Here is a 54,819-nt window from a genome sequence, read left to right as displayed (position 1 = left end):
TACGACGGCACGAGCTTCCAGCACCTGACCCAGGCGTCCGGGCTGTCCAGGTCCTCGATCTACCACCACGTCGAGAGCAAGGAACAGCTGCTGCGCCTGGGCCTTGAACGCGCGCTGGAACCGTTGATGGCCAGCACCACCGAGGAGGGCGCGACCACCGGCCGCGCCCTCGACCGCCTCTCCTACCTGATCAAGCGCAACGTCGAGATCCTCGCCGCCGAACTGCCGTACGTGAAGCTGCTGCTGAGCGTGCACGGCAACACGGAGACCGAGCGGTGGGCGCTCGAACAGCGGCGCACGTTCGACAAGGTGATCGCCGGGGTGGTGCAGGAGGCGATCGACGAGGGGGACGTGCGCGCCGACCTCGACGCGCGCACCACGGCCCGGTTGTTGTTCGGCACGATCAACTCGCTGGCCGAGTGGTACAAGCCGCAACGCGGGCGCAGGCCGGGTGAGCTCGCGGACCAGATCTGCGCGATGATCCTGCGCGGCATCCAGACCTAGGTCACCTCAGCCCCGACACGGCGGTCGGCACGGCCCTGGTGACCTTGATCTGGTCCACCAGCAGCAGCTCCCGCACGGCGGGACCGATCTCCTGCTGCCACCGCTCGCTCTCGTAGACGTTGGCGTACAACGCGATCCGCTCCTCCTCGTCGGCGAACCGGCGGATCCAGACGTAGCCGTCCGGGTCCTCCTCGTCGACGAACGACGCGGTGACCGACATCCCCTGCTGCACCTGGAAGGGGATGACGACCTCCTCCATGTACCGGACCCAGTCGTCCCGCCGCCCCGGCCGGGTCTGGTACCGGCGGATCTCGTAGAACATCAGCTGCTCCAATGGTTTCAGCGTCAGGAAACGCGCAGGACGAGCTTGCCACGGGTGCGGTTGGACTCACCGCGGGCGTGGGCCCGGGCGACCTCCTCGAGCGGGAACGTCTCCTCGACCTCGACCACCACCTCGCCGGCGTCGATCAGCTCGGCGATGCGGGCGAGCGCGGGACCGTCCGGCTCGACCAGGAAGGCCGAGACGCGCAGGCCCTTCGCCTCACCGGCGGCGACCAGTTCGGGTGACGCCCCACCGGGGACGGCGACGAGGAGACCACCGGGCCGCAACACCTCCAGCGACCGGGTGCTGGTGTGGTCGTGGCCGTCGCCGACGAGGTCGATCACGACGTCGACGTCGGACACCACGTCCTCGAACCGGACCTCGGTGTAGTCGACGACCTCGTCGACGCCGAGCTTCGTGAGCCAGTCGTGGCTGCGGGCGCTGGCGGTGCCGATCACGTGGGCGCCGAGGTGCTTCGCGAACTGGACGGCCAGGTGGCCGACTCCGCCCGCGGCGGCGTGGACGAGAACGCGCTGGCCGGACGTGACGTGAGCCGTGTCCACCAACGCCTGCCACGCCGTCAGCGCGGCCAGCGGGACCGCCGCCGCCTGCTCGTGGCCGACGCTGGAGGGCTTGAGGACGAACTGCCGCGCGGGCGCGGTCACGTACTCGGCGTAGGCACCGGCCTGCCGCGGGAACCACGGCATGCCGTAGACCTCGTCGCCCTCCTTCAGCGTCGTGACGCCGAAACCGACCTTCTCCACGACACCGGACACGTCCCAGCCGAGGATGAACGGCGGTTCCCCGAGCACACCGGCCATCCCGCCACCGGCGCGGGTCTTCCAGTCGACGGGGTTGATCCCGGCGGCGTGCACCTTCACCCGGACCTCGGTCGGCAACGGCTCCGGACGCGGCACTTCCCGCACCGACAGCACCTCGGGACCGCCGAGGGCGTCCTGGACCACGGCGCGCATCGATGATTCAGACACTGGACTCTCTCCCTGGGTCACGCTCTCGGGAAGTTCTCTCCCCTGGCTCCAGCAACGTATCCCCAGGGTTATAGTTACCCGCAAGGGCTAGTACTTCCCATCGGGAAGCATGCAGGTGAGAGGCTCGCAATGACCACTGTATGTCTCACAGGGCAGCATTCCGACCACGACGTGTACGCCGCGCAGTGCCCGTGCCGGGCGATGCTCGACCTGCTGGCGAACAAGTGGTCGGCACTGGCGATCGGCGCGCTGGAGGAGGGCCCGCAGCGGTTCGGCGAGCTGCAGCGACACCTGCAGGGGGTCAGCCCGAAGGTGCTGACCCAGACCCTGCGCCGGCTGGAGGAGTTCGGTTTCGTCGACCGCACCATCTACCCCGCCGTGCCGCTGCACGTGGAGTACTCGCTCACCGAACTGGGGAGCAGCGCGGCGGTGCCGTTGCGGATGCTGCGGGTGTGGGTGGAGGACAACATCGACAACGCGGCGAACGCGGGCGTGCCGGAGGCGTCCTGCGCCGCCGACTAGCGCCTGCCGATCGCGCGCAACGGAGGCATGACAGCAGTTGATCGACCAGGTCTCCCCGAACCCGTTTTCCCTTGCGGGACAAGCCATAACAGCCCTGCGAGCGCCTCCGTTCGGTCCATGGCCCGCGGTTCTCCGCGGCGGGATACTCCGAACCATGGAAGAAACACCTGTGTCCAAACGAAATTCAGAGATCACGGAGACCGGAGAGGCGACCTCGCCGAAGTCGGCGGTGGCGGGCGGCAAGGCGGCCGCGGACGTCCAGCCGCCGCTCGCGAGCGAGCTGGCCGAGCGGATCGCCGCCGGCCTCGCCGCCGACCTCGCCGAGGCCGCGAAGGCCGATCCCGCGCAGTGGGCGCAGGTCAGCGAGCACGACCTGCTGACCTGGATCGCCGAGGACACCAAGGCGGCGCTCGCCGAGCTCGCCGCGGGCGGTTTGACGGAGGAGGGGCGATGACCTCGATGGTGTGGGCACTGCGCCCGCAACTCCGGTACGTCGTGCGCCAGTCGGTGCGGCGCTCCTTCGCGACCGCCGCACCCCTCGTTCCCCGTGCGCAGGACTGGGTCCAGTGGGCGCAGCAGGCGCGCTGGGCGAACTATCTGAACCAGGAAGTGGTCAGGTCGCTGCTCGCGATGACCACGCCGGCATGGCTGGCCACTTGGCGCACACGCCCCTCCACGCCCGGCACCGGCACGCCGGGCGGGGCGCCCGCGGGTGGCTCGGACAGACCCGCGGGGAGGTCGAGACGGCTGTCGGTCGCGGACCTGCTGTGGATGATAATCAACGAGCCGGGGAAGTACGTGGTGCACCGCACGTACGACCGAGACGTCGGCGAGCTGCGGGAGGGCACGGTGATCGATGCCAGGTACCCCGCGGGCACGGACGACAACAACGCCCCGGCCGGCATCTACGTCATCCCCGGCCTCGTCGGCGTCCCGTACGGCGACCTGTGCGTGCTCTTCGAGAAGGTGTCGCCGCACTACCACTTCGGTTCGCTCGCGAGGACCGCGGACGCCCCGAACGCGAACAAGGAGGAACTGCTCAGCACCGAGAGCATCAGTGTCGAACACGCGGTCGGCTGTTACACGGCCAAGGACGCGGAGGAGGCGAAAAGCAGTACGAGGCGTACAAGAAGGCCGCCTTGAAGAAGTGACCCGCCCCGGGGTGCGCTCCTGAACCACGAACGCGCCCCGTCTCTGGTGTGGTCACCGCGGCGATCACACCAGAGCCGTCCCCCAGGACCTCAGCTGGGCCACACCGGCGTGTCGACGAGTCCCGCGAACTGCGGCACGACCTGGTCGTACCGCGGCTCACGCGGCACGACCACGGACGCCTCGGGGCGCGGTGCCGCCGGAGGTGTGGCGAGCACGTACTTGGCGTAGAGCTCGTCGAAGATCGGTGTTCCGGTCATGCAGAGCATGGTGAGGAGACCAGATCACGGATTCCGTCACAACGGGGCTAAACCGCTGGATCAGGTGACAAACGCGCTCACCTGGGTGGTCGCCGGTCCACGATCCGCTTCATCTTGCCCACGGAACGTTCGATCCCGCCCGGCGCGACCACCTCGACCGCGACCGTGACACCGATCGAGTTCTTCACGAGCTTCCTGAGCTCGGCCCCCGCGTCTCCCGCGACGGCGTCCTCGCGGTGCTCGACCAGGACGGTCAGGTCGTCGAGGTTGCCCGTGCGGCTCAGCACGCACTGGAAGTGCGGCGAGAGCGCCGGCACGCGCAGGATCAGCTCCTCGATCTGGGTCGGGAAGAGGTTCACGCCGCGCAGGATGATCATGTCGTCGGTGCGGCCGGTGATCTTCTCGATGCGGCGCATGGACCGGGCGGTGCCCGGCAGCAGGCGGGTCAGGTCGCGGGTGCGGTAGCGGATGATCGGCATGGCCTGCTTGGTGAGCGAGGTGAAGACGAGCTCGCCCTCCTCGCCGTCGGGCAGCACCTCACCGGTGACCGGGTCGATGACCTCCGGGTAGAAGTGGTCCTCCCAGACGTGCAGGCCGTCCTTGGTCTCCACGCACTCGCTCGCCACGCCCGGCCCGATCACCTCGGACAGGCCGTAGATGTCCACGGCGTGCATGTCGAGGCGGCGCTCCATCTCGGCGCGCATGTCGTTGGTCCACGGCTCGGCGCCGAAGATGCCGACCTTCAACGACGTCGAGCGCGGGTCGACGCCCTGGCGCTCCATCTCGTCGATGATCGAGAGCATGTAGGACGGCGTGACCATGATGACGTCGGGCTCGAAGTCGCGGATGAGCTGCACCTGGCGTTCGGTCATGCCGCCGGACACCGGGACGACCGTGCAGCCGAGCTTCTCCGCGCCCGCGTGCGCGCCGAGGCCGCCGGTGAAGAGCCCGTAGCCGTAGGCGTTGTGCAGGACGTGCCCCTGACGCCCGCCGGCCGCGCGGATGCTGCGCGCCACCACGGTCGCCCACGTGCCGAGGTCGTCGCGCGTGTAGCCGACCACGGTCGGGCGGCCGGTCGTGCCGGAGGAGGCGTGCACGCGCACGACCTCCTGCCGCGGCACCGCGAACATGCCGAACGGGTAGTTGTCGCGCAGGTCGGCCTTGGTGGTGAACGGCAGCTTCGCCAGGTCCCCCAACGTCTTCACGTCGTCGGGGTGCACGCCCGCCGCGTCGAAGGCCGCGCGGTAGTGCGGCACGTTCTCGTACGCGTGCCGGACCGACCACCGCAGCCGTTCGAGCTGCAACGCGCGCAGCTCGTCCACCGACGCCGTCTCGATCGGCTCCAGGTCACCCGGCCGAGGGCTCAGGTCCAGCATCACGTCCTCCTCGTCGCCCGTTGCCGGGCAGGGTAGTTGACCGAACGAACATTCGGTGAGTATTGACCGGCGTGACCGGCGTCTCAGCGAGGAGACAGCAGTGACCACAGCGACGTTCGAGGCCTGGGAACACAGCATCTGCGGCACCTTCGTGCCGCCGCGTGTCGGACGCGGCGAGCTTCAGCGGTGACGTCGGGTCCGCGCCGCTGGGCTCGGTCCTGCTGGCCGAGGTGGCGGCCTCGCACGCCGTCGCCGAACGCACCCGGCGGCTGATCCGCCAGGACGACCGGCGGGCCCGGCTGCCGCCCGGCGACCTCGCCATCTACGACACCTCCCGGCCGTACCGCATCTCGTTCAGCGACGACTTCCGCATGACCATCGCCATGTTCCCCCGCAGGCTCGTCCGGCTGCCAGAGCACCAGATGGCCGGGCTGACCGCCGTGCGCCTCGCGGGCGACACCGGGCCGGGCTCGCTCATCGCACCGCTGATGAAGGGCCTGAGCGCGGAGCTAAGCGCGCACTTCGTCTCCGTCCGCCACCTGCAGAAGGTCTTCGAGGCGGAGGGCATCTCGGTGTCGGCGATGATCCGCGGCCGCCGCCTGGAACGCTGCCGCCGCGACCTCGCCGACCCGCGGTGCGCCGACGTCCCGATCGCGAACGTCGGCCACCGCTGGGGTTTCACCGATCCGGCGCACTTCTCGCGGCTCGTCCGCGGCGCGTTCGGCCCGTCGCCGCGCGAGTACCGCAAGAACCGTCCTCAGAGGACGATCGTCACGACCTTCTCCTCGGTGCTGGCGAGGATGCCGGACCAGCCGAGCTCACGACCGACGCCGCTCGACTTCATGCCGCCCCGGGGAAGGGCGGGGTCGATGGCCGCCCACCCGTTGACCCACACCGCACCCGCGCGTCCCGTTCCACGAGTTCGGCGAGCCGGTTCAGCAACACCCCGCGCGTGACACCGGGTGTGTCGCCCCAGGCACCGTCCAGCGCGGCACGGGCGGCTCGCACCGCCCGGTCCACGTCCGCGGCGCTGCCGTGCGAGACCCTGGCCGGCACCTCGCCGGTCGCGGGGTTGAGGTCCTCGAACGTCTCCGCCGCGTCCGGCCAGGTGCCGTCGACGAACAGGCCGGTGGTGAACCCCGTCCGCGGCTCGGCGGTGAGTGTCATGGCGTCCTCCTGCGATGCGTGCCGGTGCTTGCCGTCACGCTCGCAGGAGGCCGCTGCCGGGACTTGTGCGTGGACGCACGTGGCTTGACCGGTGGCGCTAGAGGTCCGCCATCGCCGACTTCGGGTTCTCGACGCAGTCGGCGACGAACCGGATGAACCCGCCCGCGGTGCCGCCGTCGCACACCCGGTGGTCGAACACGAGCGAGAGCTGCACGATGTGCCGCACCGCGATCTCGCCGTCGACCACCCACGGCCGCGGCAGGATCCGGCCCATGCCGAGGATCGCGACCTCGGGGTGGTTGATGATCGCGGCGCTGCCGTCGACCCCGAGCACGCCGTAGTTGTTGAGGGTGAAGGAACCCGAGCTGAGCTCGGCCGCTGTCGCGGTGCCCTCGCGGGCGGCGGCCGTGAGCCTGCGGATCTCGGTGTCGAGGCCGCGCATGCTCAGCCGGTGCGCGTCCCTGACCGACGGGACGACGAGTCCGCGGTCGGTCTGCGCGGCGAGGCCGAGGTTGACGCCGTCGAGGTGGGTGATCTCGCCGCGGTCGGTGTCGACGCGGGAGTTCAGCTCGGGGAAGCGGGCGAGCCCCGCCACGACGAACCGGGCGACCATCGCCAGGAGTCCCGGCGCCGCACCGGTCTCCTTCAGCTCGGCGCGGAGTTCGAGCAACGCGGTCGCGTCGACGTCCACCCACGTCGTCGCCTCGGGGATCTCCGTGCGGCTGCGGGTGAGCGTGGCCGTGACGGCCTTGCGCATGCCGGTCAGCGGCACGCGGGTGCGGATCGGCAGGCCGGTGCGCTGGTCCACATCGGACACCACCGCGGCCGGCACCGGCACCGGCTCGGGAACGACGACCGCCGCCTCGACGTCGCGGCGGGTGATCAGGCCGGCGGGCCCGGTGCCGGTCACCGCGGTGAGGTCGACGCCGTTGTCCTTGGCGAGCCGGCGCACGATCGGCGACTGCACCGCGGGGCGTTCGCCGGTGGGCGCCACCGCCGGCGTGGAACGGGCAACGGCCTTCCTGCGGCGGCGGGAGGTGCTCGTCTCCGAGGTCCCGTAGCCGATCAGGACGTTGCCGGAACCGGCGCGCTCCTCCTCGACGTAGGTCTCGGCGGCGGACTGCCCGGGACCGACCGAGATCAACGGAGACCCGACCAGGAGGGTCTCGCCCTCCTCGCCGTGCAGCCGCGCGACCACACCGCCGAACGGCGACGGCACCTCGACCATCGCCTTCGCCGTCTCGACCTCCGCCACCGGTTCGTCCACGGCGACGGGGTCACCGGTCTTGACGAGCCACCGGACGAGCACGGCCTCGGTCAGCCCCTCGCCGAGGTCGGGCAGGTCGAACACCTGGGTGCTCATGCGGCGTCCTCCCACTGCAACGTGTCGACGGCGTCTAGGACCCGGTCGACGCCGGGCAGGAAGTGGTGCTCCAGCTTGGGTGCCGGGTAGGGCACGTCGAAGCCGGTGACGCGGCGGACCGGGGCTTCCAGGTGGTGGAAGCAGCGCTCCCCCACCCGTGCGGCGATCTCCGAGGCCACCGAGGCGAAACCGGGTGCCTCGGCGACGACGACCGCGCGGCCGGTCTTGCGGACCTCGGCGCAGACGGTCTCGTCGTCGAACGGGACGATCGAGCGCAGGTCGACCACGCCGAGGTCGCGTCCCTCGGTCGCGGCCTGCTCGGCGGCGGCCAGCGCGACCGGCACGGACGGGCCGTACGCGATCAGCGTGGCGTCCTTGCCGGGACGGCGGACCACCGCGCGGCCGATGGGCGGCACGGGCACCGCCACGTCGACCTCTTCGCGGGCGAAGTAGTGCTTCTTGGGCTCCAGGAAGACGACCGGGTCGGAACCGGCGATCGCCGCGCGCAGCAGGCCGTACGCGTCGGCGTTGGTGGCCGGCGCGACGACGGTGAGTCCAGGGGTGTGCGCGTAGTAGGCCTCGGACGAGTCGCAGTGGTGCTCCACGCCGCCGATGCCGCCCGCGTAGGGGATGCGGATGACGATCGGCAGCCGGACCTTGCCGCGGGTGCGGTTGCCGAGCTTGGCGACGTGGCTGACGATCTGCTCGAACGCCGGGTACGCGAAGGCGTCGAACTGCATCTCGACGACCGGCCGCATGCCGTTCATGGCCATGCCGACCGCCATGCCGACGATGCCGGACTCGGCCAGCGGGGTGTCGAAGACCCGGCTCTCGCCGAACTCGCGGTGCAGGCCGTCGGTGACGCGGAAGACGCCGCCCAGCTGGGCCACGTCCTCGCCGAACACCACGACGGAGTCGTCCTCCGCGATGGCGTCCCGCAGCGCGGCGTTGATCGCCTGCGCCATGGTCATCTTCTCGGCGGTCATCAGGCCTCCTCGGCGTCGAGCTCGGCCCGCAGCGCCGCGCGCTGCTCCGCCAGCTGGGGCGTGGGGGTGGAGTAGACGTGGGCGAAGATCTCCTCGGGGTCGACGACCGTCTCGGCGCCCACGCCGGAGCGGACCGCGGCCGCCATCTCCTCCGCGGCGGCGGTGATCTCCCGCTCATGTTCGTCGTCGAGCGCGCCCACCGACGTCAGGTAGGTCCTCACGCGCAGCAGCGGGTCGCGCGGGAGCCACTCGGCGACCTCGTCGTCCTCGCGGTAACGAGTGGCGTCGTCGGCGTTGGTGTGCGACTCGATGCGGTAGGTGTCGGCCTCGACCAGCGTCGGCCCCTCCCCCGCGCGAGCACGGGCGACGGCCTCGCCGAGCACCTTCTCGAGCACCGGCAGGTCGTTGCCGTCCACGCGGAAGCCCGGCATGCCGTAGCCGATCGCCTTGGCCGCCAGCGACGGCGCGACCGACTGACGCGCAAGAGGGACCGAGATCGCGTACTTGTTGTTCTGCACGAAGAACACGACCGGCGCGTTGAAGACGGCGGCGAAGTTGCAGGCCTCGTGGAAGTCGCCCTCGCTCGTCGCGCCGTCACCGCACAGCGCCATGACGACCGTGTCCTCGCCCTTGAGGCGTGCCGCGTGAGCGACACCGACGGCGTGCAGCAACTGCGTCGCGAGCGGGGTGGCCTGGGGCGCCACCTTGTGCTCGTTCGGGTCGTAGCCGCAGTGCCAGTCGCCGCGCAGCAACGTGAGCACCTCGACCGGGTCCACCCCGCGGGCGGCGATCGCGGCCGTGTCGCGGTAGGTGGGGAACAGCCAGTCGCCGTCCGAGAGAACGGACGCGCACGCGACCTGGCACGCCTCCTGGCCGCGCGAGGACGGGTACACCGCCAGCCGTCCCTGACGGACCAGCGCGCCGCACTGTTCGTTCAGCCGCCTGGCGAACACCAGCTTGCGGTACCCCTCGAGCAGGGCCTCGGCGTCGGGTTTCGACGCTCCCCTGACCAGGCGACCGTTCTCGTCCAGCAGCCGGGCCGGGGTGATGGCCGCCTTGAGCTGACCGGCACTCATCCGCACCTCCACGAGCAGTTACACCAGGCCCGAATGTTGCCTATATTGGTGGCCAATCGGCTAGGTCCGAGCCCAAGTGCGAGACGATTGACTTCTCGCTTCGATTCAGCCGGTCCAGTTGGACCGGTGCGCAGCCCTTTTGCCCCCGGGAGTGAGACACGTGGACGCGGAACTGGACGAGGTCGACCGGCGGATCCTCGCCGAACTGGAGGCGGACGGGCGGTTGTCGGGGCGTGCGCTGGCCGAACGCGTGACGATCTCGCGCGCCAACGCCTACGCCCGGTTCGACCGCCTCGTGGCGGACGGCGTGATCACCGGCTTCCACGCGCGGGTGGACCCGGTGAAGGTGGGTCTCGCGACGTCCGCGTACGTGGCGATGACGGTGCGGCAGAACGACTGGCGGGACCTGCAGGTGCGGCTGCGGGCCATTCCCGAGGTGCGGCACATGGCGCTCATGGGCGGCGAGTTCGACGTGATGCTGCTCGTCAGGGCGGCGGACAACGACGCCCTGCGCCGCGTCGTCCTGGAGCAGCTGCAGAACATCCCCGGAGTGCTGTCGACCAAGACGTTCCTGATCTTCGAGGACGTCGAGAACTGAGCTTCGCGTCACATCGGGTGGAAGTTGACACCGGTGTCAACGAATAGCTTCGAACCGTCCGCACGATGACAGTTCGAGGAGTGAAGCGCGATGAGCAAGGCGTTGGGGTACAAGGCTTTCGGCGATGCCGGCGAGCAGGTGTCCTTCGACCGGCCCGACCCCGTGCCCGGTCCCGGCGAGGTGCTCGTCCGCGTCGCCGCCGCCGGGGTCAACCCGCTCGACCACAAGCTGCGGTCCGGGCACGCCCCGTTCATCAACGGCGAGCTGCCGTTCCCCCAGGTGCTCGGCATGGAGGCGGCCGGAACCGTGCTCGCGGTGGGCGAGGACGTGACGGGCCTGGCCGTCGGCGACCGGGTCACCGGGTTCGCGCTGACCGGCGCGGGCACGTACGCGGAGACGACGCTGCTGCTCGGCACGTCCACGGCCCGCATCCCCGACGCGCTGCCCGACACCTGGGCGGCGACGATCCCCGTCGCCGGCACGACGGCGCTGGACGTGCTCGACCAGCTCGACCTGCCCGCCGGATCCTCGTTGCTGGTCAACGGGATCGGCGGCGGCGTCGGCATCGCGGTGGCGCAGCTCGCGCGGGACCGCGGCCTGGTGGTGACCGGCACGGCGAGCACGGCGAAGCGGGACCTCGTCACGTCGACCGGCGCAACGTTCGTCGACTACACGCAGGGAGACGTCGTGGAACTGCTCCGCGCCGCGGCACCGGACGGCTTCGACGCCCTGGTGGACAACGTCGGCGGCGACCCGATGCGCGCCGTGGCGCCGCTGGCCAGGAAGATCGTCTCCATCGGGGACTTCTCCGTGGGCGAGGTCGGTGGCGTGGTGGTGGAGCGCCGGGTCGACCGGGCCGGCCTCGAACGCGTCGCCGAGCTCATGGTGGCGGGCAAGCTCGACCCGCACATCACGGCGACCTACCCGCTGTCGCGGGCCGACGAGGCGTTGGCGCTCGTGGAGTCGTTGCACGCCAAGGGCAAGCTCGTCATCGACCTGAGCCTCTGACCCGGCTCACCCGGCCCCGATCTCGCGCCGGTACCGGGTGTTGGTCTCGATCAGCTCGTCGAGCGCGGCCCTCGCCTCGACGAGCCGGGCGATGTCGGCGGTCAGCCGGTCGCGTTCCCCCACCATGGCGGTGAAGGCGTCCTCGGCGATCTCCGGACCGCCGACGTCCACGCACGGCAGCAGCCTGGCGATCACCTTGCTGCTCAGGCCTGCGTCGAACAGCCGGCGGACGACCTCGACGCGCGATACGTCCGTCGCCGCGTAGTGCCGCTGACCGCCGACGGAGCGCGTGCTGTGCATGAGCCCCTGCTGCTCGTAATACCGCAGCGAGCGGGCGCTGACCCCGGTCAGCCGGGCCAGTTCCCCGATCTTCATCGTCGTGGCGGAGGTGGTCACGGATCCAGCCTAACCGCGTTCCTCCGGGCGGATCGGGTCTGCGGCCGCGCCCGGTTCGGCCGCCCGGCAGGTCGTGCGCGATCGGGGCACGACCTGCCGGGCCTGCCGGTGGTGCCGAGATCCGCCGCCACCGGCCGGACCCCGCCACCACCGCCGCGCGGCTCGCCCACCGCGCAAGTTCGCGAGAACGCCGGTGTCCCGCACCCCGGAGAGCACGGGACACCGGCGGGTGACATCAGCGGCCGTAGGCCTCGAGCAGCCGCAGCCACACCTCGCTGACGGTCGGGAACGACGGGACGGCGTGCCACAACCGGTCCAGCGGGACCTCCGCGACGATCGCGATGGTCGCGGCGTGCAGCAGCTCGGCGACGTCCGGGCCGACGAGGGTGAAGCCGACGATCACCTTGCGGTCCTCGTCGACGACCATGCGGGCGTGGCCGCTGTAGCCCTCGGCGTGCAGCGAGGAACCGGCGGTGGCGGCGAGGTCGTAGTCGACGACGCGGATGCGCAGCCCGGCGGCCTCCGCGGCGGCCGCGGTGAGGCCCACCGCCGCCATCTCGGGCTCGGTGAAGACCACCTGCGGCACCGCGCGCTCGTCCGCGGTCGCCGCGTGGCGGCCCCACGGGGCGACGTCGACGGTCTCGCCCTTGGCGCGGGCCGCGAGGCCGTCGCCGAGCGCACGGGCCTGGTACTTGCCCTGGTGGGTCAGGAGAACGCGGCGGTTGACGTCGCCGATCGCGTACAGCCAGCCGTCGCCGAGGGGCGTGCCGTCCTCGCCCAGGACGCGCATCGCGTCGTCGACGGTGAGCCAGGAACCCGGCTTCAGGCCGACCGCGTCGAGGCCGATGTCCTCGGTGTTCGGCGTGCGGCCGATCGCGACGAGCAGCTCGTCCGCCTCGACCTCCTCGCCGGTCTTGAGGGTGATGTGCACGGTGCCGTCGTCGTCGCGGCGCACCGAGGCGGCCTCGGCACCGACGCGCACGGTCACACCGGCCTCCTGCAGGGCCGCGGTGACGCGCTCGCCGACGAACGGCTCCTGCATGTGCAGCACGCCGTCGCGGGCCAGCACCTCGACCGTCGCGCCCAGGCTCGAGAACGCGGTCGCCATCTCCGAGGCCACGACACCGCCGCCGATGATGGCGAGCCGGCCGGGAACCTCCTTCGCCGCAACGGTTTCGCGGCTCGTCCACGGCTTCGACGCGCGCAGGCCCTCGATGTCGGGGACCAGGGCGCCGCTACCGGTCGCGACGACGACGGCGTGCCGCGCGGTGAGCGTCGTGACGCCGTTCTCGCCGGTCACCTCGACGACCTTCTCGCCGGTGATCCGGCCGTGGCCGCGGTACAGCGGGATGCCGGCGGACTCGAGCCAGGCGACCTGGCCGTCGTCCTTCCAGTCCGAGGCGAAGGCGTCGCGGCGGCGGAGCACGGCGGCCACGTCGAGCTCACCGGTCACGGCCTCCCGTGCGCCGGGGAGCTTCTTCACGGCGCGGAGAGCGGCGGCGCTGCGCAGCAACGCCTTGGTCGGCATGCACGCCCAGTAGGAGCACTCACCGCCGACCAGCTCGCGCTCGACGATGGCGACGCTCAGACCGCCCTGGACCGCGCGGTCGGCGACGTTCTCGCCCACCGGGCCCGCGCCGATGACGACGACGTCGTAGGTTTCCGCAACCATGTCACAGCTCCTTGGAAGTGCGGCGCAGACGCAGCGCCGAGATGAGGAAGAAGACACCGCCGAGGACCGCGTATCCGGCCACGTTGGTCAGTGAGGCGTCCGGTGCGCCCGAACCCAGGGCGAAACCCGAACCGGCGAACACCGAGATGCCGCCGCTGAGGATCATCGACCACTGGCCGCCCATCTTCAGGCGGGAGATGCCGACGGCCAGCTGCACGAGGCCGGCGATGACGGCCCAGGCGCCCCACACGATCAGGACCGCGGGCACTCCGGACGCACCGGCGAAGGCGAGGCCGATCGCGGCCGCCAGGCTGATCGCGATGTTGAGGTAGAGGCCGTACGGGAGCTGGGTGGCGCGGGAGGCGCGCACGTCGACCACGGCCGCGGCCACGTCGAACAGCGGGTACAGCACGATCAGGGCGATGCCGAGCGGCCCGAGCGCCCCGCCCGTGGCGAACAGCACGCCCGCCCAGACGATGGCGAAGGCGAAGCGCACGAAGTACAACCGGCGCAGCGCCTGCGCGGTGCCGGAGGCGGGTGAGTCGACGGGCGAGTCGACGGTGGTCATGGCGTTCCTTCCGAGGTGCGGACGAGACCGAACGTTCTATCTGAGATGCAGCATGCTCACTTCCACTCGAAGTGTCAAGACAGAACGTTCTATCTGATAGATTGGACACCATGGAGCACAGCGAAACCCAAGGGCGACCGTCGGAAGCTCGGTCGCGCCTGCTCGGAACGGCGACCAGGCTCTTCTACGCGGAGGGCATCCACTCGGTCGGCATCGACCGCATCGTCGCCGAGGCGCAGGTGACCCGCGCCACCCTGTACCGGCACTTCCCCGGCAAGGAGGACCTGGTCCTCGCCTACCTCACCGAAGCCGGTCGAGCCGTAGAGGCCCAGATCGAGGCCGCGGTCGCCGCCGGCTCGCCCGCGGCCGACACCGTCCGCGCCATCAGCCGGTCGATCGCCCACGGCATCCGGACCTCCGAGTTCCGCGGTTGCGCGTTCCTCAACGCCGTCGCCGAGTACCCCGACCCCGCGCACCCGGTGCACCGTGCCGTGATCGAGCACCGGCAGTGGTTCCTTGAAGTCATGACGGACCTGTTGTCGCGCATCAGGGAGGAGCCCGCCGAGCCCGCCGCCCGGCACTTCGTGATGCTGCGCGACGGCGCCATGACCGCCGGCTGCCTGCACGACCCGGAACTGGTCTGCGAGACGTTCCTGCGCGGGGTCAACGGACTCCTGCAGGCCCACGCGGTCGACCAGACCGGCAGGTCGGCGTGACCCGCGGTTCGGGTGCAGGACGTCTCCACCTGGGCTCGCGCGAGGACCAGAGGTAGATCGACTTGAGCTGCTGGTAGTCGAGCAGCGCCTCCGGGCCGAACTCGCGGCCCATCCCACTGGCCTTGACCCCGCCGAACGGCGACGCCGGGTCGACCGTGTAGTGGTTGATCCCGATCGTCCCGGTGCGGATGCGGCGCGCCACCTCGAGACCGCGCTCTTCGTCGTCCGTCCACACCGAACCGCCGGGACCGTACTCGGAGTCGTTCGCGATCCGGACCGCGTCGTCCACGTCGTCGTAGGCGACGATCGACAGCACCGGCCCGAAGATCTCCTCACGGGCGATCATGTCGGCGTTGTCGACGTCGGCGAACACCGTCGGCTCGACGTAGAAACCCCTGTCCAGCCCAGCGGGACGCGACCCGCCGACGATCAGCCGCGCGCCGTCGGACCGGCCCTTGGCGATGTACCCCTCGACCCGCGAACGCTGCCGCGCGCTCGCCATCGGACCGACCTGCGTGTTGGGGTCCAGCGGATCCCCGACGGTCAGCCCACCGACCACAGTGGACACCGCTTCGACGACCTCGTCGTACCGGCTGCGCGGGGCCAGCACGCGGGTGCTCGCGAAGCACGCCTGCCCGTTCGCCAGCAGCGTCGCGTTGACGAACTGCTCCCCGATCGCGACGCCGAGGTCGGCGTCGTCGAGCACGATGGCGGCCGACTTGCCGCCGAACTCGAGCGTCACCGGCCGCAGCAAGGCCCCGCACGCGGCGGCGATCTGCCGCCCGGCCGCGGTGGACCCGGTGAAGGCCACCTTGTCGACACCGGGGTGCGCCACGAGGTAGGCACCGACCTGACGCCCGGCGGGCACGACGTTCACGACCCCCGGCGGCAGCCCCGCCTCGTCGACGGCCTCCGCGAACAGGACCGCGTCGAGCACCGTCTCCGGCGAGGGCTTGAGGACGAACGTGCATCCCGCGGCCAGCCCGGGCGCGTACTTCGTGGCGGACAACAACTGCGGCGCGTTCCACGGCACGATCGCCGCCACGACACCAAGGGGCTCCTTGCGGATGCGAGTGAGCCCACCGGTCATCGCCTGCCGCACCTCCTCGCCGGAGCCATCGCGGACCAGGTCGGCGTAGTAGCGCAACAACACGCCGGGCAGCCCGCCCTCGATCCCCTGCGCGAGCGTGATCGTCATGCCGTTCTGCGCGCTGACGGCCCGCGTGATCTCCGCCGCACGCTTCTCGAGCGCCTCGGCCAGCCGGTAGAGCGCGTCGGCCCGCCTCCCAGGCTCCCAGCTCGACCAGCCGGTGGGATCGTCGAACGCCGCGCGGGCAGCGGCAACGGCGGCATCCATGTCCTGCTCGCTGCCGTCGGGAACGCTGCCGAGGACCTCCTCGGTGCTGGACCCGATCACCGTGATCCTGGTGGTGGACCGGGGCGCCACCCATTCGCCGCCGATGAACAGCGCGTCGTGGTGCGGATTCACTTGTCTCCCTGGGGGTGCTGGGGTCTCGCCGCCCCGGTTGCGCCGCCCTTTCGCCGGGTGGGCGGGGACCGGTGGGGGATGCCGTCGCGCGGCAGTCGGCGGGAACGCTGGAGCGCGCTGGGCCGTTGGGCAGCGAGCGCGTCGTATGTAACGCTCACTATAGCGGGTGGAGTGGTCGTGCCCCAGTACCGCGATCGTGTGATTGCGCTGCGGCGCAGGCTTTTCCGTCTCAGGTGGGGAGACGGCGGACGGGGAGACGGTGGGAGTGGTGGCGGCGCGGCGGCACCGCAGCGCAACTCGCACCCAGCACCACCCACCCCACCGGCGCCCACACCACTCGCCCGCCGCCGCCCCACCAGAACCCCAGCACCGGTCCCGCAGCACCAGGCGGGCACCGGCCACACAGGACAGTCAGCCGCCCAACCCGAAGAACTCTCCCACCAACTCCGCGATGTTCACGTGATGACTGGTCTTCCCCAACACCCCCGGCACCCGAGCCGGCCCGGGAATCGTGTGCCCACCCCCGTGGACGGTGTACAGCACCACCGGCGGCCGCCCGTCCTCCCGGTACGACGTGCGCTCCACCTCCGTGGGGTCGCCGGCCGCGACCCGGGGCAGCCGCGAGGCCGTGGGGGCCGCGGTGATGCCGTTGCGCTCGGCGAAGTACGCGGCGGTCTGCGGCGCGGACAGGCTGAGGCCGCCCACCTTGAAGAACTTCCGCTGCCACCAGGGGAAGCCGCCGCCCTCGTAGGAGACGATCGGGTCCTTCGTGCCGTGGACCAGCAGGACCGGCAGCGGGGTGGGTGACGGGTCCGCGGCGAGGAAGTTGTCGGGGACCGGCATGGTCGCGGCGAGCACGGCGGCGCCGGCGAGCAGGCCGGGTGCCTCGTGGGCCAGGCGGATGACCATCTGGCCGCCGTTGGAATAGCCGACGGCGAACACCTTCCCGGGGTCGATGCGGTGTTGCCCGGCCAGGACCTCGACCACCGCTCGGGCGAAGCCCACGTCGTCGATGTTCTCCTTGCGGGCCGGGAAGTAGCTCTCGCTGCGGGCGTCGTTCCAGTTGCCGCGGTGACCGTCCAGGTAGGCCACCACCGCCTGGCCCGACTCCGCCAGGGCGTCGTACGCGCCGCCGGTGAAGTCGCGGTGGACGTCGCCCGCCTGGCGGGAACCGTGGAAGACCAGCAGCAGCGGGCGCGGGGCGCCTGGGGTTTCGACGGCGGTGAAGGTCCGGGTCCGCCCGGCTACGTCCACGCTCTCGCGCGTCACGGTTGCGGTGGTGGGCATGAGGCTCACGATCCTTTTCGTACACCAAAGCGGATGCGCTATCCGTTTCAAGGTAGCACAGACGGATAGCGAATCCGCTTCGGTGTGAGCGCAGGCGCTCGTCGCCGCCGGCCACTCCGCCTGGACGGGCAGCCGCGACAAGGCCCGCGGTGAAGCGGCCGCCGCGGCCGTTTCGTGCAGCTCGACGTCCTCGACGACGAGTCCGTGGCGGCGGCCGGCACCGTGAAAGCGCTGGACGTGCTGATCAACAACGCCGGTGTCCTCGAACCGAACGGGTTCGGTCAGCCGCCGGCGGTGGCCGCGGCGACGATCCCCTGGTGATGTCCGTCCACAACGGACCGTTCACACCAGCTCGAACACCGGTTCCAGCGCCGCCAGCCTGGGCAGCGCGACGCCGAGCCGCCGCGCTTCGGCCAGCACGTCCCTCGCGTAGACGCCTGCCGGCTCACGGGTCATGTACCCCGTGCGTTCGGTCTGGTCCAGGACGTGACTGAAGATGTTCTCCCGGCTCAGGGCCTGCCTCAGCACGAAGCCCAGCAGCCCCGCCGGAACGCGCGACGCGACGGTCGTGCCCAGGCGCGGGGTCCCTCCCCTGGCCTTCAGCAGCGGGATCATCTCCCGGATGAGCAGGAACGGCTCCCTGGTGGCACCGGCCGACCTCGCGAAGCCCGCACGGCCGCCCGCCGCCAGCACAGGGGCGAGGAACGCGGCGTCCATGATGAAGTGGAACCACAGCCAGTCGCGGAAGTCCCGCACCCGCGACACCGAGAAACCCGTGCGCTGGAACAGGTCGCGCACCGCCCGGTACCGGACACCGCGGTTCGAGTCGTCGCAGAAACCCAGGAACACGTTCCTCAGCAGGGCGCCGTGCAGTTCGGAGCCGATGAAACCGCCGCCGGCGCCGGGGAACCCCCAGACGACCTGGTCGGCGGGCAGCGGTGAGACCACGGCCGCGGGGTCCGCCCACACGTTGCCGAACACCAGCACGGTCGCGTCGCCGACGTGCGGGGCCAGCACCTCGACCGCGCCGTCCAGCTGGTCGTGGTTGACGCTGAGGACGATCAGGTCGTAGTCGCCGTCCAGGTCCTCGCGCAGGGTGACCGGCCACCGCTCGTCCACCTCGGCGCCGCGCGCCCGGCCGTCCCTGATCCGCAGGTCGACCTCGGCCGGGAGCTGCGCGGCCCTGCCCGGGCGGACGTAGAACTCCACCTGGTGACCCGCTTCCGCGAAAGCCCACCCGTAAAAAGTCGCGATCGCGCCGCGGCCGAACATCAGAATTCTCACAGCGTTCTCCCCGATCTCGAAAATTCGATTACCACGTAATCGGAAGTGCGACGAGTCCGTAGACGGCGCTGAGGGCGCGGAACTCGACCTGGTCGCGCGGGACAGCAAGAGCGAGTGACGGGAAACGGCGGAAGAGCGCGGGAAAGGCGACGCGCATTTCAAGCCGGGCGAGGGGCGCGCCGAGGCAGTGGTGCACCCCGTGGCCGAAGCCGAGGTGGCCGACCTCGCCGCGGCGGACGTCGAGCGTGCCGGGGTCGGAGATGAAGTCCGGGTCGTGGTTGCCGGTGTGCAGGCCCACCAGCACGAGGTCGCCGGCGCGGATGGTCTCGTCCCCGAACTCGACGTCGGTGGTGGCGATGCGCGGGACGCCGTTGTGCACGATCGACAGCCACCGCAGCAGCTCCTCGACCGCGGGTTCCACCGCCTCGGGGTCGTCGCGGACGGCGGCGAGCTGGTCCGGGTGGCCGAGCAGCGCCAGGGTGCCCATCGCGAGCATGTTCGCGGTGGTCTCGTGGCCGGCGACGAGGAGCAGCAGCCCGAGCCCGGCGACCTCCGCCGTCGACAGCTCGTCGCCTCGGTCGCGCACGAGCATGCCGAGCAGGTCGTCGCCCGGCTTCTCCCGGATCCTGGTCACGAGTCCGGCCAGGTAGGCGTGGATCTCGCGCTGGGCCGCGGCGCGTTCGGCGTCCGACAGCCTGAGGTCGAGCATCTTGGCGCTGCGTTCCTTGAACTCGCCGCGGTCCTCCCACGGCACGCCGAGCAGCTCGCAGATCACCAGCGACGGCACGGGCAGCGCGAACTCGGCGACGAGGTCGGCCCCCGGTCCCGACCGCTCCAGCGCGTCGAGGTGCTCCTCGACGATGCGCTCGACGAGCGGGGCGAGGTGCCGCATCCGCCGCTGGGTGAACTGGCCGGTGAGCATCCGGCGCAGGCGGTGGTGGTCCGGCGGGTCCATCAGCAGGAGGTTGCCCGCGGGCTCCTCCCCCTCCGCGAAGCCGTGCGCCGACGGGACGCTGCTGAACCGGCCCGAGTCGGCGAGGACCGCCTTCACGTCCGCCTGGCGCGTGACGAGCCACGCCGATCCGCCGGCGGGCCACGGCACCCTCCGGGCGCGGTCGCCCGTCAGCAGTTCGGCCGGCGGAGCGAACCCGTCCCTCCGCATGAACAACGGAACGTCGGCCGGAGCAGGACCGGTGCGCGTTTCTGCCACGAGAGATCTCCCCTGGAATTCCGGCGGCTCGTTCCGCCGCCCTGTCATCGACTTTATGCACTCAAGTGGAAAACACCGTCCACTTGCGCGGAAGTGAGAACAACGCGTGCGGGAGCGACTCACTTCACCGTCACGCATCGACCGGCAATGCGTTTCCGCCGGGAGGGAACAGGACCCCGGAACAGCGAACTGGCCGGGGGAAGAGGTTCTTCCCCCGGCCAGTTCACCGGCGCTGCACCACGCCCAGGAGCAGCCCTAGTGGTGTGGCGCAGGAGGTTGCCGGGGGAATTCGCGGTCAGACGGGTGCATCGTGGTGCCGCCCCCACGTCCTCGTACTGGTTGTACGGGGGCGTGGGGGCGGTGCCGCGAGGCACCCTGCTGAGCGTGGATTACCTCGCCGACCTCCTGGGACGCGCCACTAGTTCCAGGCTCGGTAGTCGTCGTGCGGCAGCGGGTGGTCCACCGGGACGACCCGGGAGTTCACCGCGGTCAGACAACCGGGGCACAGCAGCTGGCGGAACACGATCTCGGCGTCGACGTATTCCGACGGGTCGTGCCAGATGTGCGGTCCCGCCTCGGTCGGCGCCGTCTCGCGGCGGGCGAGGAAGTCGAAGAACGCGCCGCCCTCGAGAGGTCCGATTCGCGTACCGCAGTGCACGCAGACGACCGTGGAGTCCACGACGGCGAGGTTGTCGTCGAGCCTGCGGGCCTCGGTCAGGTCCGCCGCGCTGATCTCCTCGGTGCCGAGCCCCGTGACGCCCGCGTCGGTCGCACGCCGCTGGCGCAGCCGCACGCGGGTCGCCGCCGTGGCGTCCGCGTCCACCTCGCCGTCCTCGGCGAGGTGGACGCCGTAGACGTCACGCGCCGCCTCGGCCGAGACGCGGGCCTGCCGCACGTCCTCGCCGACACTGTCCTCCTCGCGCAGCAACGGGTCTCCGTACCCGCCGCCCGCCTGCCAGTGCAGGTAGAGGGCGTCGCCGGGGCCGAGGTCCGACTCGCCCTCGGCGGGCAGCACCTCGACCTGCCCGCCGAGCTCGTCCAGACCGGCGGGGATCGACGTCACGTCCGCGAGCTGCGGTCCGTCGATGCCGCGCACGACGAGGTCGAGCTGCGAGTTGCCGGGGTAACCGCCCGCGAGGCCGACGTTCTGGTTCGCCACCTTGCCGTTGCCCGACACGACGAGCGACATCCGTCCACTTTGGTCCGGGTGCTGGACGTAGCAGACCGAGCCGCTCATGCCGCCGCGCTGCCGGCCGGGGCCGCCCGAGTCCGTCTGCTCGCGGCGCCACAGGGCGACCAGCGGGTAGAGGTACTCGGTCATCTCGACGTCGGGTGCCCGCGCGGAGGGGATGATCAACCGGCCGCCGGTGTCGACGCCGTCGTGGTGCACCTGGGCGCCGTAGCCGCCCGCCATGACGTCGAAGATGGGCGACACGAAGCGCTTGCTCGCCCCGCCACGAACGTCCACACCGGACACGACGCAGAGGTCGGTGGTGCCGTTGCAGATCGACTGCACGTCGGCGCGGTGGTCGGGTTCGGCGTCGAGCATCCTCGCGAGGACCTCGGCGACGAGGTTGCCCGCGCCCCACGCGGGGCCGAACGGTCCCTTGCCGACCGCGGCCGGGAAGGACGCGTTGGTGATCGTGTCCTCGTCGGTGATGATCTCGAAGCAGCGCATCAGGCCGCCCGCGGCCCACGGGATGTCCCCCGCGAGCAACGGGAGCATCGTGAACACGATGCCGGCGCGCAGGCCCGGGTAGGGGCAGTTGATGATGCCGGTCTGGCCCGTGGTGCCGCGGAAGTCGAAGACGAGCTTCTCGCCCTCCTTGGTCATGGCGACCTTGATGGCGTGCAGGTTGCGGTCGCCGGTGCCCGACTGCTCCTGGTAGCCGACCGCGGTCCAGGTGCCGTCCGGCAGGTTCGCGAGCTTGGCCCGCAACCGGCGCTCGGCGTCGTTCATCATCCGGCGCATCACGGCCTTGACCGTGTCGGCGCCGTACTTGGTGATGAGCCTCAGGATCTGGTCGCCCGCGTTCTTGTTCGCGGCGATCTTGGCGCGCAGGTCGAGGCCGACCAGGTGGGGCAACCGCGACCGGCGCACCCAGGCGTCGGCGATGTCGCGTTGCAGCACGCCTCCGCGCACGACCTTCATCGGCGGCGTGGGCACGGCCTCACCGAAGACGTCCTGCGCCGACGGGCTGAACGAGCCGGGGCGCGGGCCGCCGAGGTCGACCTGGTGGGCGATCGCCGTGGTCCAGCCGAACAGCTTGCCGTCGTGGAAGATCGGCGCGAGGATCGCGGCGTCGTTCTGGTGCAGGCCGCCGCCGATCCACGGGTCGTTGCACAGGAACATGTCGCCCTCGGCGATGCCGGGGTTGTCGCTGCGGTTGCGCAACGTCCAGGTGATCGCCAGGTCCATCGAGCCGATGAGGCCGATGTTGTAGGTGCCGACCTGGACCTGCTCGCCGAGCTCGTCGCAGATGGAGAAGTTGAAGTCGTTGGACTCGGTCACGACGTGCGAGCCCGACATCCGCCGCAGCGTCTCGCCCATCTCCTGGGTGATCGCCCAGAGGCGGTGCCGCACGACCTCGTAGGTGAGCGCGTCGACCTGCTCGTGGTCGTCGGCGATCTGGTGCAGCGGCAGGGAAGGGGAGATCTGCGCCAGCAGCTCCTCCCTCGGCATCGGGCGGCTGGTGAACTCGTCCGCGCCGGGGATCCGGGATGTCATGAGGGCTGTCCTCCCTGGTAGCGCAGCACGAGGTTGCCGAGGTGGTCGACGGTGCCGGTGACGCCGCCCGGGACCACGACGACGGTGGTGGGGACCTCGACGATCGCGGGGCCCTGCAGCACGTGGCCCGCGCGCAGCAACGAGTAGTCGTAGACGGGGGTGGGGACGAAGCCGGCCTGCGAGTCGAGGCAGACGTCCCGCTCGCCGAGCAGCGCCTCGGACGGGTCCTCGCCGTCGCCCTGGGGAACGCGCGGCAGTTCGACCGGGAACCCGAGGCTCGCCTTGGCGCGCATGCGGTAGGTGATCGCCTGCACGCCGGCCTCGCGGAAGCCGGAGCCGCTGCCGTTGATGCGCTCGTACTGCTCCTCGAAGCGTTCGAGGACCTCGTCCCCGGTCCTCTCGGTGAACGTCTCGTCCGGCACGGCGGTGGACAGTTCGGTGACCTGCATGGAGTACCGCAGGTCGACCTCGCGCTCCAGCACGACGTCGTGGAACTTCACCTTCTGCCGGTCCAGCGCGCGCTGGAGGTCGGCTTCGAGGCGCGCGTAGTGCGACTCCAGCACCGTGTGGTCGACCGGGAAGGCCGAGGGGTCGGACAGCTCGGCGCTCAGCGAGACGTCGGAGGCCGCGAGCCCGTAGGCCGAGAACGCCGACGCGACGGGACCGAGCGGGACGACGACCTCGCGGACACCGAGGTCCTGGCAGTAACCGGCGCAGTGGGCGGGACCGGCCCCGCCGAACGCGTAGGCGACGAAGTCGCGCGGGTCGAAGCCCGCCTGCACGACCGCCCGCCGCAGCAGGTCACCGGCCTGGGCGTTCTGCACCTCGTGGATCGCGATGGCGGCCTCTTCGACCGTGAGCCCGAGCGGCTCGGCCACGTGCACGCGGATCGCCTCGCGCGCCAGGTCCATCCGCAACGGCTTGCGGCCGCCCAGAAGTCCGCGCTCGCTGAGGATGCCCAGCACCAGGTTGGCGTCGGTGTTCGTGGGCCGCGTGCCGCCGTTGCCGTAACAGGCGGGCCCCGGCACGGCCTCCGCGCTCTGCGGGCCGAGGCGGAGGTTGCCGCCCGCGTCCACCGACGCGAGCGCGCCGCCGCCGGAACCGATGGTGTGCACGCGGATCGTGGCCGCGTTGATCGGGAACTGGTTCACGATCGAGCCGGGCGCCATGACGGGTTCACCGTCGACGATCAGGCCGGCCAGGAACGTCGTGCCGCCGACGTCCGTGGTGATGACGTTGCGGTGCCCCAGCTGTTCGGCCAGGCGCTTGCCGCCGATCACACCGCCGGACAGCACCGAGCCGATCGTGGTGATGGCGTGCTCGGGAGCGCGGTCGGCGGTGATGGTGCCGCCCTCGCTCTGCATGACCAGCAGCGGTCCCCTGAGGCCGCCCTCCTCCAGCTGCTTCTGCAACGGCAGGAGGTAGGTGCGCAGCTTCGGGCCCACCTGGGCGTTCATGATCGTGGTCGAGGTGCGCGAGAACTCGCGGATGCGCGGGCTCACCTCCGACGACAGCGTCACGTACAGGTCCGGCGCGATCTCGTGGATCAGCTGGCGGACGCGCTGCTCGTGCGCCGGGTTCTTGAACGACCACAGCAGGCAGACGGCGATGGCCTCCACACCTTGGTCCACAAGGGACTGTGCGACGCGGCGGACCTCGTCCTCGTCCAGCGGCACCAGGACGTCGCCCGTGTAGTCCACCCGCTCGGTGACCTCGAGCGCCCGGTACTTCGGGATCAGCGGCGCGGGCTTGCGCTGCCGCAGGGTGTCCTGGATCTCGTGCGCCGACCGGCCGAGCGTGCGGCCCTCGGCGTTCATGATGTAGATCGCGTCCCGGTGGCCCTTGGTGGCGATGAGGCCGACGTCGGCCACCTCGCCCTGGACGAGGGCGTTGATCGACGCCGTGGTGCCGTGCGCGATGTAGTCGGTCTGCGAGAGGAGCTCTCCGACACCGATGCCGAGCTCGGCGGCGAGGTCCTCGATCGCCTTCATGACACCGACCTCGCGGTTCGGCGGTGTCGTCGGTGTCTTGGCCGAGACGATCCGCCCGGCTCCGTCGGACGCGACGGCATCGGTGAACGTGCCGCCCACGTCGATGCCCAGTGCGTAAGGCATGTGCGTTCTCCTGGTGGTTCTTATCGCTGGTGGGCGGTGACGCGTCCGGTGGCCGTGTGCAGGAGCTCGTCGGGGAAGCCGTCGGCGCCGCCCATCCAGGCGACGTGCTGGTCCGGGCGCACGAGCAGCAGTGCCGCGGGGTACCGGTCCGCGTGGTCCGCGAGCACGTCGTCCGGCAGGTCGACGACGGCGAGCGGCACGCCGGTCTCCCCCGCCGCCCAGACCCACGGTGCCGTGTCGGCCCTGTTGTCCGTGCGCAGCAGGGTGAAGCCGGGCCCGAGGAGGTCGAGCACCGACCTGCCGTCGTCGAGCCAGCTGTGCGGCAACCGGAACCCGGGCTGGGCCCTGTCCTGGTAGCCGCCCATGCTGATGGCGTCCTGCTCCTCGCCCCCGATCACGAGCGGGGAACCCGCGTAGTGGTAGCCGAAGCTGAAGCCGTCCGGCGAGTAGCGCGAGGGCTCGGTGATCGCGAGCCGTTCGGCGAACTCCGCGCGGGCCTGCGCGCCCTCGTCGCCGGGCAGGTGGATGTCGGGCGAGAAGCCGGCGAGCGACTTGCGGGCCTTGGCCCCCACGGCCGCGGCGAACTGCTCCCCCACCGGCCTGCGTTCGAGCTCGTAGGCCCGCAGCAGCTCCGGCGGTGCCCAGCCCTGGCGGACGGCCGCGAGCATCCACCCCAGCGCCGCGGCGTCCTGGATGCCCGCGTTCATGCCGAACCCTCCCACCGGGATCCAGATGTGGGCGGCGTCCCCGGCGAGGAACACCCGGCCGTCCTGGTAGCGCTGGGCCACGAGCTGGCGCCCGGTCCAGCGGACGACACCGAGCACCTCGTGTTCGACGTCCGCACCGACGGCCTCGCGCAGCAACTGCTCGGGGTCCTCGGCGTCGGTGTCGTGGTCCGGTGCGAACGCGACGTGGTTGAGCCACAACGCGTCCCCGTCGATGGCGATGATCGAGGCCTGCTTGCGGCCGTGCGTCCAGTAGGTCCAGGCCCGGTCGCGTGCGGCGATCTCGCCGAGCTCCGGTGACCGGACGAAGGTCGACACGAACTTCTGGATCGCCTCGACGCCCTCGTACCGGATGCCGAGCTGGCGGCGGACGGCGCTGTGCGCACCGTCGCAGCCCACGACGTACGCGGCGCGCAGAACCCGTTGCGCGCCTTCGGTTTCCACGACGGCCTCGACGTGGTCGTCGTGCTGGCGCAGCTCGACCAGGCGGGTACCGCGCTCGATCGACACCGCGGGCAGGCCACTCGCGTGCCGTTCGAGGAGGGGTTCGAGGTACAGCTGCGAGATGCGGTGCTGGGGCTCCGGCGTCGGCCAGTCCATCATCCCGGTGCCGGAGAGCACCTCCCGCGCCGACGGCAGTTCGATGCGGTAGATCTCCTCGCCGACGAGCGTGGTCCGGTACTGGATCGACGTCGGGTGGTACGACGGCAGTCCGGCGCGCCGGATGTCGTCGGCGATCCCGAGGCGGCGGAAGATCTCCATCGACCGGGCGGAGGTCGTGTTGCAGCGCGGGTTCTCCGCGCGTTCTCCGGACGCCTCGACGACGTGGCACCGCACGCCGCGCTGGGCGAGGTCGATCGCGAGCGTCAGCCCTGTGGGGCCGGCTCCGACGACCAGGACGTCGAGCAGTTCGTCACTGCCGGGTTGCTGTGTCATGAGCTGATGAACTCCCCTACCAGGGCGCAGAACTCGTCCGGCCGGTCGATGTGGATCCAGTGGCCGGCCCCGGCGACCACCTCCAGCCGGCCGTGGGGCAGTGCGGCGGCGAGGCGCCGCGAGACCTCGACGGGTGAGACCCGGTCGTGCTCCCCGTGCAGCGCCAGCACCGGCGTGGTGATCGACGCGAGGTCGACGGCGGGTGCGTCGACGGCCGCGAACATCGACCGGAAGGCCTCCTCGGCGCCGGGGCGCAGTGCCTGGCGCACGCGGAAGTCCGCGAGCTCGTCGAGCAGGTCGCCGTGGACGCTCTCGTCGGCGACGAGCCGCGCGAGGGTGGCGCGCATGGACTCCTTCGTCGGCTCGCCGTAGAACGGGACCGCGGCGGGCAGCGGCCCGGTGCCCGCACCACCCATGACGACCGCGCGGCGGACCCGGTCCGGCGCGATGGCGAGCAGCGCCAGCGCGGCGGCCCCGCCGGCGGCGGAGTTGCCGACGAGGTTCACCTTCCCGAGTCCGTTGCGGTCGAGCAGGTCGAGGACCTGCCGTGCGCGGGCGTCGGCCCACGCCCGCGGTCCTTCGAGCCCCTCGGTCCCGGCGGCGGTGACCTGGACGCCGAAGCCGAGCAGGTCGGGCGCGACGCAGTCGAACTCCGTGCGGAGCCGGGTCGTCACCGCCGCCCAGTTGCTGACGGCGTCGACACCCGGCCCACCGCCGTGGAGCAGGACCAGTGGGAGATCGGCGCCAGTCACAGCGACGTCCTCCGTTGCGACGGACACCCGGAACCTCCTCGTTCGAGACATTTCACCATCACCCGCGCCACCGCCGGACGCACGTCGGAATCGGTCAGGCTTCCGCGACCGCACCGGCCTTGACCGGCGCGTCCACCGCGTTCGGGGTCGAACGCCCGAACCGCGTCAGGAGCAGCACCGCCGCGCCACCGATCAGCGCGGGGATCGTGAACACCTGGTACATCGAGCTCGGCTGCCAGCCCGCCTGCACGAGGTAGCCGGCGAACAGCGGTGCCAGCACGGCGCCGAGCCTGCTCACCGCGACCGCCATGCCGAGCGCCGTCGCGCGGGACTCCGCCGGGTAGATCAGCGGCACGATGACGTTGATGCCCGAGATCGTCCCGTTGAGGAAGAGCCCGAGGACCACGGCGAAGACCAGTGCGATCGCGAGCGTCCCCAGGGAGAGCGAGAACAGCACGAGCATCACGGCGGCGAGGCCGAAGTACGCCGCGGTCAGCTTCCGTGCCTCCACTTTGGACACCAGCACGCCGAGCAGCGCCGCGCCGGTGATGCCGCCGAGGCTGAACAGGATGCCGCCGCTGATGCCCTGCTGGTTGGACATGCCCGCCTTCAGCAGGAGGGTGGGCGTCCAGGAGCTGGCGAAGTAGAACGCGGTCTGCGCCGCGGTGAACGCGAGCCAGACCAGGACCGTGCGGACGGCGTTGCCGCCCTGGAACAGCGACTCCAGCGCGACCTTGCGCGACCCCGTGTCGTGCGCGGGCAGCTCGTCGACCGGCTGGCGTCCCATCGAGACGAGGATCTTGTTGAACCTCGGCAGCGCGCCGGCGGGGCGCTTCGCGACCAGGTAGTCCATGGACTCCGGCAGGAACTTCAGGCCCACCAGGAACAGCACGGCCGTCGCGACGGCGCCGAAGACGAACACGGAACGCCAACCCGTGGAGCCGACCAGCACGCTCGTGGAGAGGCCCGCGATGACCGCGCCGATGCCGTAGCCCGTCGTGATCAGCGCGACGGCCGTTCCCTTGCGCTTGTTGTTCGAGTACTCGGAGGTGAGCACCGGCAGGCTCGCCGCCATCGTGCCCACGGCCACACCCGTGACGACGCGGGCGGCGAGGAGCTGCCCGAGGTCCTGGGTGAAGGCCGCCGCCAGCATGCCGAGCGACGCCAGCGCCAGGCTGCCGAGCGTGATCTTGCGGCGCCCGATGCGGTCGGCGAGCGGCGCCAGGAACAGCGCGCCGATCGCCATGCCGGCCAGGCCACCGCTGAGCAGCACCCCCACCGACGACGGGGACAGGCCCCACTCGCGGGTGATCGCCGGGCCGACGAAGGACGTGACCAGTAGATCGAAACCGTCGACCACGTTCATGACCAGGCAGAGGGCGACTGCCTGGACCTGAGCGCGACTCATCGGTGAATTTCTGACCTGCTCGAGAACGTTCACGGGAAACCTCGCTTCGTTGCGACGGTCGTTCAGGCCCCCGAAAAAGCCCGGTCCGGCACTGTGGTGCCGATCCGGAGCCCACCCTCTGTATGTAACGCTCACTCTACAACTCGGGGCAGGCATTGGCCAGCGTCAATTGCGACGGCGGCCGTGCGACGACCCTCGGTCGGTGAGCCCCACCGGCAACGATCTTCGGTGGACAGAAGGGCCACACCGGCCGTGGCGCCTGAAAGACCTTCTCTGAACAAACGCCGAACGAATAGCGACCGCGGACCGCGGGGCGCCGGGCGGGGGTTCTCGCGAACCCCACCACCCGCGCGTCACCGCGTCGTGATCGGGAAGGGCTCAGACCGCGCCGGCCGTCGCGGGGGCCTTCTTCGCGGCGGAACCCAGGCGGATCGCCGACACCAGGAAGAAGATGCCACCGAGCGCGGCGTAGCCCGCCACGGAGGTCAGCGCGGCGTTCGGCTGCGAGGACATCAGGATGAACGAGGTACCGGCACCCACGGACAGGCCACCGCTGAGGATCATGGGCCACTGGCCGCCCATCTTGCGGCGGCCGACACCGACGACCAGCTGGACGATGCCCGAGACGATCGCCCACGCGCCCCACACCTGCAGGATGCCGGGGATGCCGGTCGTGCCGCTGGCGATCGCGATGCCGAGGGCCGCGAGCGTGCTGACGGCGACGTTGACGTACAGGCCCAGCACGTTCTGGGACTGCTTCGAGGAGCGGGCGTCGACGATGGCCGCGGCCACGTCGAACAGCGGGTACAGGATGACGAGCGTGATGACGATCGGCCCGAGCTCGGATCCGGTCACGCCCACCAGGACGGCCCAGACGAGTGCGAACGCGGCACGGACGAAGTACAACCGTCGCAGGGACGACGCGGCAGGACTGGTGGCAGTCACGGGATTTCCTTCGGTTCGATGTGGACGGCCCGGCTCATCGCGTCGTTCGCGCGCCAAGACCGAATTCCTTGCCCCACGTCCGAGGAGACGGACACCGGGGCGGTGTATAGAACGATCGCTACACCGGTACTGTAACGACGGCCCGCGACGGAGTCAAGACCGAACGTTCTATCTCATCCAGGTGGGTGATGACCGGACACCGGCCGGTGTCGCCCGTGCTGTTCGAAGCCGAGGGCCTCAGTTCCTGTTTCCGTTGCGCGACAACGACATTCACCCACCGGATCGTCCCAGTCGCTCTCGGTCACGCGCACCAGAGCGTTCCGCGCCCCGGAACGCCTCCGTCGTCAGGAGGCGCTCCAACCCCCGTCGAGGACCATCTCGGTGCCGGTGACCGAGTTCGTCTCCGGTGAGCACAGGTACGCCACCGCACCGGCGACCTCGGCCGGTTCGATCAGGCGCTTGACCGCGATCTTCGCGAGCAGCACCTCCGCCACCACGTCGTCGACGCTCAGGCCGTGCGCCTTCGCCTGGCCCGCCAACTGGTTCTCCACCAGCGGCGTGCGCACGTACCCCGGGCACACGCAGTTGCTCGTGACGCCCTTGGCCGCACCCTCCAGCGCGATCACCTTCGACAACCCCAGCAGTCCGTGCTTCGCGCTGACGTAGGCGGACTTGTAGGCGCTGGCGCGCAGTCCGTGGACGCTGGCGACGTGCACGATCCGCCCCCAGCCGCGTTCGTACATGCCCGGCAGCACGGCGCGGCTCAACAGGAACGGCGCCTCCAGCATCAGCCGCAGCATGAAGGCGAACCGCTCCGGCGCGAACTCCTCGACCGGCGACACGTGCTGGACCCCGGCGTTGTTGACGAGGATGTCGGCGTCGAACCGCTTGTCCCCCAAGCTCTTCGTGTCACTCAGGTCGAGCGGCAGCGCCTCACCGCCGATCTGCCTCGCCGTCCTCTCGGCACCGTCGGCATCGACGTCGCAGACGACGACATCAGCACCGAGCCCGGCGAGCCGAGTGGCCACAGCGGCCCCGATTCCGCTCGCCGCACCCGTGACGAGGGCACGCCGACCGGAGAGCTGGCCCGTCACGACTTGGTCCCGGCGAAGGGGTTGGTGTCGGTGTGGTGGTGTCCCCAGACGCTGGCTTGGCCGAAGTCGTGGGGGACCCAGTCGTCGTCGACTGTGATGCCGCCGCAGCCGATTTCGAGGTGGAAGCCGCTGGGGTTCTTGACGTAGAAGGAGAGGGCTTTGTCGTTCATGTGGCGGCCGAGGCTGATGGAGACGGGGACGTTGTTGGTGTGGGCGCGGTCGTGGGCGCGGCCGACGTCGTCGATGGTGGCGTGCTCGAACTCGAGGTGGTGGATGGAGGCGGTGTCCGCGGTGCCGAGAGCGATGCTGTGGTGCGTTGAGTTGCAGCGGAAGAAGAACAGGCCGGGTGAGCGGTAGTCGGTGAGCTTGAACTCGAGCACGGTTTCGTACAACTCGCGCAGTTCAGGCAGATGCGGGGTGGCGAGGACGAGGTGGCCCAGGCCGGTGATGCCGGGCCCGCCGGTGGGGCGGTCGGCGGCGACGCGGACCTTCGTCTCGCCGATGGCCAGCTCGACCCGGAACCCGGCGGGGTCGGTGAACCACCGCAGATGCGTGGCACCCCGCAGGTCCCGTTCGTCATCCGTGCCCTCGGCAACGGTGTAGCCGGCGTCGGTGAGCCGGGTGGTGAGGCGGTCGAGTTCCGCGGGGGTGTCCACGACCCAGCCGATCTCACGCGGCGAGTCCACGCTGGAGGGATACAGCGCGACGCGGTACTTGAACTCGTCCATCTCGGCGAGCGCGATCGTCTCCGTACCCGCTTTGGCATCGGAGACCCCGACACCCAGCGTGCGCCACAGCAGATCGGTCCACGCGTCGACATCGGTGACGTTCAGGCCGACGTAGCCCAGCTTTCTGATACCCACCAGGTCACCCCTCCGACATAGAGTTGTATGTAACGCTCACCATAAGACCGAGTCAGCCGATCCCCCGCCAACTCACACCCGCACACGAAGAAGACCGGGCCGGCGATCCCCCGCCGGCCCGGCCGCTACAAGGCCCCGCTCAGGCGACAGTCGCGTCCACGGTGACCGGGATGTTGCCGCGCGTGGCGTTGGAGTACGGGCAGATCTGGTGCGCGGCCTCGACGAGCTCGTCCGCCACGGCCTGGTCCACGCCGGAGAGTTCGACGTGCAGCGCCGCGCTCAGACTGAAGCCGCCCTCGGGCGTCGGGAGCACCTGGACCTCCGCGACGACCGCGGAGTCGGCGACCTGGACCTTGCGCTGTGCCGCGACGGCCTTCAGCGCCGAGTGGAAGCACGAGGCCCAGCCGGCCGCGAACAGCTGCTCCGGGTTGGTGGCGCCGCCGGGGCCGCCCATCTCCTTCGGGATCGCGAGCGAGATGTCGAGCAGGCCGTCGTCGGTCCTGGCCTGCCCTCCGGCCCTGCCGTCACCGGTCGAGGTGGCGATGCCGACGTACAGAGGAGTGCTCATGGCGGATCCCTTTCACGATCGCGGACGATCCGCGATACCGAACGTTCTATCGAGCTACATCGTGCAGACGCGGGCGCAAGTTGTCAAGACCGAACGTTCTATCTAACTTGGTGTAGAGTGAACGCTACATCCTGATCAGAGAGGACTCCCGTGCACCGCTGGTCCTTCGACGACATCCCCGCGCTGTACGGGCGCACGGCGGTCGTGACCGGGTCGAGCACCGGACTCGGGTTCGCGATCGCCGACGCCCTCGCGCGGCGCGGAGCCGAGGTCGTGCTGGCCTGCCGTGACGCGGGGCGGGCCGCCGCGGCCGCCGACCGGATCTGGGCGGGCTCACCCGGCGCGGTCGTGCGCACGTTGCTGTTGGACCTCGCCTCTCTCGCGTCGGTCCACACGGCGTCCCACCGGCTGCACGACGAGTACGGCCACATCGACCTGCTGGTCAACAACGCGGGCGGGTTCCGCCGGTGGTACTCGCTCACCGAGGACGGGTTCGAGTCGACCATCGGCGTCAACCACCTCGGCCCCTTCGCGTTCACCGGGCTGGTCCTCGACATGCTGCGGGACACGCCGGGCGCTCGGGTGGTGACGGTCGCCAGCAACGGCCACCTCAACGGCACGATCGACCCCGCCGACCTCGACCCCGAGGCGGGCCCGCGGTACCGGTTCGCGAAGGCCTACAACCGGGCCAAGCTCGCCAACCTGCTCTTCGCCCACGAGCTCGACCGGCGGCTGCGGGCGGTCGGCTCCCAGGCGATCTCCGTGGCCGGTCACCCCGGACTCGCGAGGACCGAGGGCGGGCGCGAGATGAACCGGCTCGTCCAGATCGTGCTCGACCCGAGGGTCAACCCGCTGATGTGGAAGCTCTCCCAGAGCGCGGAGATGGGGGCGCTCGGCCCGCTCCGCGCCGCAACCGACCCACTCGCCCGCGGTGGCGACTACTACGGCCCGCGCGGCCGCACCGGTCACCCCGAGCGGGTGACCTCCTCCAGCCTCTCCCACGACGCCGTCGTGCAGCGCCGCCTGTGGGAGGAGTCCGAAAGACTGACCGGCGTCACGTATCCGACGAAACGATCACGGAAGAACGAGGCAAGCAGTTGAGCAAGAGGACCCGTCGCATCGCGGTCACCGCCCTGACGGTGGCCGGCGCGATCTCGCTGACCTTCCCCCAGGCCACCGCGGCCCCGCAGGCCGCGACCCCGAACGCCGAGGTCGCGAGCAGCGCGGTCACGACCGCCGGGTCGTTCGGCAGGCTCGGCCCGCTGACAGACCTCGTCGTCGAGCGCCTCCTCGTGAGCGACGACGTGGCGGCGTCCAAGTTCGGCACCACCTCGCCGATCGAGGACCCCGTCCGCGAGGAGCAGGTGCTCCAGCAGGTGCGCGCGCAGGCCGTCGGCGCCGGGGTGGACCCGGAGGCCGCCGCGGTGTTCTTCCGGGACCAGATCACGGCGAGCAAGGTCGTGCAGAAGGGCCTGTTCGCGCGCTGGACGGCACATCCGGAGGAGGCCCCCACCACGCGTCCCGACCTGGCGCAGATCCGCGTCCGGCTCGACCAGCTGACGACGGCGCTGCTCGGGCAGCTCAAGGCCACCGAGAGCGTGCGCGCCCAGCACGTCCCGTGCACCGTGCAGCTGGTCCTGGCCACCACGTCGGCGAGCGTCCTGCAGGACCTCGACGGCCTGCACCGCGAGGCCCTCGGCTCGGCGGTGCGGTCCACGTGCGCCGCACGGTGACGCGGGTCAGCGCGCGGCCATCACCCGCACGCCGGTGCCGGCCAGTTCCTGCGCCAGCGCCTCGCTGAACGACAGGACGAACGCCTTCGTGCCCGCGTAGACGGCTGCAACGCGTCGAACCTGACCTTCATGGCGGGCCAGCTCCTCGACCGCGGCCTGGTCGAGCGCACCGTCGACCGGGACGACCGGCGGTCCCGCGTGCTCGTCCTCACCGAGGAGGGCGTCCGGGTCCGCGCAGCGGTGCTGAGCGCGACGCTCGGCACCCGGCGAACCGGCGCTCCCTCCACAGTGGAGTGACCGGAAGGGGGGGTGCACCACACCCTTCCGCTCTCCCGCCCAACGCCTACGGTGGGTTCATGAAGCGCGAGAACGACCTGGGCGACTTCCTGCGGGCCCGGCGCGACGCGGTCACCCCCGCCGCCGCGGGACTGCCGGACGACGGCCACCGCCGGGTGCCGGGCCTGCGCCGCGACGAGGTCGCGTTGCTGGCCGGGGTCAGCACCGACTACTACACGCGGCTGGAACAGGGCAGGGAACGCCGTCCGTCCGAACAGGCCCTGCGCGCGATCGCCCAGGCGCTGCGCCTGAACGAGGCCGCCGCCGAGCACCTGTACCGGCTCGGCATGCCGGCACTGACGACGGAGACCGCGGCGGTGGCCGAGGTCGGCTCGGACCTGCGGCTGCTGATGGCGAACGTCCGGGACCTGCCCGCGTTCGTGGTCGGGCCCGCGCAGGACGTCCTCGCGGCCAACCCGATGGCCGAGGCGCTGTACTCCGGGTTCGCGCGTTTCGACAACCTGCTGCGGATGATCTTCCTGGATCCGTTCGCGCGCGAGTTCTACGTCGACTGGGACAAAGCCGCCGAGATCGCGGTGGGCAACCTGCGCGCGCAGTCCGCCACCTTCCCCGGCGACCGGCGCATCGAGGCCGTGCTGGGCTCGCTCAGCGCGCGCAGCCCGGCGTTCGCGTCGCTGTGGGCGCGCTACGAGATCCGCCCCCGGACCCACGAGGACAAGTGGTTCCGGCACCCCGGGGTGGGTCTGCTGCACCTGCACTTCGAGGCGCTGGCCGCGACCAGCGCGCCGGGACAGCACCTGTCCGTCTACACCGCCGAACCCGGCAGCGCCACCGAGGACGCCCTCGTGCTCCTGCGCCGGCTCGCCGAGCGAAGTGAAGTTTCGGCCTACACTGAAGTCACCGAGCAGACCGGGAGTACCGACCGATGACCGCCGGGACCTTCGAGATCGCGGGCAGGTCCGTCGCCCGGCTGGGCTTCGGCGCGATGCGGCTGACCGGCCTCGGCATCTGGGGTGAGCCCGAGGACCGGCGGGAGTGCGTCCGCGTCGTGCGCCGGGCGGTCGAGCTCGGTGTCCAGTTCATCGACACCGCCGACTCCTACGGCCCGCACGTCAGCGAGGAGATCATCCGCGAGGCGATCCACCCGTACCCCGCCGACGTCCTGATCGCGACGAAGGTGGGCCTGACCCGCAACGGGCCCGACGTGGTCGACACCCCGCGGGGCAGGGTCCGGCTGGGCCCGAAGGCGTGGCCTCCCGTGGGCAGGCCCGAGTACCTGCGCGCGCAGGTGCTGCTGAGCCTGCGGCGGCTGGGGCTCGACCAGATCGACCTGCTGCAGCTGCACCGGGTCGACCCGCAGGTCCCGCTCGAGGACCAGGTCGGCGAGCTGAAGGCGTTGCGGGACGAGGGGAAGGTCGTCGCGATCGGACTGTCGCAGGTGGACGTCGCGCAGATCGAGCGGGCCAGGGCCGTCGTCGAGATCAGCACGGTGCAGAACCGCTTCAACATCACCGAGCGCGACTCGGAGCCGGTGCTGGACCACTGCACCCGCCACGGGATCGGCTTCATCCCGTGGGCACCCGTCGCCCAGGGCGGCCTGGCGGCCGGCGACGTGGTCGACCGGATCGCGAAGGCCCACGACGCGACGCCCGCCCAGGTGGCCCTCGCGTGGCTGCTGGCCCGTTCCCCGGTGGTGCTGCCGATCCCCGGCACGTCGAAGGTGGCGCACCTGGAGGAGAACCTGGCCGCCGCGCGGATCCCACTGACCGCCGCCGAGGTCGACGACCTGTCCGCGGCCTGACTCGGAGGACAAGCAGTTGCTGCTCCCCCACGACGAACTCGGCAGCGGCCGGCCGGTGGTGCTGCTGCACGCCCGTCCCGCCGACAGGACGATGTGGCGGCGGCACCTGCCGCTGCTCGCCGCGGCGGGTTTCCGCGCGGTCGCCCTGGACCTGCCGGGACACGGTGCCGCCGTGCTGCCGGCACACCACACCGCCCCACCGGCCGACGACGTGCTGGAAACCTTGGGCCACCTCGGGATCGACCGGTTCGACATCGCGGGCAACTCACTCGGAGCGCTGGTGGCGCTGCAGATCGCGGCCGCCGCACCGGGCCGGGTGCGGTCGCTCGTCGCCATCGGCTACCGACGGCACGACCAGCCGCAGACCGACGGGTTCGCCGCGGCGCTGCGACGCGAACGGGGCAGGCTCGCCGCGGACGACCTCGACGGCGCCGTGCGGGCCGGTGTGCGGGCGTGGGTGTCGCCCGACGCGTCACCGGCGGTCAAGGAGCACGCCGCGACGATGATGCGCGGCAACCTGCACCTGCGCCGGGCGCACGGAGAACCGCCCCGCGCCGACGACCCGGACCCTCGGCGGCTGCGGCCGCTGGCCGGGCGGGTGCTGGTCGTGGTGGGAGCGCAGGACTTCCCGGACTTCGTCACCGGCGGGGAGGCGCTGCTCGAGGGCATGGGAGCGAGCGGCCTCGTGGTCGCGCCGGGCGCCGCGCACCTGGTGCCGCTCGACCAGCCGGAGTGGACGTGCGGGCTGCTGCAGGGTTTCCTGCGGCACAGCCAGGACCCGCGTGAGTCCTGACTGATCGGCGCAACGGATTCTCCCGTCACCAAGTCACGCGGGCCCAGGACCCACTCGTCCAGGACCCGCGTGCCTGCTCTCACGCCTCCGCGGGAGTGACGCGCTCGGCCCGCAGCGACAGCAGCGCGGAGATGGACAACAGCACCGCGATGATGACCGACACCGCGGCGATCGCGCGGGTCGACCCGTGCGCACCGGCCACCGCGTAGAAGGTGCCGCCGATGACCGCGACCGACAGCGCGGCGCTGATCTGGAGGGTCGCGCTGACCAGACCGCTCGCGAGGCCCGCGAACGCGCGCGGGACGAGGGTGACCGTGAGGCGAATGAGCGACGGCAGGGCGAGCCCCTGGCCGAACCCGATGAGCGCCAGGGGTGCGGCGGCCCACGGGGTCTGGCCCAGCGCGGTGACGAGCCCCGCGAACGCGAGGAAGCCGATGGTCTCGAGGACCAGGCCGGCCGCGGCGATCCCCCGCGGCACGAACCGCACGAGGTGCGGCACGACCAGCGGTCCGATCAGGAAGCCGATGCCCAGCGGCAGGATGTCGAGGCTCGCCTGCACCAGCGTGCGCCCAACGGCCTGCTCGTGTTCCGAGAACACGAGGAAGAACCCGGCGATCGAGTAGAACAGGGCGACCGACACCAGCGCGATCCGCACTCCGGGCGCGGTGACCGCCTTGGGCGGCACCAGCGGCATGACGCGAGCGCGTGAGCCACTGGCACCGAGGGCGGATTCGTGCCGCCAGAACCGGATCAGCACGCCGGCGGCCGCGACGAGCGACACCAGGCACCACAGGGGCCAGCCCAGATCGGGACCCTCGACCAGCGGGACGACGATCCCGGCGAGACCGGTGAGCAGCAGCAGGGCGCCGGTCCGGTCGAGCCGCTGCGCACCCCCGCTGTGCGGGTCGCGCAGGAAGAAGCCGCCCAGCAGGGCCAGCGCGGCGACGGGGAGGTTGACGAGGAAGATCGCCCGCCAGCCCAGGCCCCCGATGTCGGCGGTGACGAGGAGTCCGCCCAGGGACTGGCCGATGACGGCGGCGAGCCCGAAGGTGGCGCCGTGCAGGCCGAGGGCGATCCGCTGGTCACGACCGTCGAGGGCGGCGCGGATGAGCGCGAGTGACTGCGGCGCCATCAGGGCGGCGGTGACGCCCTGCAGGACGCGCCCGGCCAGGAGCGTCCAGGGTCCGGTGGCCACGCCGCACAGCAGTGAGGCGAGCGCGAACCCGACCAGACCGACGAGGAAGACCCGCCGCCGTCCGTGCAGATCTCCCAGCCGGCCGCCGAGAGTGAGCATCACCGCGTAGGTGGCGGCGTAACTGGCGACGATCTGCCGGCCGAGGGTGTCCCCGCCGCCGAGGTCGTGCTGGATCGACGGGATGGCGAGGTTGACGATGAAGAAGTCCAGCGGCGGCAACAGCGTGCCGGCCAGCAGCGTGACCACTCCGGCCCACGTGCGGGCCTGCGTCCTGGTTGTCGAAGTCATTGCGCGGCCTTGCTTTCGGCGTGTGCGTCGGTGTGACGGGCGTGTGCCCGCCGCGAAGGGGCCGTCCTCGCCGGCTCCGGAGTGCGTTCACCGCACCCGTGCTGTGCGAGGACTGGTCATGACACCGACGGTATGGACGCTTCGACCCGCGTGGGAGGGCGCAGTGCCCCCACCCGGTGCGTCGCCGGCCTGGTCAGGCCACGGGCACCGGCGGGGCGTCGAGGAGGCTCCGCTCGCCGTCGACGCCGTGGGCCAGCGCGCCCGCCACGTCCTCGTGGGGTGTACCGAGCCGGATCGCGGCGGCCTCGTCCAGCAACCGGTAGTGGTCGTGACCCAGGTCGACGGACAGCGCGTCGAGGTATCCCTCCAGGTGAGCCGGCGTGCGGGGGCCGACGATGGGGATCATCGAGGTCCGCGTGCGGGCGGCGCGCTGCCGCAACCAGGCCAGCGCCACCTGCACCGGGCCTGTGCCCACCTCCTCGGCGACGGCGAGGACGGCGTCGAGCACGGCGTCCCGCCGGGCGTCGCCCTCCACGCCCCTGGCGGTGAGCCGTCCCTGCTCACCGCGCCGGTACTTGCCGGTCAGCAGGCCGCCCGCCAGCGGGGAGTACAGGACGACGCCGAGCCCGTGGGCGTCCGCCATCGGGATCAGCTCACGCTCGGCGGAGCGCTCGGCCAGGCTGTACTCGGTCTGGATGCCCACGAGCGGCGGACCCCCGGCGAGCTCCGCCCTCACCGCGGCGCCCGCGACCCGCCAGGCGGGGAAGTTCGACAGGCCGCCGTAACGGATCTTGCCCGCGCGGACCAGGTCCTCGAAGCCCGCCAGGATCTCCGCGATCGGCGTCACGCCGTCGGGGAAGTGCGGCATGAAGACGTCGACGTGATTCGTCCTCAGGCGCCGCAGGCTCTCCTCGACCGAGCGGATCATGGTCTTGCGGCTGTTGCCGGTGGTGCCCGGCCGGACGCGGTCCTGCCTGCTGCCGCTGTACTTCGTGATCACCACGAAGTCGTCGCGGTCGCGGCCGAGGAACTCGCCGAGCAGCGTCTCCGCCTCGCCGTTCTGGTAGATGTTCGACGTGTCGAACGTGGTGCCGCCGGCGGCGACGAAGGCCTCGAAGACCGCCTTCGCCCCGTCCACGCCCGCGGCGCCCGGCGCGGACCCGAATCCGGCCGTGCCCAGCACGTACTCCGAGACCCGCAACCCGCTGTTCCGCCCGAAGGCCTGGTAGCGCACGGAGATCCTCCTGATGACTCGCCATGGGGTACGGTCGTGACGCTACTACAAAAACGAATGGTCGTTCTTTATGCCGAAGGTCACCCAGGCCCACCTCGACGCACGCCGTCAGCAGATCATCGACGCGGCCCGTGCCCGGTTCGCGAGCCACGGCTTCGCGCGGACCTCCATGCCCGACCTCGTCGAGGCCTCGGGGCTGTCCACCGGGGCGATCTACCGCTACTTCAAGAGCAAGGACCAGATCGTCGCCGCCATCTGCGAGCAGACGAGCGACACCCTGCCCGGCGAGCTCACGGCCGCCTCGGTCCTCGACTTCCTCAAGGACGTGCGCACGGCGGCGCGGGAGCACGACCACGCCCGGCTGGTCGCCCAGATCTACGCCGAGGCCGCCGTCTCTCCCGCGCTCGCCGCCGTCGTCCGGCAGCAGCTCGACGACCTGCGCGCCGCGGTCGCCACCCTGTTGCCAGGCAGGTCGGCGGAGGACGCGGCACGGATCGCCGAGGCGTTCGTGGCTCTGTGCAACGGTTATGCGAACCAGCTGGCCGTGCGCGGCGACGTCGACCCCGGCCCGTTCGCGGCGGCCCTGACCGCCGTCATCGAGTCCTGACCTGTGTAGAGTGGTCGTTACATACAGGAGAGGACGGGCCTTGTCCGAGCACGGGAACCCGCTGAAGGTCTACGAGGAGTCGCTCCGGACGTTCGACCGGCTGGTGCACCGGATCCGCGACGACCAGTGGGACGCCTCCACGCCGTGCACCGAGTGGAGCGTGCGGGACGTGGTCAACCACCTCGTCTCCGAAGCGCTGTGGGTGCCGCACGTGCTCGCCGGCCAGACCATGGCCGCGGTGGGTGACCGCTACGACGGCGACGTGCTCGGGGACGACCCGGTCGGCGCCTGGGAACGGGCCTCCGCGGCGGCGCACGCGGCCTGGACGGTGCCCGGCGCGACGACGTGGACCGTGCACCTCTCCTTCGGGGAGACGCCCGCGGTCCACTACTGCTGGCAGATGGCGTGCGACCTGGCCCTGCACGCGTGGGACGTCGCCAGCGGGATCGGTGCGGCGCAACCGATCCCCGAACCCGTCGCGGAGGTGCTGGTGAACGTGACGGCGTCCCGGCTGCGTTCCGTGCAGGGCAGCGCCATCATCGGGCCCGGTGTGCCCGTGCCGGACGACGCCCCGGCGGTCGACCGGCTGCTCGGGTTCGCCGGCCGCGATCCGCGCGACGGCGTCCGCCCGGCTCAGGAATCGAGTCCGGCCACGCGCAGCCACACGACCTGACAGGTCTCGCACGCCTCGTCGAGCGCCTCGGGGGACACCGCCGAGGCGTGGTAGAAGCTCCGTTCGACCATCCAGCACAGCGCCCGCGCGAGGGCCTGCGCCCCGTCCGGCCCCTCGTGCGCCGCGACGCCCGCCCGCACCAGGATCTTCGCGATGGCGTCGATGAAGATGTCCGCCGTCTCCTGCCACAGGGCGCTCAGCTCGGGAATCGCCGGGGACTGGTCGATCGCGACGCGCATGATGAGACCGTGCTCGTGCCAGCGGTCCCTGGTGCGCCTCATGACCGTCGCGATCGCCTCCCGCGGCGCCGCCGGGTCGTCCGCCGCCGCGCGCGACTTCTCCCGCAGCGCCTCGACGGTCCTCGCGAAGAGGGCGACCAGCGCCTCCTGCTTGGAGTTGAAGTAGAAGTACATCGAGCCGCGGGAGAGCCCCGCGCGTTCGGCTATGTCCGCGGTCGTGAGCGCGTCGAAACCCTTGACCGCCAGCAGGTCCCCGAGGACCTCGAGGATCTTGAGCTCGCGCAGGTCCCCTTTGGACGGTGCGGCGGAACGGCGGCGGCCCGCCCTGACCGACTCGGGCATCGCCCGTCCACCTCCGCAAGTCATCGGGCACCACCGCGGCCCCCTGTCCAGGATGTCACGCGGTCAGTTCGACGCGATCTGGTGGCCGTCCGGGAAGTCCGTCGACCGGGAGAGCTCCTCCCACGCCTCGATGTCCGCGGTCACCGCCGCCCGGCCGTTCGCCACGAGCCTCAGCGCGTCCGAGCCGAGCACGAGGTGCACCGGCGGCTTCTCCGCGTCGAGCACCGCGAGCACGGCCTCGGCGGCCTTCTGGGGATTGCCCAGCTGGTTGCCGCTGGCGGCCTGCCTGGCCTCGCGGATCGGCCCGAAGAACTCGTCGTAGTCGGCGATCGACCGCTCGCTGCGGACCATCGAGCGACCTGCCCAGGCCGTGCGGAACGAGCCGGGCTCGATGATCGTCACCTTGACCCCGAGACCCGCGACCTCCTTGGCCAGCGACTCCATCATGCCCACCACCGCGTACTTGCTGCCGCAGTAGTAGGACAGGCCGGGAACGGACATCAGCCCGCCCATCGAGCTCACGGCGAGGATGTGGCCCGAACGCCGCTTGCGCATGCCGGGCAGCACCGCGTGGACGGTGGCGGCGACACCGAACACGTTGGCCTCGAACTGCGCGCGCAGCTCGGCCATCGAGGACTCCTCGAACACGCCCTCGTGGCCGTAGCCGGCGTTCGCGATCAGCACGTCGATCGGGCCGACGGTCTTCTCGACCTCTCCCACGACGGAGAAGACGGCCTCGTCGTCGGTCACGTCCATCTGCCGTGCGTGGGCACGCCCTGGGGCCAGGGCCTCGAAATCGGCGAGGTCACCGGCCCTGCGCACGGTGCCGACGACGGTGTGGCCGGCCGCCAGCGCGCCCTGCGCGAAGGCCCTGCCGAGCCCGCTGCTCACCCCGGTGATCAGAAACGTTCGTGTGGTCATGCACTGAAATCTACACCGTGCAGATAAAAATCTGCACAGTGTCGACTATCTCGCCCGTCACACCCGGCGGGGGCAACGCGCTTGCCGGAACAGCGTGGGAACGGGTAAACCTGGCACCGTGCCCCTCACCGTCCGTCTCGCCCGTGGCCGTCGGCCGCGTGGCTGCCGCGCGCCCGCACGGCGCGTGCTGGGACGCAGGGTGCGGTACGTGATCGGCTCCGAGGCGGGCCAGGTCAACGGGATGCGATGGCGTCGTGCGCCGCGCGTCGCGCGGGATCGCTGACTCCCAGACCACTCACGACACCACCCGGGACCGACGGTTCCGGGTCAGGAGCACATCGCCATGGAGCACGACTTCTTCTTCCCGGCCGCCCCGGGAAGCCTTCCCAGCGGTGACGGGTACTTCGGCGCGTTCGGCGGCCGGTTCGTCCCGCAGGCGCTCGTCGCCGCCATCGACCAGGTCGCCGCCGAGTACGAGCGGGCCAAGGCCGATCCCGCGTTCGTCGCGCGGTTCGAGGACCTCCTCGCCCACTACGTCGGCCGGCCGAGCGCGCTGACCGAGGCACCCCGGTTCGCCGGGCACGCCGGGGGCGCGCGGATCTTCCTCAAGCGCGAGGACCTCAACCACACCGGCTCGCACAAGGTGAACAACGCGCTGGGCCAGGCACTTCTGGCCCAGCGGATGGGCAAGACCCGGGTCATCGCCGAGACCGGCGCCGGTTCGCACGGCGTCGCGACCGCCACCGCGTGCGCGCTGACCGGCCTCTCCTGCACCGTCTACATGGGAGAGACGGACATGCGCCGCCAGGCGGTCAACGTGGCGCGGATGGAACTCCTGGGCGCCGAGGTCGTCCCGGTGACGTCCGGCTCCCGCACCCTCAAGGACGCCATCAACGAGACGTTCCGCGACTGGGTCGCGCGCACCGGGGACACGCACTACCTGTTCGGCACGGTCGCCGGGCCGCACCCGTTCCCCGCCATGATCCGCGACTTCCAGCGCGTCATCGGCGTCGAGGCCCGCCGCCAGCTCCTCGAACGGACCGGGCGGCTGCCCGACGCGGCGATCGCCTGCGTCGGCGGCGGGTCCAACGCGATCGGCCTGTTCCACGCGTTCCTCGACGACCCGGTGCGCCTGATCGGGTGCGAGGCCGCCGGGCGCGGGGTCGGGAGCGGCGAGCACGCGGCGTCGCTGACGGCCGGTGAACCGGGAGTGCTGCACGGCTCCCGTTCCTACGTCCTGCAGGACGACGAGGGCCAGATCGTCGAGGCCTGGTCGATCTCGGCCGGGCTCGACTACCCCGGCGTCGGACCGGAGCACGCGCACCTGCACACCTCCGGCCGCGCGGAGTACCGCCCGGTCACCGACGACGAGGCGATGCACGCGTTCCGGCTGCTCGCCACAACGGAGGGCATCGTCCCCGCGATCGAGAGCGCGCACGCGCTGGCGGGCGCGCTCCAGGTCGGCGCCGAACTCGGCCCGGACGCGCTCGTCCTCGTGAACCTGTCCGGCCGCGGCGACAAGGACATGGACACGGCGACCGCCCACTTCGGACTGGAGGCCGCGCGATGAGCGGGAACCTGCGGCTCCTCACGGACACGCTCGCGCGGGCACGACGGGAAGACCGAGCCGCGCTCGTCACCTACCTGCCGGCCGGTTTTCCCACGGTGGACGGGGGAATCGACGCGATCCTCGCCACCGTCGACGCCGGCGCGGACGTCGTCGAGGTCGGCCTGCCGCACAGCGACCCGGTGCTGGACGGCCCGGTCATCCAGACGGCGGACGACATCGCGTTGCGCGGCGGGGTGCGGATCGCGGACGTGCTGCGCACGGTGCGGGAGGTCCACGCCGCCACGGGCACACCGGTGCTGGTGATGTCGTACTGGAACCCGGTGTCCCGCTACGGCGTCGAGCGGTTCGCGCGGGAGCTCGCCGCCGCGGGTGGCGCGGGCTGCGTGCTGCCGGACCTCCCGGTGGCGGAGTCCGCGCAGTGGCGGCGGCAGGCCGCGGAGCACGACCTGGCCACCGTGTTCGTGGTCGCGCCCAGCAGCACGGACGAGCACCTCGCGGAGACGGTGGCGGCCGGGACCGGCTTCGTCTACGCGTCCGCGCTGATGGGCGTCACCGGCGCGCGCGAGTCGGTGGACGAGGCCGCCGCGGTGCTGACCCGCCGGCTGCGCGCGCTCACCGACCTGCCGGTCTGCGTCGGCATGGGCGTCGCGAACGCCGGGCAGGCAGCGGACGTCGCCGCGTTCGCCGACGGTGTCATCGTCGGATCCGCTCTGGTGGCAACGCTTCTGGACGGCGACCGGGACGCGCTCACCCGGCTCACCGCGGAGCTGGCCGCCGGCGTCCGGCCGGGCTACCCCGCCAGTGCCGTGCCGAGGTTCTCGACCGCCAGGTAGGGGTTGAGGTGCGGGTGCCGGCTGCCGACGGCGACGTCCCGCCAGAAGCGCTGCAGCGGGTTCGCCCGGTCGAACCCGCTCGCGCCGTGCAGGTCGAGCATCCGCTCCACGGCCGTGCGGCAGTCCTGCCCCGCCTCCGCGAGGACCTTGCGCAGGCGGGGCACGTCCACAGGGGACAGTTCGGCGGAGTCCGCCTCGCGGGCCACCGCGAGCATGGCGTGCTCGGCGCGGTCCACGAGGTAGCTGGCCTCGGCCAGCCAGTGCCGGGCTCCCGCCGACTCCCCCATGCGCGTGTACGCGGTCATGAACGGCTTGCGGTCCGAGGCGAACATGGCGGTCACGGCGTCGAGCGCTCCCCTCGCGGCGCCCACGACCGGGCCGAGGACCGTGATGGCGAACAGCATCATGTCGTTCGGGGTGAACGGCGCCGCCCCGGCGATCCGCTCGGCCGGCACCAGGACGTCGTCGGCGATGAGGGTGTGGCTGCCGGTGCCGCGCATGCCGGCCGCGGTCCAGGTCCGTTCGACGACGAGCTCGGCCGTGGGCACCAGCGCGAAGGAGAACGCGTCGTCGATCATCACCGCGAGCCCGGCCCACTCCGCGTCCTCGCAACCGGAGACGTTCGGCCAGCGCCCGGTGACGCGCACGCCCTCAGGCACCCGCTCACCGCGGGCGCCGGGCACCCCCGACCCGCAGAAGAGCGCGTCCGGGTCGGCGAAGAACTCAGGCTTCCCGGCCCGGTCGAAGACACCGCCGGCGAGCGTCTTGCTCGTCACGCAGGTGCCGGCCACCCACGCGCTGGACGGACAGGCACGCCCCAGTTCCGCCAACCGGTGCGCGATCGTTTCCGCACCGGCCCACGCACCACCGTGCGCCTGCGGCGTGCGCAACGCGAACACGCCGTTCTCCCGCAACGCGGCCAGCCCTTCCGGGGCGGGCCGCTCGTTCTTCTCGACTTCTGCGGCATGCGCGCGCAGGACCTCGTTGATCACCTGATCGACTCAAGCACCGTGCCCGCGCCCCGTGCCATGCGCGAACGCCACCGGTTCATGCGCGCTTCACTACGATCGCCGGTGTGGACCTGATCAGCGAGGTGATCCGCACCGTCCGGGTAGGAGACGCGCGAGCGCGCCTGATCAGGCAGGACGCCCCGGGCGTCCGGTTCCCCGCGTTCGCCGGCAGCGGGTTCCACGTCCTGCTGCACGGCGTCTGCTGGCTCGTCGGCGACGGCGATCCCGTGTTCCTGCGCCCCGGCGACATCGTGCTCACGACGGCCGGCGGCGCGCACGGCCTCAGCGAGACCCCGTGCGACCTGGCGGACCTGCCGCTCATCGAGATGGGCGACCTCCCGCCGAGCCCCGGCCCGGCGTCGTTCGAGTTCCTGTGCGGCAACTACCGGCTCGACCACGCCCGCACACCCCGCTACCTCCGCACGCTGCCCGGCCTCATCGCCGTGTCCCCGGACGAGGAACGCCACCCGGAGACCCGCGCGGTCATCTCTCTGCTCGCCGCGCACGTCACCAAGCCGCAACCGGGCTCCGCCGCCACCCTGCGCGCGTTGCTGGACCTGGTCCTCGTGCACGTCCTGCGCCAGTGGCACGAGCAGAACACCACCGGGACCTGGCCGGAGGTCTCCCACCCCGGCGTCGCCGCGGCACTGCGCGAGATCCACGAGAACCCGCACCACCCGTGGACCGTGGGCCGCCTGAGCGAGGCCGCCGGAATGCCCAGGGCGGCGTTCTCGCGACTCTTCACCGCCGGGGTCGGCGAGGCCCCGATGACCTACCTCACCGGGTGGCGGCTCAGCCGCGCCGCCCAGCTGCTGCGGGAGACCGACGCGTCGCTGGCGCGGATCGCGCCGCAGGTGGGGTACTCGACGGAGTTCGCGCTGTCGGCGGCGTTCCGCCGGGAGTACGGGGTGTCGCCGGGGCGGTTCCGGTCGGCTGCGGTAGAGCGGACCGCGGACACCTGAGGCGCGCTTGGGTGAGACGAACCCGGTGGAGACGATTCCACTCGTCTACCGTGGAGCGCCATGCCGACTCCCGTCATCCTCGACTGCGACCCCGGACACGACGACGTCTTCGCCCTCTGGCTGGCCGCGGGCGACCCGGCGATCACCCTGCTCGGCGTCACGACCGTCGGGGGAAACGGCCGCCTGGAGCACACGACGTTCAACGCGCGGGTCGCGCTGACCGTCGCCGGTGTCGAGGGCGTGCCGGTGGCCGCGGGTGCCGACAGGCCGTTGCGGCGCGAGCTCACGCCGGCGACCTGGATCCACGGCGACAACGCGCTCGGCGGTCCCGAACTGCCCGAGCCGGCGGTGCCGCCGGACGGGCGCGGGGCGATCGAGCTGATCTCGGACCTGCTGGAGGCGTCGCCGGAGCCCGTCACGCTGATCCCGACCGGGCCGCTCACCAACATCGCGATGCTGCTCGAGCAGCGGCCCGACCTCCGCGGCAGGATCAAGGAGATCATCTGGATGGGCGGCTCGACGGGGCGCGGCAACGTCGGCGCCTACCCCGAGTTCAACGCCTGGGTGGACCCCGAGGCCGCCGACCTGGTGTTCAAGTCCGGGCTGCCGCTCACGATGGTCGGCCTCAACATCTCGCACCAGGCCCTGATCACCGAGCAGGTGATCGAGTCGATCGGCGCGATCGGCAACGAGACCAGCGCGTTCGGGGTGGAGCTGCTCCGCTTCTTCTGCAGCACCTACGAGGCGGTCGAGAACATGCCCGAGGGGCCGTTGCACGACCCGATCACGGTGGCGATCGCCATCGACCGGACCGTCGCGACGGTGCGACGCAGCCACGTCGACGTCGAGACGAAGGGCGAGTTCACGTCCGGCGCCACGGCGGTCGACCTGCACGACATGCTCGGCAAGGAGCCGAACGCCGACATCGCGCTCACCTTGGACGTGCCGAAGTTCTGGCGGCTGATCCGCGAGGCCGTCGCGAACCTGAAGTGAGCCGCATCGTCCCCTATGGACAGTAGGTTATGGCCTACATGCTGTAGGATGCGGTCATGCGCCCTCCATTAAGTGCCGCCGTCGTGATCGCCGACGCCGCGGCCCTCGCGGACGAGGCGGGGTTCGAGAAGGTGACCCTGTCCGCCGTCGCCCGGCGTCTCGGCGTGCAGGCGCCCAGCCTGTACTCGCACGTCCGCGACCTGGAAGCGTTGCGGGACGGCATGACCGCGCTCGCACTCGGCGAGCTCGCCGGCCTCGTCGCGGCGGCGATCGCCGGACGTTCGGGCCTCGACGCGTTGCGCGCGTACGCGGCGGTGTACCGGGCGTACGCGCAGGAGTCGCCGGGACGCTGGCAGTCGTTGCAGCGCCGCGCGGGCGAGGCCGTCGTGCGCTCGGACGCCGCGCGGAACATGTCCACGCAGGCGGGCGCGGTGCTGAGGGGTTACCCGGTGCCGCAGGACGAGCACGTGCACGCCGTGCGGTTGCTGGGCAGCACGATCAACGGGTTCCTGGCCCTCGAGCGCACCGGCAACTTCGACCACAGCTCCCCCGCGCCCGACGTGTCGTGGGACAGGACCGTGATCGCTCTCGACGCACTGCTGCGGGCCTGGCCCGCGCACTCCGGAACGGACAGCTCATGATCACCACCCCCTTGACCGACGCGCTCGTGCGCGGCGCCGCCGAACTGGAGGACACCGGCCGCGGCCTGCGGCCGCACCGCCTGCCAAGCCGGGTGCGCACACTGTTCCCCGACCCCCAGCTGATGGCCGCGGAGAGCCAGCCGTCGGGCGTGCGCGTGGTGATGACGACCGAGGCGCGCACCGTCGAACTGGACCTTCACCCGACCCGCGTCTCGTACCGGGGCACCTCGCGCCCGCGCGGCAGCGTCGACCTCGTCGTGGACGGCATGTTGGTCGCCGGCACCCGGCTCGACGGCGGCGACCACGTGGAGATCGACCTCGCCACCGGCACCTCGGAGTTCCACGCGGGGCAGGCGACCACCGTCCGGTTCGACGACCTTCCCGGCGGCGACAAGCTCGTCGAGATCTGGTTGCCCCACAACGAAGGCGTGGAGGTCGTCGCACTGCGCACGGACGCGCCGGTGCACCCCGTCGCGGCGGAGAAGCGGATCTGGGTGCACCACGGCAGTTCGATCAGCCACGGTTCGAACGCGACCTCGCCGACCAGGATCTGGCCCGTGGTAGCGGCCCGCCTGGGCGACGTCGAACTGCACAACCTCGGCTTCGGCGGCAGCGCCCTCGCCGACCAGTTCGTCGCCCGCGTGATCCGCGACCGGCCGGCGGACCTGATCAGCGTGAAGCTCGGCATCAACGTGGTGAACCTGGACGCGATGCGCCTGCGCGCCTTCGTGCCCGCCGTGCACGGCTTCCTCGACACGATCCGCGACGGCCACCCGGACACGCCGCTGCTGCTGGTGTCACCGATCTTCTGCGGCACGCACGAGGACACGCCGGGCCCCGGCAAGATGCACACCGACGCCGCCGGCACCGTGACGTTCGCGGCCTCGGGCCCACACGGCCCGGCACCGCAGCTGACCCTGCGGATCATCCGCGACGCGTTGCGGTCGCTGGCCGAGCGGCGGGCGGACGACCCGAACCTGCACCACCTCGACGGGCTGCGGCTCTACGGGGAGCAGGACGCCGTCACGCACCCGCTGCCCGACGCGCTGCACCCGGACACGGCGACGCACGGGTTGATCGGGGAGCGGTTCGCTCGGTACGCGTTCGGGGCGGGTGGGCCGTTCGCGGCGCGGTGAGGTGAGGGATGGCGGTGAGGGTGCGGCGAGAGAGCCGCACCACCCCGCCGCTCATAGCGGCGCCCCGCCGACCACCCACCGGCAGCCCCTAAGACTCGGCGCCCGACCGGTAGGTCAGCAGCCCCTCGACACCGGCGAGGAACGTCGCCCCCACCGCCGCCGGGTCCGTCAGGCACCCCGCCGCCATGGCCCCGTCGCGCAGCATGACGAAGTGCCGGGCGGCGGCCGCGGCCGACTTCTCCTCGATCTGCGCGAACAGGTCGGTGATGGTCTGCAGGAACCACGCGCGGTGCTCGAGGACGGCGTTCAGCACGGGGTGCGCGGGGTCGGGGAACTCCGCCGCGGCGTTGAGGAAGGCGCAGCCCCGGAAGCCGACGGACTCTATGCCCGCGGCGATGCCCTGGGCGACGGCCCGCAGCGCCTGGTCGGCGGGGAGGCCGCTCCCGAGGGCCTGCTCGACCTGGTCGCGGTCCATCTGGGCGACGGTCTGGAGGTAGGCGACGACCAGGTCGTCCTTGCTGGCGAAGTGCCGGTACAGGGTCGCGCGGGTCACCTTGGCCTCGGCGACGATCCTGTCGATCCCGACGGAGTGGAGGCCCTCCGAGTAGAAGATCCGGGTCGCCGTGGAGAGCAGGCGCGACCGCGCTTCGGAGACCTGACCTCGAACGTTGTGCACCATTGGCGCAATGGTAGCAGATAGAACGGTCAGTCTACAGGGTTCGCCTCCGCGCTGAGGTGCCCTGCCGACCGGGTGCTCGACCGCCGTGGAGCACCGTCTCAGGTCACGCCGCGGGCACTGCCGTCGTGGCGCGCCTGCGGTGTGCGGTGAGGATGACGCCGCAGGTGTGGGCCGCCGAACGCAGGCGTGTCGTCAGCGACTCCAGGCGTGCGGGCGACGCCGGTACCAGTGCGGACAACGCGGCCGCGGCGCGGCGGTCCGCGTCGAGGATCGGCACCACGACGGTGCTGAAGCCGAGGGTGCCCGCCACGGGCTCCACGGCGACGCCCTGGGTCTTGACGCGGTCGAGGTGGAGGCGGGCCAGGTCGCCGATGCCCTCCTCGCACCTGGAGGCGCCGAACGCCAGCAGCACGCTGCCCGCCACGCTGCGGTGCGCCGGCACGTCGTCGGGGAACGCCTGCGCGAGAACGCCTTGCCGCATGCCGTGCACCTTCTCGACGCACCGCACCAGCCCTCCCTCCACCACAGACAGCGACACCGGGGCGCCGGTCGCCTGGTGGAAGTCGACCAGGCACGGGAGCAGCAGGGTGCGCAGCGCGGTGACCGACCGCGTCACGGCGGAGCTGCCGAGCCGCGCGGCCTGGTCGCTGAGCTGGTAACCCGACGGCAACTGGTGGACGAAACCGGCGTCCACGAGAACTCTCAAAACGCGATGAACCGTCGACTTCGGGAACGACAGCCTGCGCGCCAACTGCGAAACGCCCACCACTTCCGTCCTGCTCTCGAAAGCCCCGAGCAGCAGCAGCGCTTTCGCCGCCGCGCCCACCTGGGGCAGATCAGCTTGATCGTTTGAAACACGCGTGAGCTCGTGCACGGTATCGACCTCCGCCAGCGATACGTGAGGAATTGCAGCGAGCGTAGGAGCGTTTCCCGGGGGCCTCCCTAGGGCAATCCCCTAATCCTCGTCGTGACCGGTTCCGGTGGTCGGGTGAATTAGTCCAGGCGGGGGACATCCGGGGCTGATCGTCGACCGCCCCGCTCCCGGGTGCTAGCGTGGCCAGCTGATCTGACCAGGGATAACACACCGAACCGCCCCCGCTTCGGTGCGGGCATTGGAGCGACGACGTGCGATGTCAGCCACCATCGCCGGGCCCTCTGGCACACCTGGTTCCGACATGACGCGACAAGAGTCGCTTCTGCAGCAAGTGCTCGACAGCGTGAAGGCGTCCGCGGTCCTGATGATCTCCAATCCTTCCTGCGATGATTTGGGCCGGTGCGCGGACGATCTCGAACACTCCGTCAAACTGCTGGAATCACTGGAAGCGAGTTCCGCCGCGCCCCAGCAGGAACCGGGCGGAACGTTCGGAACCATTCAACATCGCCTTCACGACGCGAACTCCGCCGAGTTCCTCGTGTTCCGCGAACTGCAATGCGCTCTGGGCCTCTCCGCCGACCGCAGTGGCGCGTTGTTCGACGCCATCAACGTGTTGGTGGCGGACCGCGGGGGCTCGCTCGGCGACGTCCTCGCGGGGAAGTTCGAGTGCGAGCCGCTGCAGCGCGTCTCGGCGGCCGCGCTGAACCTGGCCGAGGTGGCGTGGCGCTGTCACACCGACCACCTGCGCGCCTCGCCGCCGAACTGGATCTGACGACCCCTACAGCGTCCTCTTGGGACGAACGAACCACCGCTGTCCGGCCGGAAAACCGTTCTGCGAGCCGGAACGGTGCGTCGCGCCGCCGTGCGCCACTCCCCTAGCGTCCTGCCTGATCTTGCCGGCACGCGCACTCGAAGGAGTGGGTCCCGTGACACTCACCGACTCAGCGACGACTCCGGTCGCGGACGCGTTGCGCTCCACCGCGGAACGCGTCAGCCGCCGCCTCCGGTCGGCGCTCTCGGAACTCCCCCAGCCGCTGTGCGCGGGTGCGGGGTTCCACTTCGGCTTCTGGGACGCCGGGGGCACGCCGATCACGGCGTCACCGGGGAAGATGGTGCGGCCCGCGTTCGTGTTCGCCGCCTCGCGGGCGGTGGGCGGTGCGGCCACCGGGTCCACAGTGGACGCGGGGGCCGCGGTCGAACTGGCGCACAACTTCTCGCTCGTCCACGACGACGTGATGGACCAGGACCGCGTGCGCCGCGGCCGGCCGACCGTCTGGGCGCAGTACGGCGTCCCCTACGCGATCCTGCTGGGTGACGCGATGTTGTCGCTGGCCAACCGGGTCCTGTTGCGGGAGGGCACCGAGAACGCGGCGCTGATGAGCGCCGAGCTCAACTCCGTCGTCATCGACCTCTGCGTGGGCCAGCTCCAGGACATGACGTTCGAGCAGACGGCCGAGGTGTCGCCGGAGGAGTACCTGGAGATGGCGGCCGGCAAGACGGCCGCGCTGCTGTCCGGCTCGTGCGCCCTCGGGGGCCTCGCAGGAGGCGCCGATGCACGTCAGGTGGCGGCGCTGCGCGCGTTCGGCCACCACGTCGGTCTCGCGTTCCAGCTCGTGGACGACCTGCTCGGGATCTTCGGCGACCAGGAGGTCACCGGGAAGCCGGTGGGCGCGGACCTGTTGCGCTACAAGAAGAGCATGCCCGTGCTGGCGGCGATGCGGTCCGGCACGGCGGCCGGGGACGAGCTGGCCGGGCTCTACCGCGACCGGGCGGTCACGACCGCGAACCTCGGCCACGCGGTGGCCCTGGCCGACCGGGCCGGTGGCCGGGACGAGACGACGGCCGAGGCACGGCGCCAGTACGACCTGGCCGTCAGCAGCCTCGACGAGATCGGCGGCGAACCCGGCGCCGTGGCGGAGCTCGAGGCCCTCGCCCGCTACATGATCAGCAGGAGCAAGTGAGCAGAAGGGGAAATGCCTTGCCGTCCTTGAACATCGACGACGTCGACCTGCCGTTGATCTACTGCCCGGTCGAGGGCGAGCTCAACCCGGCGACGGAACGCGTGGAAGCCCGATCGGCGGAGTGGATCGACCAGCACCGCCTGTACGACACCGAGCAGGAACGCGCCTGGCTGCTGGCGACGAAGAGCGCCGACTTCTGCGGCAGGTACTACCCGGAGGCCGACGAGGAACGCCTGCTGGCCACCGCGCTGTGGACGTACTGGGCGTTCGCCTTCGACGACAACTACTGCGACAACGGCGAAACGTGCGACCAGCCCGCGAAGTTCGCGGAGGTCGCGGGCTACGTCCAGCGGGCGTGGGAGGTGCCCACCCTGCTCAGGTCGGGTGACCCGCGGCTCGACCACTACCTCGTGGCGATGCAGGACGTCTCCGCGCGGTTCCACCGGCTCGGCACCCCCACGCAGTTGCAGCGGATGCACGCCGCCCACTGCGCGTACCTGTTCGGGGTGCAGTGGCAGGTGAGCAACCGCAGCAGGAACGTGTTCCCCGGACTGGACGGGTACCTGCTGATGCGGCGCGGCGCCGTGGGCGTCGGACCGCTGATCGCGGCGCTGGAGTTCGCGCACCGCAACGAGGTCCCCGCGGCCGAGTGGGACTCCCCCGCGGTGCGGGCGCTCACCGAGATGGTGATCGTGGTGGTGGCACTGGACAACGACAGGCAGTCGATCGTCAAGGAGCTGCGCCTGGGGCAGACCGAGCAGAACGTCTTCACCGCGCTCATGGGTGAGGGCCTGTCGCTGGAGGAGGCCATCGCGGAGGCGACGGCGTTGCGCGACCGCGTTTTCTGCCGCTTCCTGCAGGTGGAGGAGCAGGCGAGGCGAGGTGGCAGTGCGGCGTTGCGCCGTTACCTGCAGGGCCTGCGGTGGGCGATCCGCGGGAACGCGGAGTGGGGCCTCACGATCCCCCGGTACCTCAGTGACGGTCCCCTTCCGGAGACCGGGTCCGCTCCCGTCGACGTCGACTGGGCGAAGCAACCCGCTGGGCACGACGGCCGGCCGGTACCGCCGAGCATTGCGTGGTGGTGGCAGGACCTCTCCTGACCGGAGGGTCCGGTCAGGGCGTCAGTCCGTACCCCTGACGATGACCGATCCGACCATTTCCGCGTCGTCGAACCACTCGGCGCGCAATGGGGCGCTGCACAGCGTGGGGAATTCGTCGGTCGGGGTTTCGTCGGGCCGCACCTGTTCCCGGACGTTCATCGTGGCCTCCCGGATCTCTGGTGGAAACGTCCCACGACGCTAATTCGTCCCCGCTCCGCCGCCAATCTCCCGGTCCGCGAGCCGGAACGCCCGCAGAACCGAAACGGCCCGTCCCGGACACGTGTCCGGGGCGGGCCGTTCTCGTCATGACCGGCGGGACGTCAGGCCCCCGCGACGCCGCGCGCCTTCGCGAGGCTGCGGACCAGCGACAGGAACGCGCCGACCTCCGAGCTGTAGGAGACCCCGTCGAAGCTGTTCGACACGGCGAGGCCGTCGGTCAGCGCCCGCCCGAGCACCGCCAGCTCCTCCACCAGGGCTTTGTCCTCCTCGGCACCGTCCGGCGCGAAGATCGGCGTCAGCGCGTCCACCCAGGACCCGTGGGCGTTGTCCCGGATGCGGCGCACGGTCGCCCGGACCGCCTCGGCGTCCTTCTGCGGGCCGACGGCGACGGCGACGAGCAGGCGGAGGTAGTCCGGCCGCTCGTCGAGGGACTTGCACGCCGCGGTGAACCACGTCTCCAGCCGCTCCAGCGGGGCCAGGTGGTCGAAAGCCGACGGGCTCGGGAACAGCGCGTGCAGTTCCTCGAACGTGCGCTCCAGGAGTGCCGCGAGCACACCGAGCTTGTTGCCGAAGTGGTAGTAGATCGAACTCGCCGGAAGTCCCGACTTCGCGCACAGGTCCGAGACGGCCATGCCGTCATAGC

60 protein-coding genes and 1 pseudogene (2 of these 61 cut by a window edge) are annotated in these 54,819 nt (G+C 71.3%); 26 read left to right on the top strand and 35 right to left on the bottom strand.

Going from position 1 to position 54,819, the window contains the following annotated elements; genetic code table 11:
- Positions 1-504, top strand: partial view of a TetR/AcrR family transcriptional regulator gene (locus ND450_RS01930; protein ID WP_253324436.1) — the 3' portion only. The gene continues 93 nt to the left of window position 1, outside the view; only the last 504 of its 597 coding nucleotides appear in the window; the start codon falls outside the window, past its left edge; it ends in the stop codon at positions 502-504.
- A 1-nt stretch (position 505) separates the two neighbouring features.
- Here the strand turns inward: ND450_RS01930 and ND450_RS01925 are convergent, their stop codons facing one another.
- A complete protein-coding gene (locus ND450_RS01925; protein WP_253324435.1) occupies positions 506-838 on the bottom strand; it encodes an NIPSNAP family protein in 333 nt (110 codons plus the stop codon).
- A gap of 11 nt (positions 839-849) precedes the next feature.
- A complete protein-coding gene (locus tag ND450_RS01920) occupies positions 850-1,800 on the bottom strand; it encodes an NADP-dependent oxidoreductase (RefSeq protein ID WP_253327840.1) in 951 nt (316 codons plus the stop codon).
- 144 nt (positions 1,801-1,944) lie between these two features.
- On the opposite strand from ND450_RS01920, the gene ND450_RS01915 reads away from it, so the two are divergent.
- From ND450_RS01915 to ND450_RS01905, 3 genes are all read left to right on the top strand, one after another.
- Positions 1,945-2,337 carry a helix-turn-helix domain-containing protein gene (locus ND450_RS01915; protein ID WP_089916086.1) on the top strand — a complete coding sequence of 131 codons (393 nt, stop codon included), beginning with the start codon at positions 1,945-1,947 and terminating at the stop codon, positions 2,335-2,337.
- Positions 2,338-2,491: 154 nt separating this feature from the next.
- Positions 2,492-2,791, top strand: coding sequence for a hypothetical protein (locus tag ND450_RS01910; protein WP_253324434.1), 300 nt, complete (start codon positions 2,492-2,494; stop codon positions 2,789-2,791).
- Positions 2,788-3,480, top strand: coding sequence for a hypothetical protein (locus tag ND450_RS01905; RefSeq protein WP_253324433.1), 693 nt, complete (start codon positions 2,788-2,790; stop codon positions 3,478-3,480). Before ND450_RS01910 ends, ND450_RS01905 begins: the two co-directional genes overlap by 4 nt.
- A 98-nt stretch (positions 3,481-3,578) precedes the next feature.
- On the opposite strand, the gene ND450_RS01900 is transcribed toward ND450_RS01905, so the two are convergent.
- Positions 3,579-3,746, bottom strand: a complete 168-nt coding sequence (locus ND450_RS01900; RefSeq protein WP_253324432.1) for a hypothetical protein — start codon at positions 3,744-3,746, stop codon at positions 3,579-3,581.
- A gap of 77 nt (positions 3,747-3,823) precedes the next feature.
- Positions 3,824-5,122 (bottom strand): phenylacetate--CoA ligase PaaK, encoded by a 1,299-nt coding sequence (gene paaK, locus ND450_RS01895; RefSeq protein ID WP_253324431.1) that lies wholly within the window; start codon positions 5,120-5,122, stop codon positions 3,824-3,826.
- Positions 5,123-5,283: 161 nt separating this feature from the next.
- Here paaK and ND450_RS01890 point away from each other — a divergent pair.
- Positions 5,284-5,859: pseudogene (locus ND450_RS01890) on the top strand (helix-turn-helix domain-containing protein); the annotation flags it as partial.
- Positions 5,860-5,879: 20 nt separating this feature from the next.
- Here ND450_RS01890 and ND450_RS01885 read toward each other — a convergent pair.
- From ND450_RS01885 to pdhA, 5 genes are all read right to left on the bottom strand, one after another.
- On the bottom strand, positions 5,880-6,017 hold the full coding sequence (locus ND450_RS01885; protein WP_253327839.1) for a hypothetical protein: 138 nt from the start codon (positions 6,015-6,017) through the stop codon (positions 5,880-5,882).
- Positions 5,963-6,289: an aldehyde dehydrogenase family protein gene (locus ND450_RS01880; protein ID WP_253324430.1), complete on the bottom strand. Its 327-nt coding sequence runs from the start codon at positions 6,287-6,289 to the stop codon at positions 5,963-5,965. The genes ND450_RS01885 and ND450_RS01880 overlap by 55 nt, the downstream gene beginning before the upstream one ends.
- 97 nt (positions 6,290-6,386) lie before the next feature.
- Complete coding sequence (locus ND450_RS01875) at positions 6,387-7,652, bottom strand: dihydrolipoamide acetyltransferase family protein (protein WP_253324429.1); 1,266 nt, start codon at positions 7,650-7,652, stop codon at positions 6,387-6,389.
- Positions 7,649-8,638, bottom strand: a complete 990-nt coding sequence (locus tag ND450_RS01870; protein ID WP_253324428.1) for an alpha-ketoacid dehydrogenase subunit beta — start codon at positions 8,636-8,638, stop codon at positions 7,649-7,651. The genes ND450_RS01875 and ND450_RS01870 overlap by 4 nt, the downstream gene beginning before the upstream one ends.
- Complete coding sequence (gene pdhA, locus ND450_RS01865) at positions 8,638-9,714, bottom strand: pyruvate dehydrogenase (acetyl-transferring) E1 component subunit alpha (RefSeq protein WP_253324427.1); 1,077 nt, start codon at positions 9,712-9,714, stop codon at positions 8,638-8,640. Before pdhA ends, ND450_RS01870 begins: the two co-directional genes overlap by 1 nt.
- 160 nt (positions 9,715-9,874) lie before the next feature.
- On the opposite strand from pdhA, the gene ND450_RS01860 reads away from it, so the two are divergent.
- Positions 9,875-10,312 (top strand): Lrp/AsnC family transcriptional regulator, encoded by a 438-nt coding sequence (locus tag ND450_RS01860; RefSeq protein ID WP_253324426.1) that lies wholly within the window; start codon positions 9,875-9,877, stop codon positions 10,310-10,312.
- A 90-nt stretch (positions 10,313-10,402) separates the two neighbouring features.
- Complete coding sequence (locus ND450_RS01855) at positions 10,403-11,320, top strand: NADP-dependent oxidoreductase (RefSeq protein ID WP_253324425.1); 918 nt, start codon at positions 10,403-10,405, stop codon at positions 11,318-11,320.
- A gap of 6 nt (positions 11,321-11,326) precedes the next feature.
- On the opposite strand, the gene ND450_RS01850 is transcribed toward ND450_RS01855, so the two are convergent.
- The 3 genes from ND450_RS01850 to ND450_RS01840 form a co-directional block, all read right to left on the bottom strand.
- Entirely contained in the window at positions 11,327-11,716 is a 390-nt protein-coding gene (locus ND450_RS01850; protein WP_371927627.1) for a MerR family transcriptional regulator, read from the bottom strand.
- A 235-nt stretch (positions 11,717-11,951) separates the two neighbouring features.
- The gene (locus ND450_RS01845; protein WP_253324424.1) at positions 11,952-13,388 is read right to left on the bottom strand and encodes an NAD(P)/FAD-dependent oxidoreductase; all 1,437 of its coding nucleotides are present in this window, start codon (positions 13,386-13,388) and stop codon (positions 11,952-11,954) included.
- Position 13,389: 1 nt separating this feature from the next.
- Complete coding sequence (locus ND450_RS01840) at positions 13,390-13,956, bottom strand: hypothetical protein (RefSeq protein WP_089916108.1); 567 nt, start codon at positions 13,954-13,956, stop codon at positions 13,390-13,392.
- Between the two features lie 110 nt (positions 13,957-14,066).
- Here ND450_RS01840 and ND450_RS01835 point away from each other — a divergent pair, with 110 nt between their 5' ends.
- The gene (locus ND450_RS01835; RefSeq protein WP_253324423.1) at positions 14,067-14,672 is read left to right on the top strand and encodes a TetR/AcrR family transcriptional regulator; all 606 of its coding nucleotides are present in this window, start codon (positions 14,067-14,069) and stop codon (positions 14,670-14,672) included.
- Here the strand turns inward: ND450_RS01835 and ND450_RS01830 are convergent.
- Both ND450_RS01830 and ND450_RS01825 read right to left on the bottom strand, forming a co-directional pair.
- Positions 14,620-16,161, bottom strand: coding sequence for an aldehyde dehydrogenase (locus tag ND450_RS01830; RefSeq protein ID WP_253324422.1), 1,542 nt, complete (start codon positions 16,159-16,161; stop codon positions 14,620-14,622). The genes ND450_RS01835 and ND450_RS01830 overlap by 53 nt on opposite strands.
- Before the next feature lie 411 nt (positions 16,162-16,572).
- Positions 16,573-17,448: a PHB depolymerase family esterase gene (locus ND450_RS01825; protein ID WP_253324421.1), complete on the bottom strand. Its 876-nt coding sequence runs from the start codon at positions 17,446-17,448 to the stop codon at positions 16,573-16,575.
- Between the two features lie 174 nt (positions 17,449-17,622).
- Between ND450_RS01825 and ND450_RS01820 the strand changes: the two genes are divergently transcribed.
- Positions 17,623-17,769: a hypothetical protein gene (locus ND450_RS01820; RefSeq protein WP_253324420.1), complete on the top strand. Its 147-nt coding sequence runs from the start codon at positions 17,623-17,625 to the stop codon at positions 17,767-17,769.
- A 21-nt stretch (positions 17,770-17,790) separates the two neighbouring features.
- Here ND450_RS01820 and ND450_RS01815 read toward each other — a convergent pair whose 3' ends face one another.
- The 11 genes from ND450_RS01815 to ND450_RS01765 all read right to left on the bottom strand — a co-directional run bounded on the left by ND450_RS01815 (position 17,791) and on the right by ND450_RS01765 (position 32,075).
- Positions 17,791-18,732 (bottom strand): ketopantoate reductase family protein, encoded by a 942-nt coding sequence (locus tag ND450_RS01815; protein WP_253324419.1) that lies wholly within the window; start codon positions 18,730-18,732, stop codon positions 17,791-17,793.
- Positions 18,733-18,760: 28 nt separating this feature from the next.
- Positions 18,761-19,942: a cytochrome P450 gene (locus tag ND450_RS01810; protein WP_253324418.1), complete on the bottom strand. Its 1,182-nt coding sequence runs from the start codon at positions 19,940-19,942 to the stop codon at positions 18,761-18,763.
- Positions 19,943-20,360: 418 nt separating this feature from the next.
- Positions 20,361-22,670: a hydantoinase B/oxoprolinase family protein gene (locus ND450_RS01805; protein WP_253324417.1), complete on the bottom strand. Its 2,310-nt coding sequence runs from the start codon at positions 22,668-22,670 to the stop codon at positions 20,361-20,363.
- A complete protein-coding gene (locus ND450_RS01800) occupies positions 22,667-24,784 on the bottom strand; it encodes a hydantoinase/oxoprolinase family protein (protein WP_253324416.1) in 2,118 nt (705 codons plus the stop codon). Before ND450_RS01800 ends, ND450_RS01805 begins: the two co-directional genes overlap by 4 nt.
- A 20-nt stretch (positions 24,785-24,804) precedes the next feature.
- The gene (locus ND450_RS01795) at positions 24,805-26,445 is read right to left on the bottom strand and encodes an FAD-dependent monooxygenase (RefSeq protein ID WP_253324415.1); all 1,641 of its coding nucleotides are present in this window, start codon (positions 26,443-26,445) and stop codon (positions 24,805-24,807) included.
- A complete protein-coding gene (locus ND450_RS01790) occupies positions 26,442-27,224 on the bottom strand; it encodes an alpha/beta fold hydrolase (protein WP_253324414.1) in 783 nt (260 codons plus the stop codon). The genes ND450_RS01795 and ND450_RS01790 overlap by 4 nt, the downstream gene beginning before the upstream one ends.
- 67 nt (positions 27,225-27,291) lie before the next feature.
- Positions 27,292-28,605: an MFS transporter gene (locus ND450_RS01785; protein ID WP_253324413.1), complete on the bottom strand. Its 1,314-nt coding sequence runs from the start codon at positions 28,603-28,605 to the stop codon at positions 27,292-27,294.
- A 378-nt stretch (positions 28,606-28,983) separates the two neighbouring features.
- Positions 28,984-29,550, bottom strand: a complete 567-nt coding sequence (locus ND450_RS01780) for a hypothetical protein (protein WP_253324412.1) — start codon at positions 29,548-29,550, stop codon at positions 28,984-28,986.
- A gap of 344 nt (positions 29,551-29,894) precedes the next feature.
- On the bottom strand, positions 29,895-30,644 hold the full coding sequence (locus ND450_RS01775) for a 3-hydroxybutyrate dehydrogenase (protein WP_253324411.1): 750 nt from the start codon (positions 30,642-30,644) through the stop codon (positions 29,895-29,897).
- Positions 30,641-31,507: a VOC family protein gene (locus ND450_RS01770; protein WP_253324410.1), complete on the bottom strand. Its 867-nt coding sequence runs from the start codon at positions 31,505-31,507 to the stop codon at positions 30,641-30,643. Before ND450_RS01770 ends, ND450_RS01775 begins: the two co-directional genes overlap by 4 nt.
- A 139-nt stretch (positions 31,508-31,646) precedes the next feature.
- Complete coding sequence (locus ND450_RS01765; protein WP_253324409.1) at positions 31,647-32,075, bottom strand: organic hydroperoxide resistance protein; 429 nt, start codon at positions 32,073-32,075, stop codon at positions 31,647-31,649.
- A gap of 150 nt (positions 32,076-32,225) precedes the next feature.
- On the opposite strand from ND450_RS01765, the gene ND450_RS01760 reads away from it, so the two are divergent.
- Positions 32,226-33,176 carry an oxidoreductase gene (locus ND450_RS01760; protein ID WP_253324408.1) on the top strand — a complete coding sequence of 317 codons (951 nt, stop codon included), beginning with the start codon at positions 32,226-32,228 and terminating at the stop codon, positions 33,174-33,176.
- A complete protein-coding gene (locus ND450_RS01755) occupies positions 33,173-33,808 on the top strand; it encodes a chorismate mutase (RefSeq protein ID WP_253324407.1) in 636 nt (211 codons plus the stop codon). Before ND450_RS01760 ends, ND450_RS01755 begins: the two co-directional genes overlap by 4 nt.
- Before the next feature lie 6 nt (positions 33,809-33,814).
- Here ND450_RS01755 and ND450_RS01750 read toward each other — a convergent pair whose 3' ends face one another.
- Positions 33,815-34,123, bottom strand: coding sequence for a hypothetical protein (locus tag ND450_RS01750; protein ID WP_253324406.1), 309 nt, complete (start codon positions 34,121-34,123; stop codon positions 33,815-33,817).
- A gap of 41 nt (positions 34,124-34,164) precedes the next feature.
- On the opposite strand from ND450_RS01750, the gene ND450_RS01745 reads away from it, so the two are divergent.
- From ND450_RS01745 to ND450_RS01735, 3 genes are read left to right on the top strand one after another with little or no spacing between them, the layout of a single operon-like run.
- Positions 34,165-35,034, top strand: a complete 870-nt coding sequence (locus ND450_RS01745) for a helix-turn-helix transcriptional regulator (protein WP_253324405.1) — start codon at positions 34,165-34,167, stop codon at positions 35,032-35,034.
- On the top strand, positions 35,031-35,906 hold the full coding sequence (locus ND450_RS01740) for an aldo/keto reductase (protein ID WP_253324404.1): 876 nt from the start codon (positions 35,031-35,033) through the stop codon (positions 35,904-35,906). Before ND450_RS01745 ends, ND450_RS01740 begins: the two co-directional genes overlap by 4 nt.
- A gap of 16 nt (positions 35,907-35,922) precedes the next feature.
- Positions 35,923-36,699 (top strand): alpha/beta fold hydrolase, encoded by a 777-nt coding sequence (locus tag ND450_RS01735; protein ID WP_253324403.1) that lies wholly within the window; start codon positions 35,923-35,925, stop codon positions 36,697-36,699.
- A 79-nt stretch (positions 36,700-36,778) separates the two neighbouring features.
- On the opposite strand, the gene ND450_RS01730 is transcribed toward ND450_RS01735, so the two are convergent.
- Positions 36,779-38,182, bottom strand: a complete 1,404-nt coding sequence (locus tag ND450_RS01730; RefSeq protein WP_253324402.1) for an MFS transporter — start codon at positions 38,180-38,182, stop codon at positions 36,779-36,781.
- A 193-nt stretch (positions 38,183-38,375) separates the two neighbouring features.
- Positions 38,376-39,416 carry an aldo/keto reductase gene (locus ND450_RS01725; protein ID WP_253324401.1) on the bottom strand — a complete coding sequence of 347 codons (1,041 nt, stop codon included), beginning with the start codon at positions 39,414-39,416 and terminating at the stop codon, positions 38,376-38,378.
- Positions 39,417-39,486: 70 nt separating this feature from the next.
- On the opposite strand from ND450_RS01725, the gene ND450_RS01720 reads away from it, so the two are divergent.
- Together ND450_RS01720 and ND450_RS01715 are read left to right on the top strand one after the other, a co-directional pair.
- The gene (locus ND450_RS01720; protein WP_253324400.1) at positions 39,487-40,023 is read left to right on the top strand and encodes a TetR/AcrR family transcriptional regulator; all 537 of its coding nucleotides are present in this window, start codon (positions 39,487-39,489) and stop codon (positions 40,021-40,023) included.
- A gap of 40 nt (positions 40,024-40,063) precedes the next feature.
- Positions 40,064-40,696: a TIGR03086 family metal-binding protein gene (locus tag ND450_RS01715; RefSeq protein WP_253324399.1), complete on the top strand. Its 633-nt coding sequence runs from the start codon at positions 40,064-40,066 to the stop codon at positions 40,694-40,696.
- On the opposite strand, the gene ND450_RS01710 is transcribed toward ND450_RS01715, so the two are convergent.
- Both ND450_RS01710 and ND450_RS01705 read right to left on the bottom strand, forming a co-directional pair.
- Positions 40,657-41,277: a TetR/AcrR family transcriptional regulator gene (locus ND450_RS01710; RefSeq protein ID WP_253324398.1), complete on the bottom strand. Its 621-nt coding sequence runs from the start codon at positions 41,275-41,277 to the stop codon at positions 40,657-40,659. The two genes, ND450_RS01715 and ND450_RS01710, sit on opposite strands and share 40 nt — an antisense overlap.
- 63 nt (positions 41,278-41,340) lie before the next feature.
- Positions 41,341-42,198, bottom strand: a complete 858-nt coding sequence (locus ND450_RS01705) for an oxidoreductase (RefSeq protein WP_253324397.1) — start codon at positions 42,196-42,198, stop codon at positions 41,341-41,343.
- 94 nt (positions 42,199-42,292) lie between these two features.
- Between ND450_RS01705 and trpM the strand changes: the two genes are divergently transcribed.
- The 3 genes from trpM to trpA are packed head-to-tail and all read left to right on the top strand — an operon-like array spanning position 42,293 to position 44,601.
- Positions 42,293-42,481: a tryptophan biosynthesis modulator TrpM gene (trpM, locus tag ND450_RS45940; RefSeq protein ID WP_089916167.1), complete on the top strand. Its 189-nt coding sequence runs from the start codon at positions 42,293-42,295 to the stop codon at positions 42,479-42,481.
- Between the two features lie 60 nt (positions 42,482-42,541).
- Positions 42,542-43,768, top strand: coding sequence for a tryptophan synthase subunit beta (gene trpB, locus ND450_RS01700; protein WP_253324396.1), 1,227 nt, complete (start codon positions 42,542-42,544; stop codon positions 43,766-43,768).
- The gene (trpA, locus tag ND450_RS01695; RefSeq protein ID WP_253324395.1) at positions 43,765-44,601 is read left to right on the top strand and encodes a tryptophan synthase subunit alpha; all 837 of its coding nucleotides are present in this window, start codon (positions 43,765-43,767) and stop codon (positions 44,599-44,601) included. Before trpB ends, trpA begins: the two co-directional genes overlap by 4 nt.
- On the opposite strand, the gene ND450_RS01690 is transcribed toward trpA, so the two are convergent.
- Positions 44,559-45,593: an acyl-CoA dehydrogenase family protein gene (locus ND450_RS01690; RefSeq protein WP_253324394.1), complete on the bottom strand. Its 1,035-nt coding sequence runs from the start codon at positions 45,591-45,593 to the stop codon at positions 44,559-44,561. The genes trpA and ND450_RS01690 overlap by 43 nt on opposite strands.
- Before the next feature lie 83 nt (positions 45,594-45,676).
- On the opposite strand from ND450_RS01690, the gene ND450_RS01685 reads away from it, so the two are divergent.
- From ND450_RS01685 to ND450_RS01670, 4 genes are read left to right on the top strand one after another with little or no spacing between them, the layout of a single operon-like run.
- Positions 45,677-46,573 carry an AraC family transcriptional regulator gene (locus tag ND450_RS01685; protein WP_253324393.1) on the top strand — a complete coding sequence of 299 codons (897 nt, stop codon included), beginning with the start codon at positions 45,677-45,679 and terminating at the stop codon, positions 46,571-46,573.
- Between the two features lie 60 nt (positions 46,574-46,633).
- Positions 46,634-47,566 (top strand): nucleoside hydrolase, encoded by a 933-nt coding sequence (locus tag ND450_RS01680; protein WP_253324392.1) that lies wholly within the window; start codon positions 46,634-46,636, stop codon positions 47,564-47,566.
- 56 nt (positions 47,567-47,622) lie between these two features.
- Positions 47,623-48,207 (top strand): TetR/AcrR family transcriptional regulator, encoded by a 585-nt coding sequence (locus tag ND450_RS01675; RefSeq protein WP_253324391.1) that lies wholly within the window; start codon positions 47,623-47,625, stop codon positions 48,205-48,207.
- Positions 48,204-49,343 carry a GDSL-type esterase/lipase family protein gene (locus tag ND450_RS01670; protein WP_253324390.1) on the top strand — a complete coding sequence of 380 codons (1,140 nt, stop codon included), beginning with the start codon at positions 48,204-48,206 and terminating at the stop codon, positions 49,341-49,343. Before ND450_RS01675 ends, ND450_RS01670 begins: the two co-directional genes overlap by 4 nt.
- A gap of 88 nt (positions 49,344-49,431) precedes the next feature.
- On the opposite strand, the gene ND450_RS01665 is transcribed toward ND450_RS01670, so the two are convergent.
- Positions 49,432-50,022: a TetR/AcrR family transcriptional regulator gene (locus ND450_RS01665; RefSeq protein ID WP_253324389.1), complete on the bottom strand. Its 591-nt coding sequence runs from the start codon at positions 50,020-50,022 to the stop codon at positions 49,432-49,434.
- A 103-nt stretch (positions 50,023-50,125) separates the two neighbouring features.
- Positions 50,126-50,896, bottom strand: coding sequence for a helix-turn-helix domain-containing protein (locus ND450_RS01660; protein ID WP_253324388.1), 771 nt, complete (start codon positions 50,894-50,896; stop codon positions 50,126-50,128).
- Positions 50,897-51,152: 256 nt separating this feature from the next.
- Here ND450_RS01660 and ND450_RS01655 point away from each other — a divergent pair, with 256 nt between their 5' ends.
- From ND450_RS01655 to ND450_RS01645, 3 genes are all read left to right on the top strand, one after another.
- Positions 51,153-51,668, top strand: coding sequence for a hypothetical protein (locus tag ND450_RS01655; protein WP_253324387.1), 516 nt, complete (start codon positions 51,153-51,155; stop codon positions 51,666-51,668).
- A gap of 154 nt (positions 51,669-51,822) precedes the next feature.
- Positions 51,823-52,857: a polyprenyl synthetase family protein gene (locus ND450_RS01650; protein WP_253324386.1), complete on the top strand. Its 1,035-nt coding sequence runs from the start codon at positions 51,823-51,825 to the stop codon at positions 52,855-52,857.
- 26 nt (positions 52,858-52,883) lie between these two features.
- On the top strand, positions 52,884-53,957 hold the full coding sequence (locus tag ND450_RS01645; protein ID WP_253324385.1) for a hypothetical protein: 1,074 nt from the start codon (positions 52,884-52,886) through the stop codon (positions 53,955-53,957).
- Between the two features lie 21 nt (positions 53,958-53,978).
- Here the strand turns inward: ND450_RS01645 and ND450_RS01640 are convergent, their stop codons facing one another.
- Positions 53,979-54,116 (bottom strand): hypothetical protein, encoded by a 138-nt coding sequence (locus ND450_RS01640; protein ID WP_253324384.1) that lies wholly within the window; start codon positions 54,114-54,116, stop codon positions 53,979-53,981.
- 161 nt (positions 54,117-54,277) lie between these two features.
- On the bottom strand, positions 54,278-54,819 hold the 3' portion of the coding sequence (locus ND450_RS01635; protein ID WP_253324383.1) for a TetR/AcrR family transcriptional regulator. 94 nt of this gene lie beyond the right edge of the window; only the last 542 of its 636 coding nucleotides appear in the window; the start codon falls outside the window, past its right edge; it ends in the stop codon at positions 54,278-54,280.

The sequence above is a fragment of the Lentzea sp. HUAS12 genome (genome assembly GCF_024125735.1).
Classification (GTDB): domain Bacteria; phylum Actinomycetota; class Actinomycetes; order Mycobacteriales; family Pseudonocardiaceae; genus Lentzea; species Lentzea albida.
Note: the sequence above shows the minus strand (reverse complement) of the source record. Positions and strands in the feature narration are given on the sequence as shown.

What these genes read in the sequence shown, in the direction of transcription:
- ND450_RS01665 (WP_253324389.1), bottom strand. Translation starts at nt 50,022, where the DNA reads ATGGTGCACAACGTTCGAGGTCAGGTCTCCGAAGCGCGGTCGCGCCTG.
- ND450_RS01655 (WP_253324387.1), top strand. Translation starts at nt 51,153, where the DNA reads ATGTCAGCCACCATCGCCGGGCCCTCTGGCACACCTGGTTCCGACATG.
- ND450_RS01740 (WP_253324404.1), top strand. Translation starts at nt 35,031, where the DNA reads ATGACCGCCGGGACCTTCGAGATCGCGGGCAGGTCCGTCGCCCGGCTG.
- paaK (WP_253324431.1), bottom strand. Translation starts at nt 5,122, where the DNA reads ATGCTGGACCTGAGCCCTCGGCCGGGTGACCTGGAGCCGATCGAGACG.
- ND450_RS01920 (WP_253327840.1), bottom strand. Translation starts at nt 1,800, where the DNA reads ATGCGCGCCGTGGTCCAGGACGCCCTCGGCGGTCCCGAGGTGCTGTCG.
- ND450_RS01905 (WP_253324433.1), top strand. Translation starts at nt 2,788, where the DNA reads ATGACCTCGATGGTGTGGGCACTGCGCCCGCAACTCCGGTACGTCGTG.
- ND450_RS01835 (WP_253324423.1), top strand. Translation starts at nt 14,067, where the DNA reads ATGGAGCACAGCGAAACCCAAGGGCGACCGTCGGAAGCTCGGTCGCGC.
- pdhA (WP_253324427.1), bottom strand. Translation starts at nt 9,714, where the DNA reads ATGAGTGCCGGTCAGCTCAAGGCGGCCATCACCCCGGCCCGGCTGCTG.
- trpB (WP_253324396.1), top strand. Translation starts at nt 42,542, where the DNA reads ATGGAGCACGACTTCTTCTTCCCGGCCGCCCCGGGAAGCCTTCCCAGC.
- ND450_RS01805 (WP_253324417.1), bottom strand. Translation starts at nt 22,670, where the DNA reads ATGACATCCCGGATCCCCGGCGCGGACGAGTTCACCAGCCGCCCGATG.
- ND450_RS01870 (WP_253324428.1), bottom strand. Translation starts at nt 8,638, where the DNA reads ATGACCGCCGAGAAGATGACCATGGCGCAGGCGATCAACGCCGCGCTG.
- ND450_RS01900 (WP_253324432.1), bottom strand. Translation starts at nt 3,746, where the DNA reads ATGACCGGAACACCGATCTTCGACGAGCTCTACGCCAAGTACGTGCTC.
- ND450_RS01730 (WP_253324402.1), bottom strand. Translation starts at nt 38,182, where the DNA reads ATGACTTCGACAACCAGGACGCAGGCCCGCACGTGGGCCGGAGTGGTC.
- ND450_RS01825 (WP_253324421.1), bottom strand. Translation starts at nt 17,448, where the DNA reads ATGCCCACCACCGCAACCGTGACGCGCGAGAGCGTGGACGTAGCCGGG.
- ND450_RS01840 (WP_089916108.1), bottom strand. Translation starts at nt 13,956, where the DNA reads ATGACCACCGTCGACTCGCCCGTCGACTCACCCGCCTCCGGCACCGCG.
- ND450_RS01785 (WP_253324413.1), bottom strand. Translation starts at nt 28,605, where the DNA reads ATGAGTCGCGCTCAGGTCCAGGCAGTCGCCCTCTGCCTGGTCATGAAC.
- ND450_RS01915 (WP_089916086.1), top strand. Translation starts at nt 1,945, where the DNA reads ATGACCACTGTATGTCTCACAGGGCAGCATTCCGACCACGACGTGTAC.
- ND450_RS01675 (WP_253324391.1), top strand. Translation starts at nt 47,623, where the DNA reads ATGCGCCCTCCATTAAGTGCCGCCGTCGTGATCGCCGACGCCGCGGCC.
- ND450_RS01800 (WP_253324416.1), bottom strand. Translation starts at nt 24,784, where the DNA reads ATGCCTTACGCACTGGGCATCGACGTGGGCGGCACGTTCACCGATGCC.
- ND450_RS01765 (WP_253324409.1), bottom strand. Translation starts at nt 32,075, where the DNA reads ATGAGCACTCCTCTGTACGTCGGCATCGCCACCTCGACCGGTGACGGC.
- ND450_RS01670 (WP_253324390.1), top strand. Translation starts at nt 48,204, where the DNA reads ATGATCACCACCCCCTTGACCGACGCGCTCGTGCGCGGCGCCGCCGAA.
- ND450_RS01910 (WP_253324434.1), top strand. Translation starts at nt 2,492, where the DNA reads ATGGAAGAAACACCTGTGTCCAAACGAAATTCAGAGATCACGGAGACC.
- ND450_RS01640 (WP_253324384.1), bottom strand. Translation starts at nt 54,116, where the DNA reads ATGAACGTCCGGGAACAGGTGCGGCCCGACGAAACCCCGACCGACGAA.
- trpA (WP_253324395.1), top strand. Translation starts at nt 43,765, where the DNA reads ATGAGCGGGAACCTGCGGCTCCTCACGGACACGCTCGCGCGGGCACGA.
- ND450_RS01705 (WP_253324397.1), bottom strand. Translation starts at nt 42,198, where the DNA reads ATGACCACACGAACGTTTCTGATCACCGGGGTGAGCAGCGGGCTCGGC.
- ND450_RS01745 (WP_253324405.1), top strand. Translation starts at nt 34,165, where the DNA reads ATGAAGCGCGAGAACGACCTGGGCGACTTCCTGCGGGCCCGGCGCGAC.
- ND450_RS01680 (WP_253324392.1), top strand. Translation starts at nt 46,634, where the DNA reads ATGCCGACTCCCGTCATCCTCGACTGCGACCCCGGACACGACGACGTC.
- ND450_RS01875 (WP_253324429.1), bottom strand. Translation starts at nt 7,652, where the DNA reads ATGAGCACCCAGGTGTTCGACCTGCCCGACCTCGGCGAGGGGCTGACC.
- ND450_RS01710 (WP_253324398.1), bottom strand. Translation starts at nt 41,277, where the DNA reads ATGCCCGAGTCGGTCAGGGCGGGCCGCCGCCGTTCCGCCGCACCGTCC.
- ND450_RS01855 (WP_253324425.1), top strand. Translation starts at nt 10,403, where the DNA reads ATGAGCAAGGCGTTGGGGTACAAGGCTTTCGGCGATGCCGGCGAGCAG.
- ND450_RS01845 (WP_253324424.1), bottom strand. Translation starts at nt 13,388, where the DNA reads ATGGTTGCGGAAACCTACGACGTCGTCGTCATCGGCGCGGGCCCGGTG.
- ND450_RS01795 (WP_253324415.1), bottom strand. Translation starts at nt 26,445, where the DNA reads ATGACACAGCAACCCGGCAGTGACGAACTGCTCGACGTCCTGGTCGTC.
- ND450_RS01720 (WP_253324400.1), top strand. Translation starts at nt 39,487, where the DNA reads ATGCCGAAGGTCACCCAGGCCCACCTCGACGCACGCCGTCAGCAGATC.
- ND450_RS01880 (WP_253324430.1), bottom strand. Translation starts at nt 6,289, where the DNA reads ATGACACTCACCGCCGAGCCGCGGACGGGGTTCACCACCGGCCTGTTC.